64 protein-coding genes (1 of these 64 cut by a window edge) are annotated in these 54535 nt (G+C 54.1%); 42 read left to right on the forward strand and 22 right to left on the reverse strand.

The genetic code is table 11. From position 1 onward, the window contains the following. Positions 1–19: 19 nt before the first annotated feature. The 3 genes from betA to betI are packed head-to-tail and all read right to left on the reverse strand — an operon-like array spanning position 20 to position 3796. Positions 20–1669, reverse strand: coding sequence for a choline dehydrogenase (gene betA / locus AC6CHM_RS11570; protein ID WP_115051987.1), 1650 nt, complete (start codon positions 1667–1669; stop codon positions 20–22). 7 nt (positions 1670–1676) lie between these two features. Further along, on the reverse strand, positions 1677–3197 hold the full coding sequence (gene betC / locus AC6CHM_RS11575; protein WP_115051986.1) for a choline-sulfatase: 1521 nt from the start codon (positions 3195–3197) through the stop codon (positions 1677–1679). Then, entirely contained in the window at positions 3194–3796 is a 603-nt protein-coding gene (gene betI / locus AC6CHM_RS11580) for a transcriptional regulator BetI (protein ID WP_115051985.1), read from the reverse strand. The genes betC and betI overlap by 4 nt, the downstream gene beginning before the upstream one ends. 153 nt (positions 3797–3949) lie before the next feature. Between betI and AC6CHM_RS11585 the strand changes: the two genes are divergently transcribed. Continuing rightward, positions 3950–5116: an acetyl-CoA acetyltransferase gene (locus tag AC6CHM_RS11585; RefSeq protein ID WP_115051984.1), complete on the forward strand. Its 1167-nt coding sequence runs from the start codon at positions 3950–3952 to the stop codon at positions 5114–5116. Positions 5117–5125: 9 nt separating this feature from the next. Here AC6CHM_RS11585 and AC6CHM_RS11590 read toward each other — a convergent pair whose 3' ends face one another. Both AC6CHM_RS11590 and AC6CHM_RS11595 read right to left on the reverse strand, forming a co-directional pair. Then, positions 5126–5797 (reverse strand): class I SAM-dependent methyltransferase, encoded by a 672-nt coding sequence (locus tag AC6CHM_RS11590; RefSeq protein ID WP_498173244.1) that lies wholly within the window; start codon positions 5795–5797, stop codon positions 5126–5128. Between the two features lie 133 nt (positions 5798–5930). Continuing rightward, positions 5931–6668: a DUF3750 domain-containing protein gene (locus AC6CHM_RS11595; RefSeq protein ID WP_307286451.1), complete on the reverse strand. Its 738-nt coding sequence runs from the start codon at positions 6666–6668 to the stop codon at positions 5931–5933. Positions 6669–6760: 92 nt separating this feature from the next. Between AC6CHM_RS11595 and AC6CHM_RS11600 the strand changes: the two genes are divergently transcribed. Then, on the forward strand, positions 6761–7783 hold the full coding sequence (locus AC6CHM_RS11600) for an asparaginase (RefSeq protein ID WP_115051981.1): 1023 nt from the start codon (positions 6761–6763) through the stop codon (positions 7781–7783). 91 nt (positions 7784–7874) lie between these two features. Further along, positions 7875–8348, forward strand: a complete 474-nt coding sequence (locus AC6CHM_RS11605; RefSeq protein WP_115052202.1) for a GreA/GreB family elongation factor — start codon at positions 7875–7877, stop codon at positions 8346–8348. A gap of 235 nt (positions 8349–8583) precedes the next feature. On the opposite strand, the gene corA is transcribed toward AC6CHM_RS11605, so the two are convergent. Genes corA through AC6CHM_RS11620 form a run of 3 tightly spaced genes read right to left on the reverse strand, consistent with a single transcriptional unit; the run spans position 8584 to position 13148 of the window. Further along, positions 8584–9576 carry a magnesium/cobalt transporter CorA gene (gene corA / locus AC6CHM_RS11610; RefSeq protein ID WP_115051980.1) on the reverse strand — a complete coding sequence of 331 codons (993 nt, stop codon included), beginning with the start codon at positions 9574–9576 and terminating at the stop codon, positions 8584–8586. A 1-nt stretch (position 9577) separates the two neighbouring features. Beyond that, positions 9578–11710 (reverse strand): methylmalonyl-CoA mutase, encoded by a 2133-nt coding sequence (gene scpA, locus AC6CHM_RS11615; RefSeq protein ID WP_115051979.1) that lies wholly within the window; start codon positions 11708–11710, stop codon positions 9578–9580. 4 nt (positions 11711–11714) lie between these two features. Beyond that, positions 11715–13148 carry a methylmalonyl-CoA mutase subunit beta gene (locus AC6CHM_RS11620; RefSeq protein ID WP_498173245.1) on the reverse strand — a complete coding sequence of 478 codons (1434 nt, stop codon included), beginning with the start codon at positions 13146–13148 and terminating at the stop codon, positions 11715–11717. Between the two features lie 188 nt (positions 13149–13336). Between AC6CHM_RS11620 and AC6CHM_RS11625 the strand changes: the two genes are divergently transcribed. Beyond that, positions 13337–14101, forward strand: coding sequence for an SDR family oxidoreductase (locus AC6CHM_RS11625; protein ID WP_498173247.1), 765 nt, complete (start codon positions 13337–13339; stop codon positions 14099–14101). A gap of 56 nt (positions 14102–14157) precedes the next feature. On the opposite strand, the gene AC6CHM_RS11630 is transcribed toward AC6CHM_RS11625, so the two are convergent. Continuing rightward, positions 14158–14523: a DUF2267 domain-containing protein gene (locus tag AC6CHM_RS11630; RefSeq protein WP_115051976.1), complete on the reverse strand. Its 366-nt coding sequence runs from the start codon at positions 14521–14523 to the stop codon at positions 14158–14160. 288 nt (positions 14524–14811) lie between these two features. On the opposite strand from AC6CHM_RS11630, the gene AC6CHM_RS11635 reads away from it, so the two are divergent. Beyond that, entirely contained in the window at positions 14812–16344 is a 1533-nt protein-coding gene (locus AC6CHM_RS11635; RefSeq protein WP_336440905.1) for a helicase HerA-like C-terminal domain-containing protein, read from the forward strand. 218 nt (positions 16345–16562) lie between these two features. On the opposite strand, the gene AC6CHM_RS11640 is transcribed toward AC6CHM_RS11635, so the two are convergent. After that, positions 16563–17273, reverse strand: a complete 711-nt coding sequence (locus AC6CHM_RS11640) for a L,D-transpeptidase (RefSeq protein WP_115052201.1) — start codon at positions 17271–17273, stop codon at positions 16563–16565. 354 nt (positions 17274–17627) lie between these two features. Here AC6CHM_RS11640 and AC6CHM_RS11645 point away from each other — a divergent pair, with 354 nt between their 5' ends. Both AC6CHM_RS11645 and AC6CHM_RS11650 read left to right on the forward strand, forming a co-directional pair. Then, positions 17628–18506 carry a branched-chain amino acid aminotransferase gene (locus AC6CHM_RS11645; RefSeq protein ID WP_307283557.1) on the forward strand — a complete coding sequence of 293 codons (879 nt, stop codon included), beginning with the start codon at positions 17628–17630 and terminating at the stop codon, positions 18504–18506. A gap of 154 nt (positions 18507–18660) precedes the next feature. Then, positions 18661–19260, forward strand: coding sequence for a superoxide dismutase (locus tag AC6CHM_RS11650; protein ID WP_115051974.1), 600 nt, complete (start codon positions 18661–18663; stop codon positions 19258–19260). 109 nt (positions 19261–19369) lie between these two features. Here AC6CHM_RS11650 and AC6CHM_RS11655 read toward each other — a convergent pair whose 3' ends face one another. Then, entirely contained in the window at positions 19370–20446 is a 1077-nt protein-coding gene (locus AC6CHM_RS11655) for a CaiB/BaiF CoA transferase family protein (RefSeq protein ID WP_307283563.1), read from the reverse strand. Between the two features lie 312 nt (positions 20447–20758). On the opposite strand from AC6CHM_RS11655, the gene AC6CHM_RS11660 reads away from it, so the two are divergent. The 5 genes from AC6CHM_RS11660 (at position 20759) to AC6CHM_RS11680 (ending at position 24266) form a co-directional block, all read left to right on the forward strand. Continuing rightward, complete coding sequence (locus AC6CHM_RS11660) at positions 20759–21154, forward strand: hypothetical protein (protein ID WP_498173249.1); 396 nt, start codon at positions 20759–20761, stop codon at positions 21152–21154. Between the two features lie 76 nt (positions 21155–21230). Then, positions 21231–22214, forward strand: a complete 984-nt coding sequence (locus tag AC6CHM_RS11665; protein WP_307283569.1) for a D-alanine--D-alanine ligase family protein — start codon at positions 21231–21233, stop codon at positions 22212–22214. Positions 22215–22350: 136 nt separating this feature from the next. Continuing rightward, on the forward strand, positions 22351–22800 hold the full coding sequence (locus AC6CHM_RS11670) for a c-type cytochrome (protein ID WP_336440908.1): 450 nt from the start codon (positions 22351–22353) through the stop codon (positions 22798–22800). Positions 22801–22810: 10 nt separating this feature from the next. After that, positions 22811–23734, forward strand: coding sequence for a cytochrome c (locus AC6CHM_RS11675; RefSeq protein WP_307283575.1), 924 nt, complete (start codon positions 22811–22813; stop codon positions 23732–23734). 115 nt (positions 23735–23849) lie between these two features. After that, complete coding sequence (locus tag AC6CHM_RS11680) at positions 23850–24266, forward strand: hypothetical protein (protein ID WP_337353737.1); 417 nt, start codon at positions 23850–23852, stop codon at positions 24264–24266. A gap of 29 nt (positions 24267–24295) precedes the next feature. Here the strand turns inward: AC6CHM_RS11680 and AC6CHM_RS11685 are convergent, their stop codons facing one another. Then, positions 24296–24634, reverse strand: a complete 339-nt coding sequence (locus AC6CHM_RS11685) for a metallophosphoesterase (protein ID WP_337353738.1) — start codon at positions 24632–24634, stop codon at positions 24296–24298. A gap of 149 nt (positions 24635–24783) precedes the next feature. Here AC6CHM_RS11685 and AC6CHM_RS11690 point away from each other — a divergent pair, with 149 nt between their 5' ends. The 3 genes from AC6CHM_RS11690 to AC6CHM_RS11700 are packed head-to-tail and all read left to right on the forward strand — an operon-like array spanning position 24784 to position 26035. Next, on the forward strand, positions 24784–25113 hold the full coding sequence (locus tag AC6CHM_RS11690; protein ID WP_498173252.1) for an ArsR/SmtB family transcription factor: 330 nt from the start codon (positions 24784–24786) through the stop codon (positions 25111–25113). Continuing rightward, on the forward strand, positions 25110–25574 hold the full coding sequence (locus AC6CHM_RS11695; RefSeq protein ID WP_336440912.1) for an SRPBCC family protein: 465 nt from the start codon (positions 25110–25112) through the stop codon (positions 25572–25574). The genes AC6CHM_RS11690 and AC6CHM_RS11695 overlap by 4 nt, the downstream gene beginning before the upstream one ends. Before the next feature lie 44 nt (positions 25575–25618). Further along, positions 25619–26035 (forward strand): GFA family protein, encoded by a 417-nt coding sequence (locus tag AC6CHM_RS11700; RefSeq protein WP_498173254.1) that lies wholly within the window; start codon positions 25619–25621, stop codon positions 26033–26035. A gap of 56 nt (positions 26036–26091) precedes the next feature. On the opposite strand, the gene AC6CHM_RS11705 is transcribed toward AC6CHM_RS11700, so the two are convergent. Continuing rightward, positions 26092–28197, reverse strand: coding sequence for a S9 family peptidase (locus AC6CHM_RS11705; protein ID WP_498173256.1), 2106 nt, complete (start codon positions 28195–28197; stop codon positions 26092–26094). A gap of 156 nt (positions 28198–28353) precedes the next feature. After that, positions 28354–28758 carry a peptide-methionine (R)-S-oxide reductase MsrB gene (msrB, locus tag AC6CHM_RS11710; RefSeq protein WP_115051962.1) on the reverse strand — a complete coding sequence of 135 codons (405 nt, stop codon included), beginning with the start codon at positions 28756–28758 and terminating at the stop codon, positions 28354–28356. 393 nt (positions 28759–29151) lie between these two features. Here msrB and AC6CHM_RS11715 point away from each other — a divergent pair, with 393 nt between their 5' ends. Further along, entirely contained in the window at positions 29152–29589 is a 438-nt protein-coding gene (locus AC6CHM_RS11715) for a Ros/MucR family transcriptional regulator (RefSeq protein WP_115051961.1), read from the forward strand. A gap of 166 nt (positions 29590–29755) precedes the next feature. On the opposite strand, the gene AC6CHM_RS11720 is transcribed toward AC6CHM_RS11715, so the two are convergent. After that, positions 29756–30055 (reverse strand): cytoplasmic protein, encoded by a 300-nt coding sequence (locus AC6CHM_RS11720; RefSeq protein WP_498173258.1) that lies wholly within the window; start codon positions 30053–30055, stop codon positions 29756–29758. A 197-nt stretch (positions 30056–30252) separates the two neighbouring features. On the opposite strand from AC6CHM_RS11720, the gene AC6CHM_RS11725 reads away from it, so the two are divergent. Together AC6CHM_RS11725 and AC6CHM_RS11730 are read left to right on the forward strand one after the other, a co-directional pair. Further along, on the forward strand, positions 30253–30705 hold the full coding sequence (locus AC6CHM_RS11725) for a helix-turn-helix domain-containing protein (protein WP_354346735.1): 453 nt from the start codon (positions 30253–30255) through the stop codon (positions 30703–30705). Further along, the gene (locus tag AC6CHM_RS11730) at positions 30702–31502 is read left to right on the forward strand and encodes a DUF6456 domain-containing protein (protein WP_498173260.1); all 801 of its coding nucleotides are present in this window, start codon (positions 30702–30704) and stop codon (positions 31500–31502) included. Before AC6CHM_RS11725 ends, AC6CHM_RS11730 begins: the two co-directional genes overlap by 4 nt. Before the next feature lie 30 nt (positions 31503–31532). Here the strand turns inward: AC6CHM_RS11730 and AC6CHM_RS11735 are convergent, their stop codons facing one another. Continuing rightward, positions 31533–31973 (reverse strand): SufE family protein, encoded by a 441-nt coding sequence (locus AC6CHM_RS11735; protein ID WP_115052199.1) that lies wholly within the window; start codon positions 31971–31973, stop codon positions 31533–31535. Between the two features lie 64 nt (positions 31974–32037). Continuing rightward, positions 32038–32448, reverse strand: coding sequence for a DUF5330 domain-containing protein (locus tag AC6CHM_RS11740; protein WP_337353744.1), 411 nt, complete (start codon positions 32446–32448; stop codon positions 32038–32040). Positions 32449–32880: 432 nt separating this feature from the next. On the opposite strand from AC6CHM_RS11740, the gene AC6CHM_RS11745 reads away from it, so the two are divergent. From AC6CHM_RS11745 to AC6CHM_RS11755, 3 genes are all read left to right on the forward strand, one after another. Beyond that, positions 32881–34767, forward strand: coding sequence for an ATP-binding protein (locus tag AC6CHM_RS11745; protein ID WP_498173262.1), 1887 nt, complete (start codon positions 32881–32883; stop codon positions 34765–34767). After that, the gene (locus tag AC6CHM_RS11750; protein WP_498173263.1) at positions 34742–35617 is read left to right on the forward strand and encodes a peptidoglycan-binding domain-containing protein; all 876 of its coding nucleotides are present in this window, start codon (positions 34742–34744) and stop codon (positions 35615–35617) included. Before AC6CHM_RS11745 ends, AC6CHM_RS11750 begins: the two co-directional genes overlap by 26 nt. Positions 35618–35758: 141 nt before the next feature. After that, positions 35759–36106: a DUF1491 family protein gene (locus AC6CHM_RS11755; RefSeq protein WP_115051954.1), complete on the forward strand. Its 348-nt coding sequence runs from the start codon at positions 35759–35761 to the stop codon at positions 36104–36106. 54 nt (positions 36107–36160) lie between these two features. Here the strand turns inward: AC6CHM_RS11755 and AC6CHM_RS11760 are convergent, their stop codons facing one another. Continuing rightward, positions 36161–37099, reverse strand: a complete 939-nt coding sequence (locus tag AC6CHM_RS11760) for a DUF2336 domain-containing protein (protein WP_337353747.1) — start codon at positions 37097–37099, stop codon at positions 36161–36163. 190 nt (positions 37100–37289) lie between these two features. Between AC6CHM_RS11760 and AC6CHM_RS11765 the strand changes: the two genes are divergently transcribed. Continuing rightward, complete coding sequence (locus AC6CHM_RS11765) at positions 37290–37481, forward strand: hypothetical protein (protein ID WP_162802427.1); 192 nt, start codon at positions 37290–37292, stop codon at positions 37479–37481. A gap of 63 nt (positions 37482–37544) precedes the next feature. Further along, positions 37545–37829 (forward strand): YciI family protein, encoded by a 285-nt coding sequence (locus tag AC6CHM_RS11770; RefSeq protein ID WP_498173266.1) that lies wholly within the window; start codon positions 37545–37547, stop codon positions 37827–37829. 91 nt (positions 37830–37920) lie between these two features. On the opposite strand, the gene AC6CHM_RS11775 is transcribed toward AC6CHM_RS11770, so the two are convergent. From AC6CHM_RS11775 to AC6CHM_RS11790, 4 genes are all read right to left on the reverse strand, one after another. Continuing rightward, on the reverse strand, positions 37921–38964 hold the full coding sequence (locus tag AC6CHM_RS11775; RefSeq protein ID WP_498173267.1) for a YdcF family protein: 1044 nt from the start codon (positions 38962–38964) through the stop codon (positions 37921–37923). Positions 38965–39066: 102 nt separating this feature from the next. Next, entirely contained in the window at positions 39067–39612 is a 546-nt protein-coding gene (locus AC6CHM_RS11780; RefSeq protein WP_115051949.1) for a DUF1254 domain-containing protein, read from the reverse strand. Continuing rightward, positions 39605–40189, reverse strand: coding sequence for a DUF1214 domain-containing protein (locus AC6CHM_RS11785; protein WP_115051948.1), 585 nt, complete (start codon positions 40187–40189; stop codon positions 39605–39607). Before AC6CHM_RS11785 ends, AC6CHM_RS11780 begins: the two co-directional genes overlap by 8 nt. 35 nt (positions 40190–40224) lie before the next feature. Next, complete coding sequence (locus tag AC6CHM_RS11790; protein ID WP_115051947.1) at positions 40225–42372, reverse strand: transglycosylase domain-containing protein; 2148 nt, start codon at positions 42370–42372, stop codon at positions 40225–40227. 263 nt (positions 42373–42635) lie between these two features. Here AC6CHM_RS11790 and AC6CHM_RS11795 point away from each other — a divergent pair, with 263 nt between their 5' ends. The 19 genes from AC6CHM_RS11795 to AC6CHM_RS11885 form a co-directional block, all read left to right on the forward strand. Further along, positions 42636–43265 carry a LysE family translocator gene (locus AC6CHM_RS11795; protein ID WP_115051946.1) on the forward strand — a complete coding sequence of 210 codons (630 nt, stop codon included), beginning with the start codon at positions 42636–42638 and terminating at the stop codon, positions 43263–43265. A 125-nt stretch (positions 43266–43390) separates the two neighbouring features. Next, positions 43391–43927, forward strand: a complete 537-nt coding sequence (locus tag AC6CHM_RS11800; protein WP_307283641.1) for a hypothetical protein — start codon at positions 43391–43393, stop codon at positions 43925–43927. After that, entirely contained in the window at positions 43854–45101 is a 1248-nt protein-coding gene (locus AC6CHM_RS11805) for a DNA-packaging protein (RefSeq protein WP_498173269.1), read from the forward strand. The genes AC6CHM_RS11800 and AC6CHM_RS11805 overlap by 74 nt, the downstream gene beginning before the upstream one ends. A 42-nt stretch (positions 45102–45143) precedes the next feature. After that, positions 45144–46301: a phage portal protein gene (locus tag AC6CHM_RS11810; protein WP_498173271.1), complete on the forward strand. Its 1158-nt coding sequence runs from the start codon at positions 45144–45146 to the stop codon at positions 46299–46301. A 92-nt stretch (positions 46302–46393) separates the two neighbouring features. Beyond that, on the forward strand, positions 46394–46762 hold the full coding sequence (locus tag AC6CHM_RS11815; RefSeq protein ID WP_336440924.1) for a DUF6107 family protein: 369 nt from the start codon (positions 46394–46396) through the stop codon (positions 46760–46762). Next, positions 46752–47453, forward strand: coding sequence for an HK97 family phage prohead protease (locus AC6CHM_RS11820; protein ID WP_498173272.1), 702 nt, complete (start codon positions 46752–46754; stop codon positions 47451–47453). The genes AC6CHM_RS11815 and AC6CHM_RS11820 overlap by 11 nt, the downstream gene beginning before the upstream one ends. A gap of 387 nt (positions 47454–47840) precedes the next feature. Next, the gene (locus AC6CHM_RS11825; RefSeq protein WP_498173273.1) at positions 47841–49076 is read left to right on the forward strand and encodes a phage major capsid protein; all 1236 of its coding nucleotides are present in this window, start codon (positions 47841–47843) and stop codon (positions 49074–49076) included. Between the two features lie 411 nt (positions 49077–49487). Next, the gene (locus AC6CHM_RS11830; protein ID WP_498173274.1) at positions 49488–49727 is read left to right on the forward strand and encodes a hypothetical protein; all 240 of its coding nucleotides are present in this window, start codon (positions 49488–49490) and stop codon (positions 49725–49727) included. 79 nt (positions 49728–49806) lie between these two features. Next, positions 49807–50367, forward strand: a complete 561-nt coding sequence (locus AC6CHM_RS11835; RefSeq protein ID WP_498173276.1) for a head-tail connector protein — start codon at positions 49807–49809, stop codon at positions 50365–50367. Then, entirely contained in the window at positions 50367–50702 is a 336-nt protein-coding gene (locus tag AC6CHM_RS11840; protein WP_498173277.1) for a phage head closure protein, read from the forward strand. Before AC6CHM_RS11835 ends, AC6CHM_RS11840 begins: the two co-directional genes overlap by 1 nt. After that, positions 50699–50839 (forward strand): hypothetical protein, encoded by a 141-nt coding sequence (locus AC6CHM_RS11845; RefSeq protein WP_498173279.1) that lies wholly within the window; start codon positions 50699–50701, stop codon positions 50837–50839. Before AC6CHM_RS11840 ends, AC6CHM_RS11845 begins: the two co-directional genes overlap by 4 nt. Beyond that, entirely contained in the window at positions 50836–51246 is a 411-nt protein-coding gene (locus AC6CHM_RS11850) for a DUF3168 domain-containing protein (protein ID WP_498173281.1), read from the forward strand. Before AC6CHM_RS11845 ends, AC6CHM_RS11850 begins: the two co-directional genes overlap by 4 nt. A 31-nt stretch (positions 51247–51277) precedes the next feature. Next, positions 51278–51691 (forward strand): phage major tail protein, TP901-1 family, encoded by a 414-nt coding sequence (locus AC6CHM_RS11855; protein WP_440806681.1) that lies wholly within the window; start codon positions 51278–51280, stop codon positions 51689–51691. Then, positions 51691–52029, forward strand: coding sequence for a gene transfer agent family protein (locus AC6CHM_RS11860; protein ID WP_435530246.1), 339 nt, complete (start codon positions 51691–51693; stop codon positions 52027–52029). The genes AC6CHM_RS11855 and AC6CHM_RS11860 overlap by 1 nt, the downstream gene beginning before the upstream one ends. Positions 52030–52031: 2 nt before the next feature. Continuing rightward, positions 52032–52247, forward strand: coding sequence for a rcc01693 family protein (locus AC6CHM_RS11865; RefSeq protein WP_354346702.1), 216 nt, complete (start codon positions 52032–52034; stop codon positions 52245–52247). After that, positions 52240–52824, forward strand: coding sequence for a phage tail tape measure protein (locus AC6CHM_RS11870; protein WP_498173282.1), 585 nt, complete (start codon positions 52240–52242; stop codon positions 52822–52824). The genes AC6CHM_RS11865 and AC6CHM_RS11870 overlap by 8 nt, the downstream gene beginning before the upstream one ends. A 9-nt stretch (positions 52825–52833) precedes the next feature. Next, positions 52834–53463: a phage distal tail protein, Rcc01695 family gene (locus AC6CHM_RS11875; protein WP_498173283.1), complete on the forward strand. Its 630-nt coding sequence runs from the start codon at positions 52834–52836 to the stop codon at positions 53461–53463. Then, positions 53460–54326: a phage/gene transfer agent baseplate hub protein gene (locus tag AC6CHM_RS11880; RefSeq protein ID WP_498173284.1), complete on the forward strand. Its 867-nt coding sequence runs from the start codon at positions 53460–53462 to the stop codon at positions 54324–54326. Before AC6CHM_RS11875 ends, AC6CHM_RS11880 begins: the two co-directional genes overlap by 4 nt. Continuing rightward, positions 54323–54535 carry the 5' portion of an NlpC/P60 family protein gene (locus AC6CHM_RS11885; protein ID WP_354346694.1) on the forward strand. It continues 213 nt past the right edge of the window, so the window shows 213 of its 426 coding nt (coding positions 1–213); its start codon is at positions 54323–54325; its stop codon lies beyond the right edge, outside the window. Before AC6CHM_RS11880 ends, AC6CHM_RS11885 begins: the two co-directional genes overlap by 4 nt.

The raw sequence follows: 54535 nt of genomic DNA on the forward strand, positions 1-54535 counted from the left end.
GCATAATGGTACTGCAAGATCATCGATCACTCACTTTCCACCGTGGATTGATCCAAGGCTCCTGGTTGGAACGGGGTAGTGGATCGCGGCCAAGAATATGATCTGAGGCCTTCTCCCCGGTCATAATCGATGGGCCATTGAGATTGCCATTGGTAACGCGCGGGAAAATGGATGAATCCGCAACGCGCAGACCTTCAACGCCGATCACACGGCATTGCGGATCGACCACTGCCATTGGATCGCTTGTCGCGCCCATCTTGCATGTGCCGCATGGATGGAAAGCGCTTTCTGCATGTTCGCGCAGGAAATCGTCAATTTCATCATCCGACTGGATATGAGCGCCGGGAGAAATTTCCCGGCCCCGATAGGGCGTCAAAGCATCCTGGCCGAAAATCTCACGCGTAAGCCGTACCGCATGGCGGAAGTCCGTCCAATCATCGGGATGCGACATGTAGTTGAACAAAATCTTGGGCTTCTCGAATGGATCGGAGGAGCGGAGCGTAACGCTGCCTCGCGATTTGGAGCGCATGGGACCAACATGGGCTTGAAACCCATGGCCTTTGGCCGCGGCCTTCCCATCGTAGCGGATTGCTGCAGGAAGGAAGTGATATTGGATATCCGGATAATCGATACCGGGTTTGGACCGCACGAAAGCTGCGGATTCAAAATGATTGGTCGCGCCGTCGCCTGTCTTGAAGAAGAGCCATTGCGCGCCGATCAATCCCTTTGAAAACAGCCCAAGCTTGGAGTTCAAAGTTATCGGTTTCAGACTTTCCTGCTGGATATAGACTTCCATATGATCTTGCAGGTTCTGGCCGACGCCCGGTCGGTCTGCAATGACATTTATACCATGTTCTTTCAGATGGGCGGCTGGACCGATCCCCGACAACATGAGTAGCTTTGGCGAATTGATGGATGAGGCCGCAATAATAACTTCGCGTCGTGCCCGAATAGTTTCAACCTTGCCGCGCCGCGTGATTTCGACACCAACGGCCCGTTGATTCTCAATGATCACGCGCCGGGCAAAGCCATTGATCAGATTCACATTTTTGCGCTTCAGGGCTGGGCGCAGATAGGCATTGGCGGCTGACCAGCGGCGGCCATTGTGAATGGTCTGCTCCATCGGGCCGAAGCCCTCCTGTTTGGAACCATTATAGTCCTCAGTAACCTCGAAGCCTGCTTCTTGCCCTGCTTTGACGAAGGCATGAAATAAGGGATTGTCACGGCGCCCGCGCTGGACATGCAGCGGGCCATCTGTTCCGCGCCATCCGGCTTCACCGCCATGGGAGTGCTCCATGCGTTTGAAGTAAGGCAGTACATCGGCATAGGACCAACCCGTTGCGCCGCCTTCGGCCCAGTGGTCAAAATCATGAGCATGGCCCCGCACATATACCATGCCGTTGATGGAGGATGATCCACCGATGACCTTGCCGCGAGGGGTGACGAGCGTGCGCCCACCCAGATGCGGCTCCGGCTCCGAGGTGAAACCCCAATCATAGGTGCTCATATTCATCGGGAATGAGAGCGCTGCAGGCATCTGGATGAACGGGCCGATATCAGTGCCGCCAAATTCGATGACCAGCACTGAATATTTTCCATCTTCCGACAGGCGATATGCCATGGCGGAACCTGCCGAACCCGAACCGACTATAATGAAATCTGCTTCCACGACTGTCTCACTCGCCGCGCGGATAGCGGGCGTTCTCTTCCAAAACGTTCAAATCCATATGATTGCGCATGTAGCGCTCGGAGGCTTTTTGCAGCGGCTGATAATCCCACGGATAATAAGAACCATTGCGCAGCGCCTCATAGACAACCCAGCGCCGCGCCTGACTTTCGCGCACAGCAGCGTCAAAGGCCTTGAGATTCCAGCGCTCCCGCACGTCAGCCATGAATTTTGCCACTGTGGCAGCGAAGGCCGGGTCATCGGCAAGGTTTGTCAATTCATGCGGATCGGATTCAAGATCAAAGAGTTGCGGCGGATCGATCTCGCAATGCACGAACTTATATTTGCCGGTGCGAATACATATGAGCGGCGCGTTTGAACCTTCCGCAGCATATTCCATGAGCACAGGTCCACTGCGGTTTTTGCCATTGAGCAGGGGTGTCAGATCCTCGCCATCGGTCCATGGCAGAATTTCAGCAATATCAATACCGGCAAGAGCGCCAAGCGTCGGGTTGAGATCGAGCGTGGAGACGGGCTGGCTGATCAATTGCGGCGGGATGTCCTTGCCGGCAATCATCAGCGGTACACGCGCCGAGCCCTCGAAAAAGTTCATCTTGAACCACAGGCCGCGGTCGCCCAGCATATCTCCATGGTCGGAGGTGAAGACGATGATTGTATCGTCAAGCATCCGGGTGGTTTCAAGGGTTTCGATAAGCTCGCCAACCTTGTCATCAATATAGCTGATGTTGGCGAGATAACCCCGCCGCGCACGGCGCACCTGCTCAGGGGTAATATCAAACGCCGTGTGATCGCAGGCATGCAACAGGCGCTGCGAGTGCGGGTCCTGTTGGTCAAAAGGGATCGCTGCGACTTGCGGATCAAGCGCAGGCGAATTCTCGTACAGGTCCCAATATTTGCGCCGCGCCACATAGGGATCGTGCGGATGGGTAAACGAGACGGTCAGGCACCACGGACGGCGGGCCGTATCATCGGACTGGCGCGATAGCTGATAGAGTTTCTGGCGTGCGTGAAACGCAACTTCGTCATCATATTCCATCTGGTTGGTTATCTCGGCAATGCCAGCACCCGTGACAGAGCCAAGATTATGATACCACCAGTCAATGCGCTCCCCCGGCTTACGATAGTCGGGCGTCCAGCCGAAATCGGCAGGGTAGATATCCGTCGTCAGCCGTTCTTCAAGTCCATGCAACTGATCCGGCCCGACAAAATGCATCTTGCCGGACAGACCCGTATAGTAGCCGGCGCGGCGCAGATGGTGGGCATAGGTCGGAATGTCAGAGGCAAATTCAGCCGCATTGTCATAGACCCGGGTTCGCGATGGCAATTGGCCAGACATCAGCGAGGCGCGAGCAGGCGCACAAAGCGGGGAAGCCGTGTAGGTATTGGCAAAGCGTGCCGAACGCTGTGCCAAGGCTTTCAGGTGCGGCGCATGGATGAAATCGGCCGGGCCGTCAGGAAACAGCGTTCCGTTCAGTTGATCTACCATGATGACAAGAATATTGGGCTTCATAGGGCGGCTCTTGAGCGTTCGGAGGCGGCAAGCTTGGTGGTAACGTAATCTTCCACGAGGGCTATGGCTTTGGCTGCTTCAGGCGCGCCATTGCGTAGCGCGTGGCGGATATAAAGTCCGTCAATCATCGCGCCTGTTCCCTCGGCTATCTGGAGCGCGGTTTCCCTGTCTGTCAGTTGCTGCAAGGCATAAGCAAGATTGGAATGCATGCGCCGCGCGTAGACCCGTAGGAGACGGCGCGTCTCATCGGACTGCTGTGCATGAACGTAGAATGTCAGCCAGGCAGCGATAGTCTGCGGCGCAAATTGCGCCGCAGAAAAATTGACAGCGATAACAGCTACGATGCGTGCCGATGGCGTTCGTGCATTGTGTAGCGCGCCAAGAAGGTCCTGGCCAAGCTCGTTCAGCAAATGCCGCATGGTGGCGAGGATCAACTGTTCCTTGCCGCCGAAATAATGATGCGCCAATGCAGCCGAAACGCCAGCTTCCTGGGCAATCTGGGCCACCGTTACATCCAAAGAACCGCGCTCGCCGATCGTGCGGATAGCAGCATCGATCAATGCGCGTTTTCGCAGTGGTTCCATTCCGACTTTTGGCATGAAAGTGTCCTCGTTCGAAAGAAAGACTATTCTTGATTGACTGATCAATCAATAAAAAATTTATGCAGATATTACGTGTTTATACGACATTTACCTTGAAGGACCGGAGGTCCATGTTTAGCTGAAGTACATGACATTTTGTGGAGGAATGAAATGACAGCCTGCATCGTTGGATGGTCGCACTTGCCGTTTGGCAAGCTCGAAGGCGAAACTGTGGAAACGCTGATCGTCAAAGCTGCGCTGGGTGCGCTGGATCATGCGGGCATCGGCCCCGAAGATGTCGATGAAATCGTGCTGGGCCATTTCAATGCGGGTTTCTCACCGCAGGATTTCACCGCCAGTCTCGTTCTGCAAGCCAGTGATGCGTTTCGTTTCAAACCAGCTACACGGGTAGAAAATGCCTGCGCGACAGGTTCGGCGGCCGTCCATCAAGGTATCAAGACCATTCGCGCCGGTGCTGCAAAAGTTGTTCTGGTTGTTGGTGTTGAGAAGATGACCTCCACGCCGGGGCCGGAGATTGGCAAGAACCTGTTGAAGGCCTCTTACCTGCCGGAAGAAGGTGATATTCCAGCGGGATTTGCCGGTGTGTTCGGTCAGATTGCAGCGGCATATTTCCAGAAATATGGCGACCAGTCCGATGCCCTTGCCACTATCGCTGCCAAAAACCACAAGAATGGCGTCAATAACCCTTATGCGCAGATGCGTAAGGATTTGGGCTATGATTTCTGCCGTCAGGAGAGTGACAAGAACCCGTTTGTCGCCGGTCCGTTGAAACGCACGGACTGCTCACTGGTATCTGATGGTGCCGCGGCGCTGGTGCTGACCGACACACAGACGGCCTTGAAGATGCGCCGTGCCGTTGCTTTCCGTGCCGCCGCCCATGTGCAGGATTTCCTGCCGATCTCCAAGCGCGACATATTGCAGTTTGAAGGTTGCGCGGAAGGATGGAAACGTGCGCTCAATCAGGCCGGTGTCACGATTGACGATCTGTCTTTTGTGGAAACCCATGACTGCTTCACCATCGCTGAACTGATAGAATATGAGGCGATGGGGCTGGCAAAGCCGGGAGAGGGTGCAAAGGTTGCCCTCGAAGGCCAGACCGCAATGGGCGGCCGCTTGCCAGTCAACCCATCTGGCGGGCTAAAAGCCAAAGGGCATCCAATTGGCGCAAGTGGCGTTTCAATGCATGTGCTTTCGTCGATGCAACTGACCGGGGAAGCAGGCGGCATTCAGGTGCCGGGCGCAAAGCTTGCCGGCATATTCAATATGGGCGGCGCTGCGGTGGCAAACTACGTTTCGGTGCTTGAGCGGATCAAATAGGGGTGCGGGCTATTTATAGGCAACCCAACCCTTGAACGTCAGTCCAGCATAAAACAGCTCGATATTGGAGAACCCTGCTTCGCGAAGCAGGGCTTCATCCTCTTCAGGCGAGAGGACCGGCAACCGCTCCTTCATGGTCCTGATATTGTTTTCAGATTGAAAGGCAAGCACCCCAGACAAGGATGCAAAAGCCGCAAAGCGCGTCAGCCATTTGTCCGGTTCCGCTCCTTGCGTGGGGAAACTGTGATGCGCAGCGACGAAAGGTGCCCCTGGCTTCAGTCGACGTTGGATGCCGCGCAATGTTTGCAGCCTCTCCCCACGCGGCAGGAAGTGAAGCGTCAAAAGGCAGGTCGCAGCGTCGAAAGGGCCTTCCGGCGCATTATCGATATAGCCCTCCTGGAATGTCACGCGGGAAGCCAGAGAACCGAGATTCGTTTCGGCCAGTTGAAGCATCTCCGCTGACGGGTCAATGCCATCAAAGCGCCATTCCGGTTGCAGCTCCGCAAGCGCTTTCAGCTCCATTCCTCCGCCAGCTCCAAGCACCAGCACTCGCGCATCGGCAGGAGCCCTTTCCGCCAAAAGTAGGCCGGTCATCTTATGCAGATGGCGAAGGCCCGGCACGAGCTGTTCGGTTCTTGCCGCATATCCAGAAACAATATCGGGGTCGCAAAAGGATGCCATTCAAAATCTCCTTAGGGAGCAGAGCCAAGAGGAATGTACTCTAAATCATGTAACTATATATGTTGCATATAAGCTGATATTCAAGACGCATGAATTTTGAGGACAATAATTGCCTTGCAAAAAACCCGTTGCTTTAAAAGCCCACTCTGCCAAATCCGGGAACTTTAAGTCCCGGATTCAAAATATCCAGACCTGCAACTAAGCCCATGAATTGAATCTCGAAACCGCTGCGAGCGCCAGCTGAAATCCCTGCATAACCGAAAAGGTTTGCGTGGAAATTTTGCCAGTCATCATCGATAGCAAAAAGCCTGCCTTCCGTAGGAAAATCCCTACCAATTGCATTAGGAGGCAGGACGATCCCGATTTGCGGCACGGCTCGCAGGACATGCGCCACAAAGCTGTTTGAGTTGGGGCCGGGCCAGATAACGTAATTGCCGTGCGCGGCGTAAGGATAGTTGGTAATAGCAGCCTCAATCCGGGGGATGAGGGATGCCGCTTCCTCACCGTGAATCTCATGAATAATGGTGGGCTTGTTGGAATACCAGTTTCCATCCGCATCATAGGCGTTCTTGCGTACGGGATTACCCCAGCCAACGACATCGTAACGATCATAATTGGTAGCCCCGGGCCGCTTCAGTACCAACCAGCTATGCAGGGAGAGGGCGCCTTTGAGACCGCCAGTCCGCGCCGCCATAATATAGATTGCAGCATCGTTGGCGGCAGGCTGAGCCAGCAGAACACCGCTTGAACTCCAGTCGGCATCACGCCAGTTCGCCGCGTGGGTCTGCGTCATCCACCACCCTGTTGCCATCATGGCCGGCGCTAGAAACATCACAAAGATAAACAGCGCAAGACGGCGGAAGAGCTTCAGCAAGCAGTTTCTCCATTGGAAAGATATACGGAGCAATCTATAACGGCATAAATTCGGGCTGATTTCAGCCCTATTGATGGGAAAATTTAGGTATCATGAGCAATCCGGTTCTGGTGGAAGTTTTTCGGGGCGAAACGTCAGAAAGCCGCCATCGCGGCGCAGTTGTTGTCACCGATGGGGATGGCAAGGTTGTGTTCTCGCTCGGCGATATTGAGCGCCCCACATTTCCACGTTCGGCAATCAAGGCGATACAGGCCTTGCCACTCGTGGAGAGTGGTGCTGCGGACGCCTATGGCTTTGGGAATGAGGAACTCGCCATGGCTTGTGCCTCTCATTCTGGTGAGCAATTGCACGTCGCAAAGGCTGGCGAAATGCTGTCCCGCGCCGGGCTTGATTCGACAGCGCTTGAGTGTGGTTCCCACTGGCCATTTGAACAATCCGTGCTGATTGACCTTGCCAGAAGCGGGCAACAGCCAACGCCTTTGCATAATAATTGTTCCGGCAAACATGCGGGCTTTTTGTGCACCTGCAAGCATCTTGGTATCGAAACACAGGGTTATTCCGCTTTGGGTTCGCCCGAGCAGGACATGGTACGCGACGCCATGGAAAGCGTGACTGGCGCAGCCCACACGCTGGATCATTGTGGAACGGATGGCTGTTCCATCCCGACTTACGCAATTCCATTGCGTAATCTGGCGCATGGGTTTGCGCGCATGGCGACCGGAACCGGATTTGAGCCCCGCCGCGCACAGGCTGCAAAGCGGCTGCTCGACGCCGCGATGGCCGCGCCGTTTTACGTTGCCGGAACCGGGCGTGCCTGCACAAAACTGATGGAAATGGCTCCGGGCCGCATATTCGTCAAGACTGGTGCGGAAGGCGTGTTTGTGGGCGCGCTGCCCGAACTGGGACTTGGTATCGCCGTTAAGTGCGATGATGGTACGACGCGGGCCTCCGAGGCAATCATTGCCACAGTGCTCGCCCGCATCTATCGCAATGAAAGCGAACTGGAATCGAAGCTCGATCGCTTCGCTGACCGTGAAATGCGCAACTGGAATGGCGTGACTTTTGGTGTGGTCAGCCCAACGCCAGCACTGACCGATGCAATGATCAACTGATCTGTTTTCCTAACCGATGAGATTTGCCAACGGATTGGTGGCTTATCTCATCGTACTTGTCGGTAGCCCTCGCAGTACCTACTTTAACCTCATGAGTAGAGCTTTTACCAAAGAAGATGACAGCAATTCATCGATTGATCTAGGCGAGCGCCCATTAAGTACGCATCGTAATCTGGTGACAATCGAAGGATTGGCAATGATTGATGCAGAACTGGCGGCGGCTCATGGCGAATTGGCAAAGGGAAACGCCGAGGCAGACCGTAATATGATTGCCCGCGCATCCCGCGATCTGCGCTATTGGTCGGCCAGGCGCGAAACGGCTGAACTCTCAATTCCTGATCCGGATAGCGATGTTGTGCGCTTCGGCATGACGGTTACGATTGCCGACGAGGACGACAAGAAGCAGGTTTGGAAGATAGTCGGCGAGGACGAAGCCGATGCAAGTCACGGAAAAATCTCGCATATATCCCCTATTGCCAATCTGATGTTTGGCAAATCAATCGGCGACAGCTTTGTGCTGAATGGTCATGAGTGGGAAATTGTGAAAATTCAAATAAACGAATGACTATGGGCGCGCCGCGAACTACCCTCTCAAAGAGGGAACGGGCGTAGGTTGAAACCCTTCTTTCGTCTCAATCAATCTCAACTCGTCGTCCACTTTTAAATTATAGCGGGTAATAATTTCTGCAGGAAAGATGAAACCTACCTCATCCTCCATCTGCAATAACGTAAATTTGGCCCCGTCATATAAGCTTGATTACAGCGATCATGCATCAAACCGTCAAGCTAACCGCTATTATCTAAAGCCAGCCCTTCTTCTTGAAAATGAGCAGTGGAATAACGGCGGAGGCGATCATAACGCCAAGCGCCATGGGATAGCCCCAAACCTTGTCGAGTTCGGGCATGAAGTGAAAGTTCATGCCGTAGATTGAGGCCACCAGCGTAGGCGGCATGAAAGCCACTGCTGCGACGGAAAAAATCTTGATGATGGCATTTTGCTCGATGGAGATGAGGCCAACCACTGTGTCGAGCAGGAAGGTAATCTTGTTGGAAAGAAAATCTACATAGGTGCTCAGCGATTGCGTATCGCGTTCAAGTGATTTGATCCAGGCTCGCGTTTCTTTCTTGTAGGTGTTCTGGTCGGTGATTGCCGTCATGTAGACCAGCAAACGGCTTACACCCGCTATGCTTTCACGAATTTTGGAAAGAAACGCTCCTTGCCCGCCAATTCGGGTGAGGCTGTCACGAAAATTCTTGGTTGTCATTGGCCGGTCTTTTTCCGACCGGCGGAAAATTGCAAATGAATTGTGGTCGATATCACCCGCAACACCTTCGAGAATATCGGCAATACGATCCGTTACAGCTTCGATGATGCCGAGCAAAATGGTGACGCCGCTGCACTTGACATTGATCAGCCCATTGCCAGCTTTGCTGACGCGGCTGATGTAAAGCGCGAAGGCTTTTGGCTCACTGTAACGCACTGTGACGAGCATAGGGCCGGTCAGTATGAAGGTGATCGGCGCAATGCTGTGGTGTTTATTCTCAGTTGAGTGAAGAATCGATGCTGTAAGATATTGCGAGCCATTATCGGCATAAAACCGGCTGGATTCCTCAATCTCGATCATGTCTTCCTTGGTCGGGATGGAGGCCTTGGTCCAGCTCTCGGTCTGAACATCTTCTTCATGGGTTGGATTCAAAAGGTCGATCCAGACCGCATTGTCCGGTGCCGGATCGCCAGCCTGCGCAATGTGAGAGACGAGACGGTCGCCATCAAGCGTATAAATTGTAATCATTTCAAAGTGAATCCAACAGCGTATCAATCAGTTTCTCTGCGGCTTCGCCTATGACAGTCCCGGGAGGGAAAATCGCAGCAGCGCCAGCTTGCAGAACAGCTTCATAGTCCTGCGGCGGAATAACCCCGCCGACGATGACCAATATGTCCTCGCGGCCGTGACGTTTCAATGACTCCTTGAGTTCAGGCACCAAGGTCAGATGTCCGGCAGCAAGCGATGAAACGCCAACAATATGCACATTGCTTTCCGCTGACAGTTCCGCAACTTCCTCGGGCGTCTGGAACATCGCTCCAACGATCACATCGAAACCAAGATCACCAAACGCAGTGGCGATAACCTTCTGGCCTCGGTCGTGCCCATCCTGTCCCATTTTAGCAACGAGAATGCGTGGTTTTTCGCCGGTCCGCTTTTCATAGGCTGCACACTTGGCCTGAACGCGGTCAACAACTTCGCTCTTTCCAACTTCCTTGCGATAAACGCCGGAAATCGTGTGAATGGTTGCAACATGACGGCCATAGGCTTTTTCCAGCGCCAGTGAGATCTCACCCACTGTTGCCCTTGCACGAGCGGCTTTAACCGCCAAATCAAGCAGATTGCCCCTTCCTGATTTGGCGGCCGAAGTCAGCACGGAAAGCGCATCATCGACGGCTGCAACATCACGCGTGCCTTTGAGTTGCTGAAGCTTGGAAAGCTGGCGCGCGCGCACCTCGGCATTGTCGACCTTGAGCACATCGACCAGCGTGTCTTCGGTAGGGCGGTAGGAATTGACGCCGATCACCGGTTGCTGGCCACTATCGATACGCGCTTGTGTGCGGGCTGCCGCTGCTTCGATACGCATTTTAGGAATGCCCTGTTCAATGGCCTTGGCCATGCCGCCCAGCGTTTCGATCTCTTCAATATGCGAAAGGGCACGCCGCGCCAGATCATAGGTCAGCCGTTCAACATAGGCCGATCCACCCCACGGGTCGATAATCCGGGTTGTCCCGGACTCCTTTTGCAGGATCAGCTGCGTATTACGCGCTATGCGTGCGGAATGGTCGGTTGGCAAAGCCAAGGCTTCGTCAAAGGAATTTGTATGCAAAGACTGCGTATGCCCCTGCGTTGAAGCCATCGCCTCAATCATGGTGCGCATGATGTTGTTGTGCGGGTCCTGCGCCGTGAGCGACCAGCCTGATGTCTGTGAATGGGTCCGCAGCGATAGCGAACGCTCATCCTTGGGATTGAAGTTCTTCTTCATCAAAACAGCCCAAAGCAGTCGTGCCGCCCGCAACTTGGCCACTTCCATGAAGAAGTTCATGCCGATTGCCCAGAAAAATGAAAGCCTTGGCGCAAATGTATCAATGTCCTGACCGGCAGCGACGCCAGCGCGGGCATATTCAATGCCATCGGCAATGGTGTAGGCAAGCTCGAGATCTGCCGTCGCTCCGGCTTCCTGCATATGATAACCGGAAATCGAGATCGAATTGAATTTCGGCATCTTCTCCGATGTGTAGGAGAAAATATCGGAAATGATCCGCATGGATGGCTGGGGCGGATAGATGTAGGTATTGCGTACCATGAACTCTTTCAGAATATCGTTCTGAATGGTCCCGGCGAGCTTTTCCTGTGGCACGCCCTGTTCTTCCGCAGCAACGATGTAAAGCGCCAGAATGGGAAGCACCGCGCCATTCATGGTCATCGAAACAGTCATCTCGCCAAGCGGAATGCCGTCGAATAATTGTTGCATATCGAGAATGGAATCGATGGCCACACCCGCCATGCCAACATCGCCCGCGACACGAGGGTGGTCGCTATCATACCCGCGATGTGTTGCGAGATCGAAGGCAACAGAAAGCCCTTTCTGTCCGCCTTTCAGATTACGGCGATAAAAGGCATTGGACTCTTCTGCCGTCGAAAACCCAGCATATTGCCGAATGGTCCAGGGTTGCTGAACGTACATGGTCGGGTAGGGGCCGCGTATGAAGGGCGCAGCGCCGGGAAATGAATCAAGGTGTGGCTGGCCACGCAAGGCCGTATCGCCATAAGAGCGCCTGACCTTGATATCTTCAGGCGTTTTCCAGACAGCAGCATCCGGCTTTGCGGCTGCGCTTTTCGGTGCTTGCCAATCGATCTTGGTAAAATCGGGAATTCTCATCGGTTCAAGCCTGCAGTGTTTCGTCGATGCGCGGAAATGTCAGCGGTTCGCAGTGCACCACGCCGTCCGTTGGCAATGGCATGTGCGGAGCGTCCAGCACTTTCACAGGGCGTTCGGTGGCGGCCGGGAAGACGGTTGTGCCGATGATCGAACGCTCGCCGGATTTGTACCGCTCGGCCCGGGCATGGCGAGCATTGACGATGCGCTCCTGGAGCTTGCCGTCAACAAGGCTTTGCAGAATGCCGCCCTCACGTTCGAGGGTTTGAAATTCTTTCCATGCTGCCTCGCATAGCGCTTCGGTCAGACTTTCGACTGCACCGGAACCACAGGCAGGATCGGCAACAAAAGCAAGGTTGCTTTCGTCCGCAAGAACGAGCTGGGTGTTACGGGCAAGGCGGCGCGCAGAGCCATCCGGCAGCCCGTGCGTAATGGTGTGGGGGAGAATAGCGATCGTATCTGCACCGCCGATAGCGGCGGCGAAGGACGCTATGGTGGTACGCAGAATATTGGTTTCCGGATCAAGCTTCGTCATCATGCGCATCGAGGTTTCCGCATGGATCATCGCCGCAGATGGGGTGATATCGCAGGCCTCCTGCAAGCGCGCCCAGAGACGGCGCAGCGCGCGTATTTTAGCGATAGAAATAAACTGATCCTGATCGACTGACAGCGCAAAACCGATATGCGGCGCGGCATAGTGAATGGGCTGGCGGGCTTCCTCAAACAACCGGAAATGCCCCGCAGCAATGGAGAGCATGGCACCAAGCTCCTGCGCTTCGGTGGCTCCGGCATTGTGATAAACGCGGCCATCGGCTTCCAGCACAATACCGGGGAGATCATCGGAGAAAAATCCGGCAAGTGCTTGCGGCAGCGAAGCTTTCAGCGCGGCGATACTCATGCGCAAACGCCCCGTTCCCGCCAAAGTTGCCGCCGGATCGATACCCAAGGAAAAGCTCAGTGTCTTCGGATTGACATCGCGTGGCCGCATATAGTCGACGAACCAGTCAGCACAGGCGCGGCTTTTTGGATGAACGTCCATCCGCAGGTGAATCATGTCGAGATGGACGCCTCGCAAAACCTGATCAACAGCTTCACGGGTGGCTGGCAGTCCATATCCGAAAGCATTGGGTGCGCCTTCGAAAACCAGTGCGATTCCCGTCGCGCCATTTTCCAGATCTTCCAATAGTTGCTTATTTGCCCGAGCGGGATCTGAATCATCAATGCGCTGTACGATGTGCCAGACTTGGGAGGGGTTTTTGCGCGGAGTGAGCTGCGCCTTACTGGCGCGCTGATACAATGGGCCGACAGCAATGTCATCATCGGTGCGGGAAACCAGGGTTTCGTTGAAATCAGCGCCTTTCAAGGCCTTCTGCGCAAGTTTGACCCATTTTTCGTGGGTCGTCTGCGCAAATTCAGTTTCCTTGAGCAGTGACGCGTCCATGCTTTCTCCCGGCAGTCTGTTCTTTGTTTGTGACTTTAGGTGGAACCATGCTGCTTCGCAACAAAGCAAAGTGCCGCTAGCGCAACGCACTGAAAATAAAATGAATTTTCCTCGCCGCCGGTTTCGGGTGGCTGGCATTGGTGATCCATGAAAGCTTGGCCGTCACGAACAGGCGAAAGGTTTAAATTATGAAAATCCTCAACGGAAAAACGGCCATTATCACAGGTGCAAGTTCCGGCATCGGCTATGAAACAGCAAAGCTCCTGGCGAGCGAAGGTGCGAATATTGTTGTGGCAGCAAGACGTCAAAACGAGCTTGATAAGCTTGTTGCGGAAATCGAAGCTGCGGGCGGCAAAGCGGTTGCTCTTGCGGGAGACGTTGCAGACGAACCCTATGCCAAGGCATTGGTGGAGCTGGCGGAGGCCACATTTGGCGGGGTGGATATCGGATTTAATAATGCGGGTATCAATGGCGAGATGGGAGCGACCCCCGACATCACATTGAAAGGCTGGCAAGACACGCTGAACGTCAATCTCACAGGCGCCTTTCTGGGTGCGAAATACCAAATTCCGGCGATGCAGAAACGTGGGGCTGGTTCGCTGATTTTTACGTCGACCTTTGTCGGCTACACCGTGGGATTTCCCGGAACGGCTGCTTATGGCGCAAGCAAGGCGGGCGTCATTGGCTTGATGAAATCGCTGGCTGCTGAACTTGGACCGCAAGGTATTCGCGTCAATGCGATTTTGCCCGGCGGCACAGAAACAACAATGGCGGAAGCTTGGGTGGATACGCCGGAAAAACTCTCCTTTGTGGAAGGGCTGCATGCGCTTAAGCGAAGGGCAATGCCAGCGGAGATCGCTCGCTCTGTGCTTTATCTCGCTTCTGATGCGTCCAGTTTTACAACAGGCTCGGCCATGCTTGTTGATGGCGGCGTATCGATCAACCGCACGTAAAAAAGAAAACGCGCGCTTTAAAGCGCGCGTTTTCACGGCGTCCGAAAATGACCGTTTTAAACGAACTGGCTAAGACCCGGAATTGAATTGACGACCTCGTCGACCGGGCCGCTTCCAGCCTTTTCACGTGCAAACGCAATGGTTTCCTTGGAAATGCCACTGATTTCGCCCATGCCGAGACCGATGCCCATCAGCTTCGACCCAAGGCCCATGACGCCGGGCATAAGGCCGGAAAGCAACCCGCCGCTGCCCTTGGCTTCAGCAATTGCCTCTTCGCTGCCGGGTACGCCAGCAATCAGCAGATCAACCTTATCGGCAGGGGCTTCCTTCTGCAAAAACGCCAGAATGAGGCCGACCGCCTTGCGCGCGGTTTCAGGGTCGGTGCCGACATTGGCGGTAATACGAGCGATAAGTTCATCCATAAGTGCAATCTCCCAACTGGCTTGAATTACGTTTACGTAATATGCGTGAAATTCATATCACACAAGTGTTCGTTTTCATCTGGGGCATGTTTTCAACCCTACACAACTAAAATGCAATTGCAGGTAAAGATTCTCTTGCATCGCCTGTTTTCCCGTAATCGCATCGGCATTGAAGGGGACGCTCACCATTTTGTGCTTTTCTGTAACATCGACGTTCTGCCATTGTCGCACGGGATTTGGCTGTTTATACCATGGGTCAAGTGACGACAGTGACGAGGACAGAACGACATGGCCGCAGACAGTATTTTCCTTGGTGCAAGCCGCAAGCCGGATGACAGCTATAATCAGGCCGAGTCGTTATTGCTCAAATTCGGTAATCGCCATGGTCTGATCACGGGCGCAACCGGCACTGGTAAGACCGTCACGCTGCAAGTTTTGGCTGAAGGCTTCTCCGCAGCCGGAGTGCCGGTTTTCTGCTCGGACATCAAAGGCGATCTGTCGGGGATCGCAGCCAAAGGCGAGGAGAAGGATTTTCTCGTCAAACGCGCAGCTGACGTAAAACTCGATCCTTACACAATGGCTTCGTCGCCGGTTATCTTCTGGGATATTTTCGGCGAGCAGGGTCATCCGATCCGCGCGACTATTTCTGAAATGGGTCCGCTTCTTCTCTCGCGCCTGATGAATCTGACGGAAGCGCAGGAAGGCGTTTTGAATATCGCATTCAAGATCGCCGATGAAGAAGGGCTTCTGCTTCTCGACATGAAGGACCTGCAATCGCTGCTGGTTAATATTGCGGAGCGGGCTGAAGAAATCTCGGCACGCTACGGCAATGTGACCAAGCCTTCGGTTGGAGCGATCCAGCGTTCGCTACTGGTGCTCGAACAGCAGGGCGGCACGAAGTTCTTCGGAGAACCCGCACTGAAAATCACCGATATTATGCGTACCGGAACCGATGGGCGGGGGCAGGTCAGCATTCTTGCAGCTGACAAGCTCATGATGAATCCGCGCCTTTACTCGACGTTCCTGCTTTGGCTGCTCTCGGAGCTTTTTGAAGAATTGCCGGAAATCGGCGATCCGGAAAAGCCGCGCCTGGTCTTCTTCTTCGATGAGGCGCATCTTCTGTTCAACGAAGCACCAAAAGCGCTGCTCACCCGCGTTGAGCAGGTTGTGCGGCTGATCCGCTCAAAGGGTGTCGGCGTTTTCTTCATCTCGCAGAACCCGCTGGACGTGCCTGAAACGGTGCTGGCACAGCTTGGTAACCGCGTGCAGCATGCTTTGCGCGCCTATACGCCGCGCGAGCAGAATGCCGTAAAGACGGCTGCCGATACATTCCGCGCCAATCCGGACTTCAACACATTCGAAGCAATCACCAATCTCGGCACGGGCGAAGCCCTGGTTTCCACGCTGGCTGAAAAGGGCGTGCCTTCCATGGTCCAGCGGACATTGATCCGCCCGCCATCGGGGCGCATCGGTCCGTTGAATATTGATGAGCGTCAGAAACTCATCAATGCCAGCCCAGTTGCCGGTATCTATGATGAAATGGTCGACCGCGAATCCGCCTATGAGCTTTTGCAGAAGAAGGCAGTGCAGACGAAAACCGAAGAAGAGGCGCAAACGCAGCAGGCAGAGGCTGATAGTACAGGCGGCTGGAAGCTTCCCGATTTTCTCGGCGGTGAAACCAAGACCGGTCCGCGCGGTGGCCAGATCCGTGGTCGCCAAACTGTAGCGGAAGCCGCGATGAAATCCGTTGTCCGCTCCGTCGGCTCCTCGCTCGGACGCGCGCTAGTCCGAGGGATTTTGGGAAGCCTCAGCAAACGCTAGTTTCAACGCCTTCGGAATTCCGAACACGCGCAAAGATGGTGAGTGGGCGATTGCGCCCCTCCTGCGAACCCCTCCTGGGCCTGTGATGATGCTCGATTGCAGTAGTGCAGTTTTTTAACTGCTGAACACCGAGGCAGGACCTTAGTGTAACAGTACTGTCATCAGCACCCAAAAGGACGATGGATTGCTCCATCGGCCTTTGTTTGAGCGGCATAAACTTAAATAACGAGAATCGGCGTCTTGTTTGGAACGCGATCATAAAGATCGATGATATCCTGGTTGATGAAGCGCACGCAGCCTGACGAAACCGCCTTGCCGATTGTCCACCATTCCGGTGATCCATGCAGGCGGTAGAGCGTGTCCACGCCGTTCTGGAAAATATAAAGCGCGCGCGCGCCCAGTGGATTGTTCAGACCCGGCGCCATGCCACCATTTGCAGAGCTATATTGAGCCAATTCCGGTTGGCGGGCAATCATCTCATCCGGTGGAGTCCATTTGGGCCAATGGCGCTTCCACTGAACAATGGCGCGGCCTGACCATGCAAAACCCTCACGACCAAGACCAACGCCGTAACGGATGGCCTCGCCATTTTCGCGCACCAGATAAAGAAATTTTGTGTTTGTATCGACGACGATGGTTCCCGGCTGTTCGCCCGTGGGATCGCGCACGATCTGGCGCAGATAACGCGGGTCCATCTTTTTTACCGGTATGGCCGGTAGCTGGAAGCCGCCATCTTCGCGTGCTGAATACATGGCCTCATAGGAGCCCAAAGCCGGATCAACGTCAGTTCCGGGTCTTAGCGGATTGCCATAATCATCGACCTTGATGACCGGCATATCACCGCGGATCTGTGCACATCCTGCGAGGCCGGCTGCTGCAGTTGCAGTCATTGCCGTGAGGAAGCCGCGACGTGTAAGTGTGTTTTGCATCATTAAACCAGGTTGGTGGCGGGAAAGTTCAGCACGCAGTCACTATTGGTAACATGCTCTAAACGCACAAAGAATATGGCGATGAACCGTTAGCAATAGGGCATAAACAAGGCAAGCTCACAACTGTTGCGCGCGGGCAACAGAAACGCGGTGCATCCGCTGCTTTCTAAGCTTGTCTGATGATAAACACTTCGTGAGGAAAGGTGATTGCATTAATATTGTGCGTGGTTCGCGAACCATGCATCACATCAATGCAGTCCGTTTATTGGTGGCGCAGTCGATTACGGCTATTGACCTCAGCGCTAAATGGCTTTTCGTTGCTTCAACACAATCAGCATGAACGGAATCAGCATCATGGCAGTTAATTCAGCAGCGCAAACCGCAACCTGGACCTATGTCGACGGGGATTGGTATGAGGGAAACGTGCCGTTGATTGGTCCGCGCACCCATGCCATGTGGCTGGCTTCTACCGTGTTTGATGGCGCGCGCTGGTTTGAGGGCGTGGCGCCCGATCTCGATCTGCACTGCGCCCGCGTCAACACTTCGGCCATTGCCATGGGGCTGAAGCCGACGATGAGTGCCGACGAAATCGTCGGATTGACCCATGATGGCCTGAAAAAATTCGATGGCAAGACAGCGGTCTACATCCGGCCCATGTATTGGGGCGAACATGGCGGCTATATGGGCGTACCGGCCGATCCTGAGTCCACCCGCTTTTGCCTGAGCATTTACGAAGCGCCCATGCTTGAACCGACCGGCTTCTCGCTGAGTGTTTCGCCGTTCCGCCGCCCCACATTTGAAACCATGCCGACCAATGCCAAGGCCGGTTGCCTTTATCCGAACAATGGCCGGGCCATTTTGGAAGCGCGTTCGCGCGGTTTTGACAATGCGCTGGTTCTCGACATGCTGGGCAATGTGGCTGAAACGGCCAGCTCCAATATATTCATGGTCAAGGACGGGCATATTTTCACCCCGGCACCAAACGGCACGTTCCTTTCAGGCATTACCCGTTCGCGTATTATCGATGTTCTGGCTGACTATGGTTTCCGTACCACGCAGACGACGTTGACGGTTCAGGATTTCCTTCAGGCGGACGAGATTTTCTCCACGGGGAACCATTCGAAGGTTGTGCCCGTTATCAAAATTGAGGACCGTGAGCTGCAAGTCGGTCCGATAGCCCGCAAGGCGAGAGAGCTTTATTGGGAGTTCGCCCACGCCGGGCCGAAAATTTGACCCGATAATGCGTTCAAGCCGAAATATTGATCCGTTTCGCATTGCTCCCGAACAAATACGGACCTATGTAACCAAGGCAGGTTTTGTCAGGATAGGTCATCACCCGAACGGGCAGCCTATCCCGTCACAGATATAGATCGAAGAGGAGACTTCCATGGCTTTCGAATTGCCCGCACTGCCGTATGATTATGACGCGCTCGCACCCTTTATGTCCCGCGAAACGCTCGAATATCACCATGACAAGCACCACAAGGCTTATGTCGATAACGGCAACAAACTGGCTGCCGAAGCCGGTCTTGAGGGCCTTTCCCTTGAGGAAATCGTCAAGCAATCCTATGGAAAGAACGCTGGCCTGTTCAACAATGCCGGTCAGCATTACAACCATCTGCATTTCTGGAACTGGCTGAAGAAAGACGGCGGCGGCAAGAAGCTTCCCGGCGCTCTGGAAAAGGCTTTTGAATCCGACCTTGGCGGCTATGACAAGTTCCGCACGGATTTCATCGCAGCTGGCACAACACAGTTCGGCTCGGGTTGGGCATGGGTTTCCGTCAAAGACGGCAAGCTCGAAATTTCCAAGACACCAAACGGTGAAAACCCGCTGGTTCACGGCGCAACGCCAATTCTAGGCGTCGATGTGTGGGAACATTCCTATTACATCGATTATCGCAATGCCCGTCCAAAATATCTGGAAGCCTTTGTCGATAGCCTGATCAATTGGGACTATGTTGCCGAGCTTTACGAAAAAGCCAAATAAACCGGTTTCATAAACGGTCTGAAACGGCTCCGTTATCGGGGCCGTTTTATTTTGAGCTGTCTGTTTTGGTTTGGCAAACCGCAACTGCAATTCAGCGCCAAGCCTGAAATTACCAAATATCATCCTCCGGCTTCAGCGTAACCGAAGACCTTGCTTCGCCCGGTGTTCGGGAGAATCTGGGGACCGGTGCAGATTGCTGCTGGCCATCCACTTGAATATAGGTCTTGCGCGCCTGCATATGCGGGTGATGCGGTGCCTCGCTTAACGTCAACACCGGTGCGAAACAGGCATCCGTGGATTCGAGCAATGTGCACCATTCTGCCTGCGTTCGCATGGCAAAGATTCGGGTAAATTCCGCTTCAAGTTCGGGCCAGTTTTCATGGGCGTTCTGCAATGCCAGCCACCGTGTATCCATGCCCAGCTTTTCCAATAATTCGGCAAAGAATTTCGGCTCAAGCGCCCCGACAGCAATGTGGCGTCCATCATAACAGGCATAGCTGCGGTAATAGGGCGCCGCTCCGTTGAGAAGATTTCTGTCACGCTCCATGGAAAGGCTTGCCGTCGCTGCAAGCCCGGTAAAAAGGCTCATCAGGGATGAGACGCCATCTATAATCGCGGCATCGATAACCTGTCCTCTGCCTGAACTTTGCCGCTCGATCAGTGCAGCAAGAACACCGAAGGCCAGAAGCATCGACCCGCCGCCATAATCGCCAACCAGATTGAGTGGTGGCAGAGGAGGGCCGCTCGTGCCCATCGAAGCAAGCGCCCCCGCAAGAGCGATATAATTGATGTCGTGTCCGGCGGTCTGAGCGAGCGGGCCAGTCTGTCCCCAGCCTGTGATGCGGCCATAAACCAGACGGGGATTGAGAGCTCGCAAAATATCTGGTCCAAGGCCAAGCCGTTCCATCACGCCGGGCCTATAACCCTCAATAAGCACATCCGCTTTTGCCGCTAGTTCGAGACACCGAGTGCGCCCCGAATCAGCACGTATATCCAATTGCAGAATGCGGCGTCCACGATCTTGAACGGGGTTGGGCCAGCCATTGCCTCCCAACCGTTCAATTCTCACAACATCTGCACCAAGATCTGCCAGAAGCATGGCGCAATGCGGAGCAGGGCCAAGTCCTATAAATTCCAGTACCTTAATGCCTGCAAGCGGACCTTGCCGTGGGGGCATATCTTCCATGAGTAGCCAGCCTCGGACGCGATTATTCGAGGCAGGTTGGCATTTTTAATGCCCAGTGGCCAGCGAGTCATCCGGCAAAAATTTTACGCCTTCGCCTTGCCATATTGGTTGTTCATCTGTCGTTCAGAGGATTAGACTTAAGTCTAATACCTTAGGGACTTTTAACACGCTGGATGCCCTCATTCTGAGAGGTGTTCACTGGAGGAACAATGAGAAAGCTGATTTCAGCAATTTGTGCTGTTTTGATATCGGTTGGTACTCTGGGAACTGCGGGATCGGCCAGCGCCGCACCTGCAACGGTGCAAAGATCGATTGAAGCGACTGGAACCGGTGCTGACACGCTGGTTCAGAAGGTTGATCACCGCAGGTGGCATCGTCGTGATCGTTACGAACGCCGTTGGGATCGCCGCGATCGCTGGGAGCGCCGCCATCATCGCCGTTGGGACCGCCCGCATTATCGTCGATATGATCGGCCGTACTACCGCAGTTGGGACCGGCCACATTATCGCCGTTGGGACCGTCGATATGATCGCCCGCGCCACTATCGTCCGCATTATTACCGGACAGGCAACGCGCAGATCATCTTCGATCTGTAACCAGGCTCGCTGCGGCAACATGAAAAAAGCCCCTTCATCACAAGATGGAGGGGCTTTTTTGTGTGACCTGCTTTTCGAAGGCAATTTCAGGCAGCCGGTTGAATGGTTGTGAGCGTGGCCGCTCCTTGAAAAAGCCATCAAATCCATAAGAGGTGGGCCCATTGTAAAGATCTGGGGAATTCAACTGCATGGGCAATATAATCCTCTTCGGCGGCGAAAATCGTGAGCGCCTCGTTTCGGTTGCAAGTACGCAAGCCATCGCCGCTACGCTTCCGGAAGCGGACCTCTGGTTCTGGGGCAGCGACGGGATTATCCGAAGCTGCGAGCGGGACCATCTTATGGGGCATTCGCGCCCCTTTGAGGTCGATTTGCCAGCCATTGGCGAAGTTATTGGATCCATTGAAGACGCGATTGATCGCGCCGCTCAGGAGCATCGCGTGCTTATCCTTGGTTTGCACGGTGGCATGGCAGAAAATGGGGAATTCGCCGCTCTTTGTGAGACACGCGGTGCCAGATTTACCGGTTGCGGGTCCAAGGCCAGTCGACTGGCATTTGACAAGGTTGCCAGTAAGGAAGCTGTTGCCGTGCTTGGCATTGCAACTCCGCCAACCCTCTCGCTCGCATCTGCTGCCAACGATCTTGGCACCTATGGAAAGCTCGTAGCAAAGCCGGTAGCAGACGGATCGAGCTATGGCCTTTTGTTTGTGAACAACCCAGAAGACATTCATGAGCTCGAACAGGTGATGCAGAAAGAAGCCTACTTGATAGAGCCATTCATTGAGGGGGTAAACGCCACCTGCGGTATCCTGGAGCATGAGGGAGAACTGATCGCGCTGCCTCCGGTTGAAATCCGGCCCGCCGATGGCGTATTTGATTACGCAGCAAAATATCTATCGTCTCAGACAAATGAGCTTTGCCCTTCCACCTTTGACGAGAAGACCAATACATCGCTGCAAACATTGGCCTTAAAAGCGCACTCAGCCATTGGAGCGCGCGGCTATTCGAGAAGCGACTTCATCATCGCTGCCGACGGTCCGATCTTCCTTGAGATCAATACTCTGCCCGGCCTAACGAACGCCTCGCTCTTTCCTAAAGCTCTGGCGGCGCAAGGTATCAGCTTCAAAGAGTTTCTTCACGGACAAATCGAGATTGCCACTTCGGCCAGCGCATAAATGGGTCTCTACTGAAACTGCCAGCAAACGAAAATGTGATTGCGCTGTGCCCGTGCATTTCGAAAACTTTTGACTAGAGTGATCCCAAGCCCTTGAAGCCAAGTTCTTATTAGCCACAAGAGTAGGACTCTATTCGATGAAAAGACTGATTGCTTTGTCTGCCGCGCCATTGCTGGCACTTGCAGTTTTTGCCACCACGGCAAGCGCCGATCCCATAGCCGACAGGCAAGCACTCATGAAGGATCAGGGAAAGGCAGTCGGAAGCATCGCTCCCATCGCCAAGGGAGAAAAACCCTTTGATGCCGCCACCGTCATGACAGCTTTGAAAAAGATCAATGATGATGCGCAGAAGCTTGATCCTGCCACCCTTTTCCCTGCAGGCAGTGATACGGGCGATACAACGGCTTCGCCGAAAATCTGGGAAGATAATGCGGCCTTTGTTGCTGCTATCGACAAATATAAAGCCGATGTGGCTGCCGCCGTTGCCGCTGATCCGAAAGACCTTGAAAGCTTCAAGACTGCATTCAATCAGGTGACGCAGAATTGCGGCACTTGTCATCAGGCTTTCCGCATAAAAAAGAACTGATTTTCCGGTGATGCGCCGGATTTTCAAATTCCTACTCAGCCTCCTGATCCTTGGCGGCGCAGGTTTTTGGTTGCTGTCTGCGCCAACTCGACTTGATGAGACAAAGCTGGCAGCCACCACGCCGGGCGATGCAACCCGCGGACAGAGCGTATTTTGGCAAGGCGGCTGCGCTTCCTGCCACGCCGCTCCGGGCGCGACTGGTGATGCCAGACTGGTTTTAAGTGGCGGCGAGGAATTGGTCACGCCCTTTGGCACCTTTGTGACGCCGAATATTTCGCCTGCCAATCAGGGAATTGCAGGCTGGTCGTTGTCTGATTTTGCCAATGCGATGACCCATGGTGTCTCACCGGACGGAAGACACTATTATCCTGCCTTTCCCTATACATCCTATGCTCGCATGCAATTGCAGGACATTGCCGACCTCTATGCCTTCATGAAGACTTTGCCGCCCTCGGAAAATGTTGCAGGCCCGCATAAGCTGAGCTTCCCTTTTACCGTGCGGCGCGGCATTGGCCTGTGGAAACGGCTTTACCTGTCCGATCAGCCGGTGCTGACGATTGCCAATGCAACTGATGCGATCAAGCGCGGCCAATATCTGGTCGAAGGCCCTGGCCATTGCGGCGAATGCCATACACCGCGCAACGCCATTGGCGGACCTGATAAGACATTGTGGCTTGCGGGTGCCAAGGCGGCGGAAGGCAAGGGTGTAGTGCCTAATATTACCGGCGGCGAGGGCGGTATTGATTCCTGGTCGGCGCAGGATATCGCCTATTCGCTCGAAAGCGGATTCACGCCTGATTTTGATTCGCTGGGTGGATCCATGGCCGATGTGGTGCAGAACATGTCCCATCTGCAACCGTCTGACCGGGATGCGATTGCCGCCTATCTGAAAGCTATTCCGGCCCATGCGAATGGCTATCCCGCCGCGCAGTGATTTGCCGGCGACATAAGATTTACTTATGCCAGGCCTTGGAATTCGTTGCTTGCAGCGTGCCTAATTGTGTCATCCATTGGCGGCTTCTACAGTGATAGGAGCGGCAGCCAGAGCAATGTTTTACAAATCAGCGCGTAATTACTGCCTTGTTTTACTTATGCTCAGCGGTCTTAGCTCTGCAGCGTTGGCGCAGGGTACCGTATTTTCCGAACGTCCAGGCTTGGCCGGACCGGAGGAGATGCCCAAACAAAATGCATCGTGCGAAGGCCTGGCGGCAATAATTGCCGGGCTTGAAACACCTGAAGGCAATCGCATCGATCTATGGGCTTCGGGGCCTCTCACCTATATTCATAGCGATGAAGCGCTTTGGTATCTGGCGATATGTCCGCAATCGGGCGTGCAGGTGATGTGCATCACCTATTCAGGTAACGGGATGAAACTTGGAGATAATATTCTCATTCGCGGCGGCATGAGAATATTGGATAAAACCCATATCGTCCTCGATCCGTGCCTTGCCTCACGCGAAGAATAATAAGTCGCGGCGACATTTGGCTGGGATGATTATCGCCGCTTGCAACCAATGAGCACGGAATTTCCATCGGTATATTTGCTGCGCATCGTGTAGAGCCAGCCCTGGCATTCCTCCATGGATCCAAAGCAGCGTTGGAAAGATACCGTTGTCTGGTCATCACCAAAGGAAATCATCGGATTGTCCGTGGTCCCGCTATAACGACCAAAGACTATACCCGAGCCAATCGGCGGCGCGTTGCAGCGTTCACCGGCATATTCGCTGACATTCTTGCGAATGGCAGCTTGTGCTGGCGTGATGCCTGCGGACAAAAGTGCTGGCTGAATGGCGACGGCCATTCCAAACATCAAAATCTGAGTCATGCGCTTCATTCTAATTCTCCTATGCGAAACCAGTCGATCGCGCTGCGGGCAGGGTTCAACTATATGCCATTCATGGCGAGACTACAGCCAATTCCTTTATGCCTGCCTCTTATTTAATTAGTATTGACTAATGAATTAGTGTACGCTAATGCTTTGGCATGATAGAAGCAGATCCTATAAACGCCGTCATGCGCGCATTGACCGATCCCACAAGGCGGGCCGTATTTGAACAGGTTATCGAGAACCAGGAAATTACTGTTGTCGAGCTCACGCGCGGTAGCGGCGTGACGCAAGGCGCTATTTCGCAACATCTCAAGACACTCAAGCAGGCCGGTCTGGTTGCTGAGCGTCCCGAAGGTCGAAAAGTTTACTACCGCGCTCAGCCGGAAGGGCTTGAGCCACTTGTCAACTGGATGGACCATTATGGTGTCTTCTGGCGCGAGCGTTTTGCCAATCTTAGAACATTGCTGAAGGAAATCGATCCATGAACGAAGCAGCATTAAAGCCTGATACGCAAGAAATAGTGGTCGACGAGATTTTTCCGCATTCGCCGGAAACAATCTGGAAAACATTGACCACTGCGAGTTTGATGGGACGCTGGTTGATGATTCCGTCCGGATTCGAGCCCGTGGAAGGCAAACACTTCACCTACAAAACCACGCCAGCGGGCGCTTGGGATGGCACCATCCACTGCGAAGTGCTTGAGGTAAAGCCGTATGAGCGCTTTTCCTATGCCTGGAAAGGCGGGCATAGCAGTAATTCCGGATATGGCTCACAGCTCGACACTGTGGTCACATTCATCCTGTCTAAAGGTGAAAGCGGCACGCGCCTGCGCCTCATCCATTCCGGCTTCGTCCTGCCGAAAAACGACAGCGCGTTCAAGAGCATGAGCGAAGGTTGGAAGAAAGTGGTCGAGAATATCGGCAGCATTGTCGACGGGAAGGACTGACGCAACCCCGTCGTCATCGATCTAGTGCTTATTGGGAGAGAGTTATGAGCAAACCTTACACAGGCGGATGCGCCTGCGGCGAAATTCGCTATGAAATAAGCAGCGCACCCATCTTCGAAAACCACTGCCAATGCCATGATTGCCAGAAACGAAGTGGAACCGGGCATGGCTCTTACCTGACTTTCGTCAATAGAGCCGCTATGAAAATCACCGGCAAAGCGAGCACATGGAATGTCGCAGGCGATAGCGGGATCGAAAAGATTCACGCCTTCTGTCCGACCTGCGGAACGCTTGTCTACTTGAACTCGGTAGCAACGCCGGACATGGTCGCTGTCCCCGCGACCAGCCTTGATGATCCAAGTCGGTTCAATCCGCAGGTGGTCACTTACGCCATCCGCGGCCATGCGTGGGACACCATTGATCCTTCGCTAACGAAATTCGAACGGATGCCGCCCATGTGAAGGCAGCCGGTATCGGCAAGGCTTCACATGTGGCGTATCCAGGTTTGCCTCTGGTCTTAAGCTTCGACCTTACCAACCAATTTCAAGGCAAAGGCCTGCGTATAGGCAACTTCCTCCAACCTTGAAAAACGCCCGGAAGCGCCTGCATGCCCGGCATCCATATTGATACGGAAAAGCACCGGATTATTGTCGGTCTTTAGCTCGCGTAGCTTGGCAACCCATTTTGCTGGCTCCCAGTAGGTGACGCGCGGATCCGTCAGTCCTGCCACGGCAAGGATCGGCGGGTAAGCCTGTGCCGTGACATTATCGTAAGGCGAATAGGATGCCATATAGGAGTAGTCGGTTGCCGAGGTAATCGGATTGCCCCATTCCGTCCATTCTGGCGGGGTGAGGGGCAGGGTGTCATCAAGCATTGTATTGATCACATCAACAAAGGGTACTTCCGCGATGATGCCGCCAAAGTTCTGTGGTGCCATGTTGACAATGGCACCCATCAGCATGCCGCCTGCAGAACCACCTTGCGCTATGATCCGGTCATGACTGGTGAAGCCTTCCGCAACAAGATGTTCGGAGGCAGCGATAAAGTCCTTGAACGTATTCAGCTTATTGAGGCGCTTGCCGTTTTCATACCAATCATAGCCCTTATCCTTGCCGCCGCGAATATGGGCAATGGCGTAGATGAAACCGCGATCTGCCAGTGAAAGGCAGTTGGTATTGAAGCTGGCCGGAATGCTGTGGCCATAAGAACCATAGCCGTAAAGCAGCGCAGGGGCGGAGCCATCCAACTTGGTGTTCTTGTGATAAACGATGGAAACCGGAACAGTTTCGCCATCATGAGCGGGCGCGAGAAGGCGGCGGGTTACATAGTCGTCCGGATTGTGGCCGGATGGCACTTCCTGCGTTTTAAGCAATGAACGCTCGCGTGTCCGCATATTATAGTCGTAAAGCTGCGTCGGCGTCGTCATCGACGAATAGGAAAAGCGGATCACCTCGGTATCATATTCGGGGCTGCCGGAAAGGCCGAGCGAAAAGGCTTCTTCATCGAATGCAATGGCATGTTCTTCACCGGTCTGGCGGTCACGAATAACAATTCGAGGCAAACTATTTTCGCGCTCAAGCCAAACCAGGTGATTCTTGTAGGCTGAGTGTCCAAGCAGTAGACGTCCCGCCTTGTGGGCAACGACTTCTTTCCAATTGGCTTTTTCCGGCGTTGCCACCGGAACGCTCATGATTTTGAAATCCTTGGCGCCATCAGCATTTGTGAGGATGTAGAAAACGTCGCCGCCTTCGGTCAGGCTATACTCAACGCCGGGTTGACGTTCCGCGACAAGCTTTGGCTCAGCGGAAGCATCATTTGCCGGAATCAGCCAAACTTCAGAGGTCTCGTGATCGTGAATATCAATGAAGATAAAATCATCAAGGGAACTGCCGCCAACACCCAGAAAGAAACCCGGGTCCTTTTCCTCATGAATCAGGCGGTCTTGGCTCTCCGACGTTCCAAGCTTGTGAAAGAACAGGCGGGAAGGGCGATGATTAGCATCAACGCGCGTATAGTAGAAGCCGTCCGATTGCGCGTTCCAGACGCCGCTGCCTGACGTATCGCTGACGGTTTCGGCATTATCCTGCTTTGTCTCGAGATCGCGCACTTTCAGCGTATAATATTCAGAGCCCTTGTCGTCGACGCCCCAGATCAGCTTGGTGTGGTCGGGCGAATGATCGGCAGAGCCAAGGCTGAAATAGGCTTTGTCCTGCGCTTCGATATCACCGTCGAGCAGCATTGTCTGCTCGCCGCCATCGCGTGGTGTGCGGAAAAAGCGTGGATGCTGGCCGCCGGTCTTGAACGAGGTTCCATAGGCATAGGGACCGTCCTTGGAGGGCACAGACGAATCATCCTCCTTGATGCGGCCTTTCATTTCTTCAAACAGCTTGGCCTGCAATGGCTTGGTATCGGCCATAAGCGCCGATTGATAGGCATTTTCCGCCTCTAAATGGCTGCGGATTTCTGGTTCCAGCGTCGATGGATCACGGAAGACGTCCTGCCAGTTTTCCGCACGCATCCAAGCGTAATCATCCACACGGGTAATGCCATGACGGGTATCAGAAACAGGCTTCTTTTCGGATTTTGGAACGGGATGAGCGGAAAAGCGTGGCGAATTCGTCATGGAGAACTTTCAAAGGTTGGCGATAAGGTCCATCTCGCAGCCCGGCACGATTTTCCGGGCTGCAACGCAGATTTCATATAAGCCGGTATCGCGTCAATGCGGCTTTAGTTGATAGTTGGACAGATTAAATGGAAGCGTTCGGCCCAGTGGTTCGCACTAGGCCTGGTCAAAGACCAAGGCATTGCCATTCATGCAGTAACGCAGCCCCGTGGGAGCGGGTCCGTCCGGAAAAACATGACCAAGATGGGCATCGCAATCAGAGCATTTAATCTCCGTGCGGAGCATGCCATAGGACCGGTCCTCCACAGCAATCACTGCGTCAGGTTCGATTGGATTTGTAAAACTTGGCCAACCTGTACCGGACTCATACTTTGCTTCTGACTTGTAAAGCGGGCGATCACAGCAAACGCACTTATAAACACCTTTGAGTTTACTATCGAAGTTCGGACTGGAGAATGCGCGCTCCGTTCCATGGTTTCGCGTAATTTGATACTGTTCCGGTGTTAACTGCTCACGCCATTCTGCATCAGTTTTTACCACTTTGAACGTTTTTGTATTCATTTTTTGTTCCTTTCAATGCAAATGTAAGCATGAACACTGCACTCCACAACATCCGTTATTATAGAATGCTTTGCGTGAAACGTTATATTCCTCATTTTTGCCATTTTTTGTATTAGTTATATAGGTAAATTCTCGAATGCGCGTCGTCGGCAGGTGCGTGCATTCGTTGAGTGGGGTTAGTATGGCTTCTTGGCGCGATTGGTGGTTAATCTCTGAATTTGATGTCGTTTGAAATATTTCTTTTGTAAATGAAGTATTGATTTGACAAATTCACCAAAATCCGAAAAAGAGGATCGCCAAAGGCGTCGGAAAACAGAGCGCTCTAGAGCTTTATATTGGTGTTTTTTAACTCCCCTCCCGATATTTCAAATTAGACGAAGGAATTGGACTTTAATGACCACATTCGACAATTCAAACTCCACGGCCAGCGATGTTTTGCTTGAGCTGACGGCTGAATTGGTTGCTGCCTATGTCAGCAATAATTCTGTACCGGCCGGCGATTTGCCGACGCTCATCGCCGAGGTACATTCAGCGCTTGGTCGCGTTAACGGTGGCTCAGAGGCGGTTGTTGCTGTTCAGGAAAAACCAAAACCTGCAATCAACCCAAAGAAGTCCGTTGCAGATGACTATATTGTCTGCCTCGAAGACGGCAAGAAGTTTAAATCACTGAAGCGTCACCTGATGACTCATTATAGCCTGACGCCAGAACAGTATCGTGAGAAGTGGGATCTTGATCCTTCCTATCCGATGGTTGCGCCAAACTACGCAGCAGCTCGTTCGCGCCTTGCCAAGAATATGGGTCTTGGTCGTAAGCGCAAGAAGGCCGCTTAAGACCGATATTCGGTCGGGTGGTAAGAGTTCAACTCCTGCGGAAAGCCAATAGATCACATTTTTTGAATGGGTCTGATGGCAAGCGGATGCGGGAGGCTAGATTGCACTCCCACTATTGGAACTGACTATTTGGATTTGAAAAACGGCGCTTTGGGCGCCGTTTTTGTTAAATGGCTATTTTTGGCTGTGCCTGACCCTGCAACCTGTCCAATGCCTGTTTCAGACCAATGTGGCGATTGAGATCATAACTCCAATGCCCACTTGTTCCCTTGAGCCGTTCGCGCTCTATGAGCCGTATCAGACGCCGGCACATATGAACTCGGCTCGCCTCATCTTTTCCAGGCAATTGGTCGAGATCAATATTACAAAATATTTGCAGGGCTAAACGTTGCCGGGCCTCGCCCGCGGTGATTTCCTTGGCCGCCAGAAACGCGCCACGCTCTTTCTTCAACTCGCATATCGACATTGGACCACTCCTTTCAGTGTGGCCGGTATTATGATGGATTGGCAGTGATGTAGGATAAAAGACCTATTTATAATGAGTAGAAAAACAAATAGTATAATTAAAACAAATGGATAATGGTTGTATTGGCAAAAACTTATCCACGTTCTTGATGGTGGGAGTATAAGAAGATATTCCTACTAAAGAGGTGGAGTAGAGTAATGGTTCCGAATTTCAACCATACGATAAGGTCAGCGGCGGATGCGCAAAAAATAGTCAAAGCCCTGCGCGCGCGTCGCGACGGGACTACGCCGATTCTGGCTGTCATTACTCGGAATGACGTCCTAGGCGAGCAACATTTCCAGATATGTGACCATGTTCTAGACGTGTTGTCCGCTCTCTTTAACATTTCAGGTTGCGATTTGCGATCAAACTCGCGGTGCGAACAAGCCGTTGCGCGCGTTCGCCAAATTGGCATGTATGTGGTGCATGTCACACTCGGCATGTCCATGACGCAGGTCGGTCGTGTCTTCGGGCGAGATCGCAGTACGGTGGCCCATGCCTGTCATTTGATTGAGGATATGCGCGAGGATACAGATTTCGACCGCATCGTTCATATGGTTGAAACAGTTATTCGGGCGGCCTTTGCTCAAAGTGGGAGGGTGCGTCGATGAACGGGCACTCCACAATCGATCAAGCCATGATTGCGCGCCTTTTACGATTTCTCGCCAAGGGCTCAGTGCAACTCGCTGAAGCGGCAGCGCCTGAAAAATTGATGCTTGAAAGCGCCGCATATGGTGTTTTGAGCGTTAAAAGAGATGTTATCGCCCATGCAGCAATGGTGGGACTCGTGGTGCGCTGTAAGTCGGAGTTGAAAATTTCCGATGCAGGTAAGGCATGGCTGCTGCGGAGCGCCACCGATGGTGATGCCTTTGCCAGTCAGCATAGAAACGAGGCGTTCATAACGCTCCCGGACGAACATGGCCCAAGCAAAGTTCGCACCAATGAGGCCGAGTCGCCGCTGGCAAATCTGCGTAAACGCAAGGATGGCACGGGCCGGCTACTGATCAACGAAGCGGCGTTCAAGGCGGGAGAGCAATTGCGTCGGGATTTCACCCTTGGCAATCTGATGCCCTCGATCAGTGTTAACTGGGATGTGACTGGCAGTGGTTCGCGCTCCAATGGTGTGCTCGAAATTACAGAGGCAGCCTTGGCTGCTCGCCAACGTGTGGAGCGGGCGCTCAATGCGGTCGGACCTGAACTTGCGGGCGTCTTGGTCGATGTGTGCTGCTTTCTCAAGGGATTGGAAATAGTCGAGCGTGAGCGGCAATGGCCAGTCCGTTCAGCAAAACTGATCCTGAAAACAGCACTGGCTGTGCTCGACAGACATTACAATCCGCCAGCGCCAACGCGCCGCACTTCAAGCATTATTCACTGGGGCACCGAAGGTTACCGGCCCTCAATAAGCTAAGGGCAATGATTTTGCTCTGACGAATTTGGCTTAATGCTGCGTTGCATCCGCGGAGCCGAGCGCTGTTTCGGCTTCCCGGCGGATGCGGGCGACCATTGAACGCAGACCGTTCGAGCGTTGCGGCGTCAGATTTTCATTAAGGCCAAGCTTCCGCAAAACGGCTTCCGGATCGATAGCGAGAATTTCCGAAGCTTTTTTGCCTGAGTAAAGCGCCATCATGATAGCAACCAGACCGCGAACGATGTGTGCGTCGCTGTCGCCGACAAATTCGATAACGGGATCTGGTCCTGCTGAAAGCGTGCTTTTGAGCCAGACCTGACTGACACAGCCATTGACCTTATGCACGGCGTCGCGGGCTGATTCCGGATAGGGTTTGAGATCACGACCAAGGTCGATGACATAGCGATAGCGCTCCTCCCAATCGTCGATGAAGTCGAAATCGCCAATAATGTCGTCAATAGTCTGTGCCATGGTATTGTCCTGTTCAGGGCACATATAGTGTTCCTAACTGCGAACGTCACCGTTTTTATGCAATTCAATTCTTACTGACTGAGCCCGTATGAGCCTTGGCGTCTATTTTGCTTGTTTCTTCACGCTCGCGGGTGGCGGCGTTGATAATCTCACGTAAAGCCATTTCACGCAGCTTTGCTTTGATTGCTTCAGCATCGCTGGTATCTGGCGCATCGCCATGCGCTCTCGCAACCACCGAGTCCGGATCATCGGATTTTTTGCCGAGCTGGGCATCGAGATATTCATATCCGACTTTGGCGGCTTCACCGGCACGTACGCCAGCATTTGCGATCGCCGCCTTGCCAGTTTCACAGGCCTGGGGTTTGCGGGTACAGAAATCCGACAGATCGCTGATTGTGTCTTGCGCTGCCAGCAGGGCTTCAAGCGGGCTGGGTCCGCCCTTCTCATTGGAGAGCGAAGGCATGAATAATGACACGACTGTCATCCAGAAGCAGAACTTGATCGCAAATCTGATCAAAAAGAACATAGCCCAACCCTTTGGCGCAAAACCCACCGTCCCAAGACGACCTACGCGAAGACTGTGACACAGGCTTAGCAACATAGCGTTGAAGCCTGCGTCTCAATTTGAGCCACTATAGAAACCAAGCATTAACAACTGTTGAGGCGCAAATCGTTGATTGCACGATTCGACACGCCAATTTGTGTTTGACCGAAACTCTTCATTTACCATGCCAGTCACAATCGCTCGAAACCGGGTTTACGGCTCATTCGATCCCCCAGTTTTATCCTTTCCTTAAAGCCTCGTCTGCAAAAGTTAACGCTGACAAGAGTGCTTGAAAGAGCATTCATGAAATGACCGCTTTATCCGGGCGACAACCAGGGTTTTGCGGAAAGCAGGAAAAAATTGGTGCCGATTCATTCCGTCACACATTCTGACTTTGCCGGGGCTGACGCCCACCGGCGGCATGACTTTGCCGATGCCAACTCGCGCCGGCGGCTTGATATTGCCGGTCGCTTCCACGATTTGTGCAGGCGTTGGGTCAATACATCCGTTGCCTGCCCGGTAACCCGTGAGCGCGATACGCGGATGGCGGGCGCGTTTCTTGCCATGCCTTTGGTGCTTGCAATGGCGGTGTTCACCAATCACCTGTTGGCTGGCGAAATGGCCGGTATTGTAAGCATAGTTATTGGCGTTCTGGCTTTGTCGATGATCTTCTGCGGTGCTCTGGCAATATCCAAGGATGGCCTGAAGATCGGCCTTGGTGCACTTATCGCTTATGGCGCATCTATTTGCGCTATCGGGATTGCTTCATCAGCACCAAATCTGCTGCTTTGGCTGCTGGCTGCCGCTGTGCCTGTTGAAGCCTGGTTCATTTATAGAAGCGAGCGTTCGCTGCGTTTGGCTGGCGCGATATCGGCGGTGATACTGGCTGTTCTGCTTATTGTGTCATTGCTCAAGAATGCAGAAGTTGGCCTTTCACCGCTCTCGTTGCTGGCTTCTCTGGCCTATTCTGCAACATTGATTGTGCGGATAACGAAAGGACTTGTTCAGCGCGTTGCTGCCGCTCGCCGCGATGATCGCGTTGCCGATCTCGAAAGCGCCATTGATGGCGTGGTTATGAGTATTGGCAGCGACGGGCTGGTGAAATCACTTTCATCCAAGGCCCAAGAACAGTTTGGTATTGCACGCAATCTGCTGATCGGCACGCCGCTGTTCGAGCGGGTGCACGTGGCCGATCGTGTTCAATTCCTTGGTTTCCTCAGCGACATGAAGCGCGGCGCGGCCAAAGCCCATGTCGATGTCAAGCTGCGTTGTGTTGCGCCGGCAGAGACTTGCGGCCAGCCACACCTTGTCAGGTTCGCAACTTATCATTTGAGCGCTGTGCCTCACAGCCAGGGCGAGGGCTTTCTTATCGTCGCAACGGATATCTCGCAGGCCGTTGCGGATCGCAACGCACTTGTTGCAGCGCGCCGCGAAGTTGAGACAGTCGAAATTACAAAAGGCCGTTTTCTGTCCACAGTGAGCCACGAACTGCGCACGCCCCTTAATTCCATCATTGGTTTTTCCGACATCCTGTTGCAGGAAATTTGCGGCAAGCTGCCCGATAGCCGCCAGCGCGAATATGTCGAGTTGGTGCATCGTTCCGGCAATCATCTGCTTTCAGTGGTCAATGCCATTCTCGATGTTTCGAAGATTGAAGCGGGAGCCTATCCTATCCATGCGGAAAGCTTCGCCTTCAAAGACACCGTGACAATGGTGCACGATATGATGGCGCATCAGGCTTTGCAGAAGAACGTCACCTTGTGCGATCGCGTCAGCCCCCGTATCGGCAATGTCGTTGCCGATAATCGCGCCATCCATCAGGTTCTGATCAATCTTGTGTCCAATGCGGTGAAATTCACCGAAGCTGGCGGCGTTGTGACGATCGACGCGCAGGTTGAAGATGACACGCTGATGTTCTCGGTCAGTGATACGGGCATCGGTATTGCCGAAGCAGATCTGAAGACTTTGGGCCAGCCTTTCCGCCAGGTGCAGAACGACTATACGCGCGCTCAGGAAGGCACTGGCTTGGGTCTTGCCACTGTAAAAGGGCTGATAGGTCTTCATGGCGGCGAACTGACGATCAAGAGCGTTCCAGGGCAGGGCACAATTGTTGACGTCCGTATCCCCCGCTCTGGCCGTATTATCGCCAGCGACGAGCGCAGCGAAGAGCCTGCCGCCAATATTGTCGACTTCAAAGAGATCAGCGATGTAAAGGGAGGTTCCCATGGGGAAGCCCGCAAGTCGGCCTAGCAGCCGGACCGCCAAGCGCCGCGCACCTAAACGAAGCCCTGCATTGCGGGCTTTGATTGCAGCCGGTGGTTTGATCGCCAGCAATCCTGGCATCGCAGGCGGCACAACCGCGTTTCTGGTTACGCTTGGTTTCATCTCGGCCAATGCGCTGTGGTATCAGCCTCATGTGCACGAGGGCGTCTTTTTCTCGACGCGGCCCGAATTGGTGTTCAAGCCGATAAAGCAGGAAAAGCCTGCTCTGTCGGGAGAAAAACGAACCTCTGTGGATGCACCAATCCGCAAGGTCAATTCTGTTCCGGTTCCAAAAAGCCAGGATGCAATCGCCGCTGCCATCAATGGTGACCCGGTATTGGGACCGGGCGGCGATCCGGAAGTGGCACAGCTTCAGCAGAAACTGCTGGCCCTCGGCTTCTACAATGGAACGGTGGACGGTATTTCCGGCAAAGGCACACGCGCGGCTATCGAGGCCTACCGCAAGGCCAGCGCTGAGCTCGGTGTTGAGGCCGAGGCTCCAGTTGGCAATGCGGACGACACGACGGCAAGCATTGCTGTTCCGGCCAAGAAGCCGGATTCTGTTCCTGAAAAAGCAACGGTACAGAAAATTTCTGCTTCGTCGGCCAATGCCGAGGTGAACGATGCCGCAACAGGCGGCCTATCCGCACCGGAAATCGTACGCGTGCAGGCCGGTTTGCGCGCATTCGGCAATGACAAAGTGGAAATCGACGGCAAGGTCGGTGAATCCACGAAGATAGCCGTCAGTGAATTTCAGAAACTCTTCCGCCTGCCAGTAACGGGCGAGCCAGACGCGAAGCTGTTGGCCAAGATGCAGGAAATCGGCCTTATCAACTAATTCACGCCCTGATAGCCTGCAAATGTCGTTTTTCTGTGCCCCGGTGCTCCTGAACCCAAAAGTTCACTGCTCCGGTGCTCGAAATCCATCATTTTCGGCTCATCAGGACGCAAATTTCCGTCCCAGCAAGGATTTGTGCCCATGCGCCTGACATCTGACTTTTGGGTTTCAGCACTGGTGCGGAGGGTCAATGACACCGGCGCATTTGCTGCATTAAGCAACAGGGGAGCAATGGAAGCCGGAGCGATTTTCATCAAACTTCGCAATTCCGATGGCACATATGACCTGTTCGGTCCGGCTCCGCAAATGGTCTATGATGAGACAAAGCCCGACGAGCGCTTGTTTACACGACTGAAATCAGGCTCGGCTGAGATGGACATCAATGATGATCTGGAAAAGCAGAAGCGCTGGGACCGCGATCTTTGGATTGTTGAAATTGAGGATTATCGCGGGGATAGGTCTGAGTTGTTTTCGGTGGTTGATGTTTAGATTAAAAAGCTGAATGCAATGATCGTCCTTGCCAATGTGGGGAAATTGCAGCGGTCAGGAAACCTTTCGGGCTGTATTCTCGACATCCTTGGCCATCTCACGCAATTTCTGGCGCAGTGCCGCAGAGTTTTCCTGAATCTTCCAGCGTGCGACTGTAGCCCGGGCTTTTTCCTGGTCAATCTGGCGATAAGACTGGATGAACAGCCGCAGTGAATGCAGATCCTTATGCACCAGCCCGAAAAGACCGGTAAGGATGAGGTGTGACGCTTCCGCTGAAAGGCCAAGCGAGGCAAAGGCGATTGTCAATTCAGCATTGAGCCCGTGACCAATGATGCGCACTGTACTTTCCATGCCAAGATCAAGCGCGCGGGCAAATTCTTCCTGGAATTGAGTGGTCTGGTCCAGCAGGGCTGCATCGATCAATCGGTCGGCAAGCGCCTGATCGTCGGATTGCCCGATATCAGTGCTAAGCATCAGTTCCCGCAGTGCCTGCCGCGTTTCGCGAAGGCGCTCGGACTCTGGAGCCGCAACCGTTTCAACATCGGTCGACAGTTGAAATGCCAATGTGCGTTCGAGCGCGGGATCATCGAAACTGTGCAGCGCATCCAGCAATAATGGATCAGATGTTGTGCGGCGTGCTATCGCTCGGGCATGCCCAAGGCCTTTGCGCCGGATGATGTCAATAAGATCGCCGGTCTTCAGCACGGGAGAGCGCAGCAGGATGGGCGCAGAAATATCCACATCATCCTCGGCAAGAGCCATGATGAGACGGTGGGGCGCATGGGGTAATTCGGAAAGTACGGCTGCCGCATGCCGGCGCACGCGCGGAGAGGTGAGGGGCAGGAGAGGAACAGCGAGGTCTTCAAGCTGCTGCGCATCGCTTTTTGCCGGTCTTGCGACGCTGCAGAACGCAGTAATGGACGCGGTCAGGAGATCGTCAGCCTTGCTGCCGCCGCTGCGGTCTTCAAGCGCCCGAAACTCAGGATACTTCACGAACAAACTCCAACACTGCACGCAACGCAATAACAGCTTCTAAAATTAGCCGCTAAGCGTTAGCAAGTCGTTAACCATCGACGTGTCTTATTAAATAATGGCGCAAATCACGCGCATACGGCATAAGTACCAATAGGCATCTGCGTAGCATTCGAGTTCAGGAGAGCAACGAACCTTACGGATGGACCAAATGGGATTTGTAATCGCATTTCCGGGAAGCGCCAGAACGCGAAGCAACCGGGATCAGAAGAAACGTCAGGCGACAGCCGAGATCACAATCTTTCCCGGCGTGCGCTATGAACATTATTCAGCTCAGCCGCAAAAACGTGACAAGGCAAAGCTTCGTCGTCAGTTTTTCGACAATTTGCCCCAGCCGGGTTGATTTGAACCTGTTCTTGTAAATGCAGCTATGGAACTATCAGGACTCGCATATCAGGAGTCCCCTATGTTCATCGTTTCCCTTACCTACATCGCGCCGCTAGCCGACCTCGATGCCGCATTGGCAGATCATGTCGCCTTCCTCGAAAAGCACTACGCTACCGGAATGTTTGTAGCCTCGGGCCGGAAAATACCGCGTACCGGCGGCATCATTCTCGCCAAGGCTGAGAGTGAAGCAGCCCTGCGCAAAGTGCTTGAAGAAGACCCGTTTTACACATGCAAGCTCGCCAATATTGACGTGCAGGAGTTCGCGCCGTCAAAAGTGCAGCCGGGGCTTGAGGGATTGCTTTGAATCCCTCTTCCTGGGGGCTTGCAGTAGCACAGTGCGTGGTTCGTCTCGTCGAACCACGCATGTCATTCGTGACAAGCGGTGGATGCAAATATTACTGCTGAACGCCCGGATAGGCCCAAAGGCCGGATACCCGCATCAGATCCCTGTAAATCACCAGGCGCTCATCGGCTGAAACCTTCGCTGCGTCTTCCACGGAAGGGGCATCCAGAGCCACAACCGGTACGACATTGGCGTCAAGATCATATTGCTTGAGCGCATCTTCCAGCAATGTCCGGGCACGGCGCATGTGGCTTGAACTTGTGACCAGGACGACGCTGTCAGCGCTGTGGCGGTTAAGAAGATTGGCGACATTCAGGACATTGCCGACAGTGTCCTTTGACTTGTCTTCAATGAGAATCCGATCGCGGCTGACACCGCGCTCCACCAGCCACTTCATCATGACGTCGCCTTCGGTAACACCGGATTGCGGTTGGCCGCCTGTCACCATGATACGCGCTTCGGGATTAGCCTGCGCAGCTTTCAGCGCTACATCAAGCCGGTCCAGCAAGGGTTTTTCAGCTGTTCCATCCTTGGCCAAAGCATAACCCAAGGTGACGATCATGACTTTACCTGGAAGGGCAGGCACATCGGTGTTCGGCTTTTCAGCAATGATCTGTTCGGCACGAACAAAACGCTGGCGATATGCCTCGGCGCGCTCGCGGTCGAGACCGGCCAACGCCTGATGCGCTAGGCTTGCTTCGGTTTCGTCATTGCGTATACGGCCCAGAGCCTCCAGCCATGCCTGCGCATCAAAAGAGGTTGGGTCCTTGGCAAGGATTTCCTCATAGGTCGCTCGGGCTCCGTCGAGATTTTTCTGCAGGATTTGCGATGACGCGACTGCAAATCGGAAATCTAGCCGTTCGGGCGCCAGCTTGGAAGCTTCTGCAAAGGATTGCTCAACCACATCGTAACGGCCATGCAGGGTGATGCCCTTGAAAATCTCGGCTTCGGCCTTTTTCACGTCACCGCCCGACCAGTAATATTGCATGCCGGTATCCACCAAAGTCTTGATACGCTCGGCGTTTTGCGTGTCATAGGCAAAGGCAAATGAAGTGCTTAGCGTCAGGGCAAGGGTTACAGCAGCAATCTTCTTCATAGTGTCCACTCTCTTTATCGGGTCCGGTTGGTCGTACACATATTCTGTAACAGCGAAGCTACAATCCAAAAAAATTGCCTATCCTAGGCGCAAAACCGGGTTCTAGAGCAGCGGCGAACAGTTGGCATTTTTCAGGAAGGACGCAACCTGTTCGCCCCATGACTCATCGGGAACGAAACTACGGATAACAACAAAACCCTCATCCATATCGGCTTCGATCAGCACGGAGTTTTCAGCGGCTACGGGCTTGGATTTGTTGAGTTCAATCATTTGCAGAGGTGTTGCAATGACGAGATCCAACTGGTCGGCGATCGCTGTGCGATCGTTGATCGAGTAGATATTTTCGCCTTGGCGATTGTAAACCGAGATCGACCAGTAGGGCAGTGTGCCGATACCAGTTATATGCGCGGGCAGATCTGTAATATCAAAACGGCAGGCGGCGGCTTGAAACAAGGGGTCAAATGCGAGCCGTGCCATACCGGGCTTGGGTTCGCCGGTTGCCGTATGAAACTGCCAATCCTCGCCATAGGCCGAAATACGCGACCAGGCATTTCGATCCGAGTAATAGGGGACGAGCAACACAACGGCGATGTGAATAATACCTGCGCCGACCAGACCGAACAGAAGGGCGCGCAATAGCTTACCCATCGCAACTAATCCTTGTGATTGCCGGGAAGGTCATGTCGACAAGACCGGAATTGCTGCCCACCGGCGTGTCGTACAATGTCATCACCAAGGTCATCCGCCCGCTGCCCGAGGTGGCGAGCCAGTTTTCAGGCTGTGCCTTCGGCGAAACGGAAACGACGAATGCGCCATTCTCACCGCGCAGGATTTGCCGTGAATGCAATGCAGGCAGGCGGCCGGTGCCGGGATCGAGTGGTAATAAGGTGCGATCTGCCGCATAAAGTGTCCAAAAGCGTGAATTCGGGCTATTTCCGCTCAAACTGTAGGTGCATTGGCGGTCAAGCGCTGCGCCCGTATCATCATTGTAAGCGTAAAACGCCAGACCTTCGGCTGAACCCAGCGGAAAAGCGCCTTCGCGGGCGGCGCGCGCCTTGGCGTAAGGGTCGGAAAGCGGCGTGCCTGCATCCGGATGGGCAGTCCATTGCCCAATGGCGAGCGCGTTGAAGCCATCGAAACGATTCACCGCATACCATGCGCTCAGTGTTCCGCCGCCGACGGCAATGACAAGCGCAATAAGGGCGAGGAAGACATTACGAAGCATGAATGATGACTACACGGCGGCGCTGCTGCGTGCAATTAGCGCGCGGAAACTTTTGTAGGAAGCAAAGGCAATTTCAGCTTCGGTGATGTTTTCAGGGCCTGATCAATCTCGCGAAGCACCTGCACAGTCGCATTCGAAAGAACGCGCGGACGCTCGCCAGCCTTAATAATTTCGCTATCGGCATCGGTGGTGCTGTTTTCAGCCACTACGTTTTCCTGCTTGGGCATGGTTGGATCGATGCCGGGAATAGCTTTCAAATCGATATTCTGGTGCGCATAATTCATGAAACGCTGCCACGTCATTGCGGGAAGAATGCCGCCTGTCAGTTCCTTGGTTGGCGTGAAATTATCATTGCCAAACCAAACCGCCGCCGTGAAATTACCGGTGAACCCGACGAACCAGGCATCGCGATAGCTCTGGGTCGTTCCCGTCTTGCCCGCGACACGCGTCATGGGAAGCACGGCGCGCCGTGCTGTACCCCATTCCGGCACCTGCGAGAGCATAATGTTCATGTTATTTGCGGCAGTCTCGGTCAGAACCCGATGGGGCTTTGGGCCATCCTTGCGCCAGTCCCAAAGCATGTCGCCATTCTGGCTCAATATCTGCGTGAACGCATGGCGCATGCCGACAATGCCGCCGGTCGCAAAGACGTTATAGCCCGTGGCTTGATCCATGACTGTCATGCCGGAGGTGCCGAGCACCATGGTCTTGTGCGAGCTGATCGGTGATTCAACGCCCATGGCTTTTGCCAATGCGACGATAGGAGCCGTGGTCAAATAATCCTTGGCAAGACGTACGGGCACAGTGTTGATCGATTTGACCAGAGCAGTCGTGAGATCAATCTTGCCCAGATATTTGCGGGAATAATTTTGCGGTGACCAATTGCCCCAAGACACTGCGCCTCCCGAAACGAGTGTTTTCGGAGTCATGCCCTTTTCCATGGCGGCAGCATAGACATAGGGCTTGAAGGACGAGCCCGCCTGCCGCAAGGCGGCGGTGGCGCGATTGAACTGACTGAGGCCATAGTCGCGCCCGCCGACGATCGCCCTTACGGCGCCATTGTTTTCCAGAACAACAATCGCAGCCTGCGCGACGTGATATTCCTTGCCATATTGGCGCAGATGATACTCGGCGGATTCTTCGGCGGCCTTCTGGATGCCGGTATCAAGTGTGGTGCGCACAACCAATGTATGGGTGCTGAAATTCTGCGCGACCTTGCGAACCTCGTCAAAGGCCCAGTCGAGGAAGTAATCCGGGCTTTCCAAACGTCCGCGATCAACCACTGTCGCAGGATTGCGCCGGGCCCCGACGACCTGTCCTTCCGTCATCAGACCACCCTGAACGAGATTGCTGAGCACCACGTTCGCACGAGCACGGGCCGCAGGCAGATTGACGTGCGGGGCATATTTTGCCGGTGCCTTGAACAGTCCGGCCAGCATCGCCGCTTCAGCAAGATTCACGTCCTTGACGCTTTTGTTGAAGTAAAATTGCGATGCGGCAGCTATGCCGAATGTGCCACCGCCCATATAAGCGCGGTCGAGGTAGGTCTGAAGAATTTCTTTCTTGCTCAAATTGGCCTCAAGCCAAAGAGCCAGAAAGGCTTCCTTGATCTTTCGATCAAGACTGCGCTCATTGGTCAGAAACAGGTTTTTCGCCAGCTGCTGGGTAATTGTCGACCCGCCTTGCACAACCGAATTGGCGCGCAGATTTTCCGTCATTGCGCGGGAAAGACCAAGAAAATCAATGCCAAAATGGTCAAAGAAGCGCCGGTCTTCCGTGGCAAGGACAGCCTTTATGACGTGATCCGGCAATTCGTCAATCGGAACGGCACTGCGGTGGAGAATCCCGCGCTGGCCGATTTCATTGCCATAACGATCAAGAAAGGTGACGGCGAAATCGTCACGCGTGCGCCAGTTCTTATCAGTTTCGTGAAAGGCAGGTATCGCCAGCGTCAGCATGACCACGGAGCCAGCCGTGCCCCAGGTGAACCCTTCGCTCAAGACTTCAATAATGGCGCGCCGCCAGCCGGAAACATGGAACCGGCGGAAAAATATCGTCAGATCTTCCCAGGTTTCGGCGGCACGGAAGCGCAACTCATAAAGCGTTGAATCGATCCATGCATCAAGCCCTAGCAATGGCGAGACTCTGAAACGTTTACGCTTGTCTGGCTTGGTCTCTTTCATCGAAACTCTGTGCCTGCCCTATATCCACATTCTTATAAAGAATATGGTGTATCCGATTACGCTTAACAGCTTCTGAAGTTCGCTATTTTGAAGCGTTGCCCTGTCATTTCACCCCAGAGGACAGATTAGCTCTTTTTTATGTCCTGCGACAAGAGAAGCCTGAAAAACTTGCCTTTCGAGCATCGAAATGCCGCTTGAATTTTTCATTTGCAAATGGCTGCTTCTTATGGACTTCTGAGCGCCAGATATACAGGAGCGGGAACATGGCTATTGAACATTGGTTGGCATTTGTCGCAGCATCGGCAATACTTCTTGCTATCCCCGGGCCGACCATTCTTCTGGTAATTTCTTATGCGCTTGGCCATGGGAGGCGCTTTGCAATGGCGACTGTCGCGGGCGTTGCGCTCGGCGATTTCACCGCCATGACTGCTTCCATGCTCGGCCTGGGCGCGCTGCTTGCCGCGTCAGCGACGATTTTCACCGCCTTGAAATGGATCGGCGCGGCCTATCTGATCTATCTCGGCATCAAACTATGGCGTGCGCCCGTGGCGGATGCTGTGACAGGTGAGACGCCAGCAAAAAATGAAAAGGCACTGCGTATATTCCTGCATACCTATGTCGTAACTGCGCTCAACCCGAAAAGCATTATCTTCTTCGTGGCGTTCCTGCCGCAGTTTCTCGATACGACACGGCCGATCCTCACCCAGATGATCATTTTCGAAACAACATTCCTCGTGCTGGCAACATTGAATGCCGGGGCCTATGCATTGATGGCGTCAATGGCACGGCAGACAATTCGCAAGCCTAGCGTCCAGCGCGTAGTCAATCGTACTGGCGGCTCGCTGATGATAGGTGCGGGGTTGCTGGCTGCCACATGGAAAAAGGCAGCATAAGAAAATTTACCTTTATAGGAAAATAGTCCTTGACTGCGTAACGGTCCTGCTGTAGATATTAGTCATCGTCGGAATTGTGACCAAGGCTTCCTCGCCGGTTAGCCGCGATATTTCAGGGATTTTTTATGACTGCTATTTATGCGATGGCCATGCGCCGGCGCAGCGCCTTTGCGTTGTGCCGCGAATACTGCATTGCCCCCCACGAGATTGCACCATTGCTGGGCGTTAACGAACAGCAGTTTCTAAACGGCATTTATCGCGATGGCTATTCGCTTGATGAGATACAGCAGGGTAACAGCCAGTTACATGCTGCGAGAAAAATCATGGAGCTTTTGCGCAAGGAGCTGGAAACACTGTCCAGTTTTGAAAACGAAATTCCAAGCAAGGCACGGCTCGACGCATTGGCCTTGCTGGCCCGCACTATCGACAAGGTGAGCGACCTTCAAGAGAGGTTTGATGCGGCGAGAGCACAAAGCGCCAGCGGTCTTTCGCCCGACGAGGTCGCGGCGGTTCTAAAACGAATTGATGAGAGGATCGATGAACTTGCCAACATCCGTGCAAGCGAGCTGGTCGAAACAAAATTTAAGCATGCGGGAGATACTGGCGGCCCATCCGGAATGGCTTTTTCAGGGGCGGACAACACAACAGCCGCCGCGAACTGATTGGCATACATGGCTGATCCTTGGCGGGCGAGGCTCCGGCAAGACACGAATAGGGGCGGAATGGGTCAATGGCATGGCCCTTGGGTTTGCGCCCTTTGATACATCGAAATCCATGCATATCGCTCTGGTCGGCGAAACATTGGCCGATGTCCGCGAGGTTATGATCGACGGCCCATCCGGCATCATGTCGGTTTCACGGGCCGAGCGCCCTCGCTTTGAAATGACAAGGCGTCGTCTGCTCTGGAACAGTGGAGCGACGGCGTCGATGTTTTCATCAGAAGACCCTGAAAGCTTGCGCGGACCGCAATTTGATGCTGGCTGGGGCGATGAGTTGGCAAAGTGGAAAAATGTGCAGGCGACATGGGACATGTTGCAGTTCGGGCTGCGTCTTGGCCGAAACCCGAAGCAAGTGATCACAACCACACCGAAGCCGCTGCCTTTGTTAAAGAAGATACTGGCTGATCCGAGCATTCCGGTGCGCCGCATGAAGATGTGCGAGAATGCGGAGTTTCTCGCCCCCGGTTTTGTCAAGCATATTAGCGGGCTTTATGGCGATACCCGCCTTGGCAGACAGGAACTTGATGGCGAACTCATCGAGGAGAGCGAAGGCGCGCTCTGGTCGCGGCTGATGATGGAGGAGGTATTCTGCCCGGACGTGCCGGAATTGAAGCGCATTGTCATTGCCATTGATCCACCCGCAAGCGCCACGAAGAAGTCCGATGCTTGCGGGATCGTAGCCGCGGGGCTTGATGAGAAGGGTATTGGCTGGGTGCTTGCCGATGAAAGCTTCGCACCGGCCAAGCCGCATGAATGGGCGCGGCGTGCTATCGCTTTGTATTACAGGCTGGAAGCTGATCTGTTGATCGCGGAGATCAATCAGGGCGGCGACATGGTGTCGGCGGTGATTGCAGCCGAGGATATGAATGTTCCTGTAAAACCTGTGCGCGCCAATCGCGGCAAGGCGGTGCGTGCCGAGCCGGTTGCCGCGCTCTATGAGCAGAGCAGGGTGCGTCATGCGGCGCGATTTCCACTGCTTGAGGACGAGATGTGTGACTTCTCCCACACGGGCCTTTCCAATGGCCGCTCCCCTGACCGCGTGGATGCGCTGGTCTGGGCATTAAGCGATCTGTTCGGCAGACGCGAAAGCCGGCCACGGGTGCGTGTGGTCGGCTAACGACATGCAATTGTAAACTCCACAACAGAAAGAATTCCATACATGGCAATCAATTGGCCGTGGCGCAAAAGCGCTGCGAACGAGAACCCGCATCTGCAGCAAAAGTCGGCGCAGGGTTTCGTTGCTCTGCAATTTGACCGGGAAGCCCGCTGGTCGCAAAGCGGCTATGTCGGCCTCTCGCGGCAAGGTTTCATGCGCAATCCGGTCGCCTATCGCTGCATAAGACATTTGGCGGAAGCAGCCGCAGCCACACCATGGCTGCTTTATGAGGGCAAGGCAGAACATGGCGAGCACCCGCTGCTTGAGCTTTTGGCCAATCCACATCGCGGTACGGATGGAGCAAGCTTCTTTGAGGCGCTTTACGGGCATATTCTTCTGTCGGGGAATGCCTATATCGAGCGCGTGCAAGGCGGCAGGGGAGCAAGCGAACTACATTTGTTGCGCCCGGATCGTGTGCGTGTGCTCGCCGATGACAATGGCTGGCCGGTCGCTCTGGCCTATGGCGCGGGAGCGCAAAAGCGCACAATCCCGCTTGATGAAGGTCGCGGCCTGCATCTGAAACTGTTTCATCCGCTCGATGACCATTACGGCTTTGCTCCACTGGAAGCGGCTTTGATGGCGCTGGATATTCACAATGCTTCCGGTAACTGGAACAAGGCGCTTTTGGACAATTCGGCACGACCTTCCGGTGCGCTGGTCTATGCGCCGGGCGAGACAAGTCACCTCACTGAAGATCAATTTGAGCGGCTCAAAAGCGAACTGGAAGAAGGATATACGGGCGCGGCAAAGGCTGGGCGACCTTTGCTGCTGGAGGGCGGACTTGACTGGAAAAGCATGGGGCTTTCGCCGCTCGACATGGACTTCATTGCGGCGAAGAACACGGCAAGCCGGGATATAGCTTTGGCTTTCGGCATTCCACCCATGCTGCTAGGCATTCCGGGCGACAATACCTATTCCAATTATGCCGAGGCTAATCGCGCCTTCTATCGCCTGACCGTGCTGCCCTTGGTGATACGCACGGCAAAGGCAATGAGTAACTGGCTTGGCCCTGTGTTCGGCAAGGATCTGCGTCTTGAGCCTGATCTCGACCGCATTGATGGTCTGGCTCAGGAGCGCGACGCGCTATGGGCGCGTATCTCCGCTGCTCCATTCCTCAGCGACGAGGAGAAGCGTGAAGCAGTTGGCTATGCGTCGCGATAAAGCGGGCAATTATGCGTAAAATCAAAGACTTAGAGTATCGTTTTGAATCTGTCAAAACGCCAAACGCTCTAGGAAAATTGACGGAGAAAATCATGACAAACTGGTCCGATGCCGCCTGGATATTGGCGGCAAAGGCGGCGGGAGCTATTGCTGGCTCTGCCGTCTCTCTCGCCTATATGCTGCCGCGCGATAAAAGCGATGCGGCCATCCGCTTCATCGTTGGCATTGTCTGCGGCCTTGCCTTCGGTGGTGTTGCCGGAATCAAGATCGCTGCGGAACTCGATATTCGCGGCCAGCTTGGTGATGGCGAACTGATGCTGATGGGGTCTGCCGCGGCAAGCCTCGCAGCCTGGACAGCGCTGGGCGTATTCGCCCGGATCGCTGCACGTATGGGCGAGACAAAAGCACCGCCTGTTGGGTCGGATTCCTCCGACAAGGGGGATGCCGCCAATGCAGGTTAGCCTCGACCTTGCGCAAAAAGCCATTGCGGGCATTGAGAGGAAGTTTACCGGCCTCACGATTGAAAACGTCTCTAAGGATGGCAGTTTTACCGGCTATGCCAGCCTGTTCGGCGAGGTAGACCTCGGCAAGGACGCCATAGAAGCGGGCGCATTTTTAAAATCGGTGCGAGAGCGCGGCGCAGGCGGTATACGCATGCTCTGGCAGCACGATCCCAACCAGCCAATTGGCGTGTGGACAGTTGTGCGCGAGGACAAGCGCGGACTTTATGTCGAGGGCAAGCTGGCAAAGGGCGTTGCCAAGGCGCAGGAGGTGTTGGAGCTCATGCGCTCCGGCGCGGTGGATGGCCTCTCCATCGGTTTCAAAACCGTGCGCGCCAAGGCGGATGGTGCTGGCGTGCGGCATATCCACGAGGCGGACCTTTGGGAAATCTCTGTCGTCACCTTTCCCATGCTGCCTTCAGCACGAGTGGGGCAGGTGAAAAGCCGACTGCCCGCCAGGCAGATGCCGGCCTATACACATCGATTAAGGCTGTTGTGGAACATCAAGGCCAATGAGCTGCTGCTGGGCGCACTGAAGCGCGCAACACCAAGTCATTATAACCGCCGCTGGATCGAAAATCTGGAAGCGGAAAATCTGGAGCTGAAGCGTCGCTCGACGCTTTATGAGGCGTCCAGCACTGGCTTTCGCTGAAATTTGATCCGAACCAGCCACGCGTTTCGGCAGAGAGGCGGCAAATTGGAATGATTGCAGAACATCTGTCGGAATTCCTAAGACCTTTATCTGGTAACAAATTTTCTTTTCGAAGAAGACGGGGTCTCTAAGCGGAATTTTCCCGACAATGCCTATCTTCTCTATTTGAACAATCCGCAGCAAAATCCTCAATATTTGGCCGCTGTCAAAACAAAGGCCGAACCATCGTAAAATGACGAACGGTACAGAGCTGATCACCGGCGGCTGATCGCTGATCGCTTAAACCCTGCCAGACATGCGCGTCTTTGGCTTTGCCCCAAATCTCGGGGCGAAGCGATTGCCTATGCGCATTCTTATGTCTTCTCTTTAACAACTGAAGGAAAAATAATGAACGAATACAATGAAGTACTGGAAACAAAAACTCTGGAAGGCATGGAGAGCTTCGACGAATTTGCCCGAACATTTGACGAGTACAAAGCAACCAATGACTATCGCCTGGGCGCGCTCGAAAAAAGTTCCCGTGTAGATGTTCTCACGAATGAAAAGCTACAGCGACTTGACGAAGCTCTGGACATGCAAAAGCGGGCAATGGAGCAGCTTGAACTGAAGCAGGTGCGTCCCGCTCTGGATGGCGGTGTCAGCCCGTTGCGCTCGCTGGAGCATAAGAACGCTTTTGAAAGCTATGTCCGGCGCGGCGATGAAAGCGGCGTACGTTCACTTGAGGCCAAGGCTCATTCGATCGGTTCGGCTTCCGATGGCGGCTATTTGGTGCCCCAGGAACTTGAAACCGAAATCGGAACGCGACTGGCGCAAATATCGCCCATCCGCAGTATCGCCACGGTACGACAGGTATCCGGTTCAGTTTTGAAGAAGCCGTTTTCGATCAAGGGACCATCCGTAGGCTGGGTTAGCGAGACCGACATACGTCCGCAGACTGAAGGCTCCAAATTGGCTGAGCTGCAGTTTCCGACCATGGAGCTCTATGCCATGCCGGCGGCAACATCCTCGCTGCTCGATGACGGCGTGGTTGATGTGGAACAATGGATTTCTGCCGAGGTGGAAACGGCTTTTGCCGAGCAGGAAGGCAAGGCCTTTATCAATGGCGACGGGGTCAACAAACCACGCGGCTTCCTGACCTATGACACAGTGGCAGAGTCCGCCTGGGGCTGGGGTAAACTCGGCTCGCTATCGACTGGCGTCGCCGGGGCGTTTCCCGCCAATGATGCTTCGGATGTTCTGCTCGACACAATCTATGCGCTGAAAGCCGGTTATCGCCAAAATGCCAATTGGGTGATGAATCGCAAAACGCAGGCGGCTATCCGCAAGCTTAAGGACAAGGATGGCAACTATCTCTGGACGCCGCCCGCAACGCCCGGCGCGCAGGCATCACTGCTGGGCTTTGGCCTCGTTGAGGCTGAAGATATGCCTGACATGGCCGACAAATCTGCTGCCATTGCCTTCGGTGATTTTGCAAGGGGATATCTGGTGGTGGATCGCACAGGCGTGCGCGTCCTGCGCGATCCTTACTCCGCCAAGCCCTACGTTTTGTTCTACACGACCAAGCGTGTGGGCGGTGGCGTTCAGGACTTCAATGCGATCAAGCTGCTTAAGTTCGGCGTCTGATCATCCAGTCCGGGCGGTCTTGCGGCCGTCCGGACTTCTTCTACCAATGTCGAATTGACCGCACTAAAGATTCACATAGTTTTGAAGGATGCGTTTTCAACGGATTATCCTGCTGATTTTTAGCCTGACACTCGGCTGCACAGGTCCATCGATTTGTTTCGCAGGGGAAATTGCGGTTTCGGACAAGTTGGCCGAATTCCTTGAGCGGTATCGGTGTCCGGTCATTGCGCGATTGGCAAAAATTCATTCGAGTGCAGGTCGCGAGACTGAACTTGACCGTTATCTAATTCTTTCCACCGAACGTTCGCAGAACTATGTGCAATGCAGGTTCGTCGATGATGATAAGCGCATGTTGTGTGAGGCATCTTCAGGTTTTTTGGCCCGAAGGAAGGTGAGGCGGGTTATTACCAAATGGACCCGAACGGGATCGATAGTCTGGCAAGACTGGGATTCTCGATGGATGGTACGCAAGGTAATTATCAGGCGATTATTGATAGTCCCGAACCCGCTGCTTACGGCAAAGTGGCTGAGTTTTTGCTGAGTGCACTCTATGGCGGATACAGCCTATCCTTGGATACTCAGATTATAATCAACATGGCAAAAGATCATGAACGCAAAATAGAAGACTGCTCCAACTTGCCGACCGGCTAGCCGTCTAATCTCATTTCAATCAACGCTGCGATGCATTGATCGAGACCGAATAATTTCAACTCGGAACGAGACCCTGAACATGACAATGACACTGATCAAGCCGCCGGCTCTTGAGCCGGTGACGTTGGCAGAGGTGCGTCAATTTTTGCGCCTCGCAGATAATAGCGAAGACGGACTGCTTGATGGACTTATCAAAGCAGCGCGCGAAACGTTGGAAACGCAGACGGGCCTTGCTCTGATCTGCCAAACCTTCCGGCTTTACATCGATCAATGGCCGACCGCCGGAGTGATAAAACTGCGGAAATGTCCGGTCCAGTCCATTGTTTTGGTGAGTGCATATCATGTTGACGGAACGCCGGTGCAGATAGAGGCTGAGGATTTGCATCTGGAATCTGCTTCACGCCCAGCACGATTATACCTTGCCTCACGCACGGCCAATTCCGTTGCCTTGGAAGTGGATTTCGTTGCCGGTTTCGGTGAAACAGGCAAGGATGTACCCGATGCGTTGCGCCATGCGATCTTGACGCTTGTGGCCCATTGGTACGAGTTTCGCGGCGTTTATGGCGCTGCGCAACAGCCTGTCTCCTATCCTCCTGCGTTCGAACGGGCGGTAGGACTTTGGCGCAAGGTTTCATTTTGATGGCGACGCTGTTCATTGATCCGGGCAGTCTCAACCAAGAGTTGCTGCTGGAAAAATCTTCCGTGTTGGCTGGAGAAGCGGGCGAACTGGAGGAAAGCTGGAGCGAAATCGCCAACCTTTGGGCTCAAATTGAACCAGTTGGACCGGGAGTGCGATTGCTGGGCGAGCAGCAACTTGCCGAGCTGAGCCACAGGATTACATTGCGGCACCGGGCCGATATTTCCACGAGCATGCGCTTTCGCAAGGGTGTGCGCATATTCCAGATACTGACATTGTATGACCCTGACGAGACGGGACGCTATCTGGTCGCACGTGTGAGCGAGGAGGGCAGATGAAGGTGACCATGCAACTCACCTTGGCCGATCTGGTCCGTACATTGCGTTGGCAAGCGATGGAGCTGATGGAAGAAGCCGCTGAAAAGGCGAGCAGGGCTCAAAAACAATCCCCACCCCCAAGAGATGGCAAGTCATGAAAAGCGCCGGGTTGGAACTGCAAAAGGCATTGCTGGCGTGTTTGAAAACGGACAGTGCGCTGGAAAGGCTGATTGTGGGACGGGTTTATGACCGCGTGCCGTTAAAAGCCGAGTTTCCCTATGTAACGTTGGGTTCTTCCAATATTTACGACTGGAGCACGGCGACCGAACGCGGCAGCGAGCACCTGTTTACGCTCAATATCTGGAACAGGGCGAGCGGTCGTAAAACCGTGTTCGAGATCATGAATGTGATCGAACACCTGTTGGAGCGCTCACAACTGGTGCTGAGCGGCCACCGGCTCACGAATTTGAACCTGCAATATTCGCAGGCACGCGCCGAGGACGCTCAGGATGGGTATCTGGGCGTATTGCGCTACCGGGCGGTGACAGAAGACCTGTCCGGTTGAGATTTGAAAAATCCATTTGAAAGGAACACCAATGGTCGCCCAAAGAGGCAAGGATATTCTATTGAAGATTGCGGGTGCGGAAGGTGGCTATGTCACTTGCGCGGGCATGCGCTCCAAACGCCTGGCTTTCAACACGGAAACTGTTGATGTGACAGATGCTGACGCAGCTGGACGCTGGCGAGAGTTGCTTGGCGGCAGTGCTGTTCAACGGGCATCAATCAGTGGTTCGGGCATCTTCAAGGATGCACATTCGGATAATCTGTTCCGGCAGGCATTTTTTTACGGCTCTATCCCTGACTGGCAGATCGTACTTCCGGGCTTTGGCCTGTTGCAGGGCTTATTTCAGATCGTCGCGCTGGAATATGGCGGCGCGCATAATGGCGAGGTCACGTTTGAAATTGCTCTGGAGTCGGCCGGGCCAGTCAAGTTCACGGAGATCGCATGATGGTGAACCGGCATCGCGGCGAAATTAGCGCCATGCTTGATGGGCGTGAATGGACATTGTGTTTGACCCTGGGTGCATTGGCGGAGCTTGAAGCGTCATTTGGCGCCGAAGATCTGGCTGTGCTGCTGAAGCGGTTTTCTACCAGCCCGCTTTCAGCCGGTGACATTCTCAAGATCATTACAGCGGGACTACGCGGCGGCGGAAACGCTGTGGCTCTCGATGAAGTATCGCAAATGCGCGCTGAAGGCGGTGCGACTGGATTTGCTCGCATTGTCAGTGAAATTTTAAGCGCAACCTTCGGTGAATCAAAATCGGAACCGGCAGAGGTAACCCTCTGATAATGGATGGGAATTCTACTGAGCCATTTCCCTGGGCAGCGATGATGGCAGCCGGGTTTGGTGTGTTGAGACTCTCATCGGCTGAATTCTGGGCGATGACGCCGCGTGAACTGAACGCAGCATTTTATCGAACGCCCTCACGGGCTGCACTGACGCAGTGTGAGCTTCAGCAAATGATGCAAGCCTTTCCGGATAAACAGCAGGAAATCAATGCCTGAAGATATAACAGTAAAAATGGACGTTGACACCGACGGAATGGATCGCGCACTGGATGACTTGCAGAAGAAATCCGATTTGTTCGGACGCACCCTGACCAGTTCGCTGAAAAGCGCCGCAATAAGTGGCAAAGGGCTGGACGATGTTCTGAAGCAAGTGGCGATGAACATCGCCGGTATGGCGCTGAATTCCGGATTGAAACCATTGCAGGACATGGCTTCGGACCTGTTTTCCCATTTCATTGGAAGCTTCATGGCAAAGCCTGGCACATTCAAGGGACCGGTACCGATCCCTGCTGACCGGCCAACAGCCTTTGCGAAAGGCGGCATTGTCGACACTCCGACCTATTTCAATGCTGGCGGCTCCCTTGGGCTTATGGGCGAAGCGGGCAGCGAGGCGATCATGCCACTCGCACGAGGACCGGATGGGCGCCTTGGCGTGGCCACACAGGGCGGCAGCTCGCCGGTCCATGTCACATTTAACGTCACTGCGACGGATGCTGCTTCGTTCCGCAAATCCGAGGCGCAAGTAACGGGCATGCTGGCACGCGCCGCACGCCGGGGCGCAAGAACGCTTTAAGGATAAAGTATGGCAGATTTTCACGACGTCCGCTTTCCGGCGGCTGTCTCCTTTGGTGCGACCGGTGGACCGGAATGGCGCAATGAAATCGTGCCGCTCACGTCCGGATTCGAGCAGCGCAATGCACGCTGGTCCCAGTCGCGACGCCACTATGACGCTGGTACCGGATTGCGTTCGCTGGCGGACCTTGAAGAGGTGATGGCATTTTTTGAGGCGCGGCGGGGCTCGCTGCATGCCTTCCGGTTTCGCGATCCCTTTGATCATCTATCGGGCAAATCCGGCATGCCAATCGCTGCCACGGATCAGATGCTTGGGCTGGGAGACGGGCACAATGGAGTGTTCCAACTCATCAAGCGTTATGGCGAGCACGTAAGGCCTATCACCAAGGTGGAAAAAGACAGCGTGCGGGTGGCCGTAGCGGGCATAGAGCACAAAGAGGCGATCGACTTTGCTGTTGAGTTGATCAGCGGGAAGATCATTTTCCAGCCCGGGAAAATACCCAAACAGGGCGCAGCAGTGAGTGCGGGATTCGGTTTCGATGTACCCGCGCGGTTCGACACAGACCGCCTGATGATCAGCCTTAGATCATTCAGCGCCGGTGATATTCCGTCCATTCCCATTATTGAGGTCAAGGCATGAGCTCTTTGCCGGCAACGCTTGAATCACATCTTTCAGGCGAGATAACAACGCATTGTTTTTGCTGGATCATCCGGCGAACAGACAAGATTGTATATGGCTTCACCGATCACGACAAAACATTGCGTATTGAAGGCGTATCCTGCGAACCGCAAACTGGATTGAGTGCCAGCGAAGCCACAAGCGCATTGGGTCTGAGTGTCGATACCGCAGAAATCGAAGGAGCGCTTTCTTCGCTTGCTATTTCCGATAATGACATTGAGCGGGGTGCATTCGATGGGGCGGCGGTCGAGACGTTTCTCGTCAATTGGGGATCGCCTGAACAACATGCCTTGTTGCGTTCGTCGCGTATCGGCGCAATCACCCGCTCGGGCGGGCGGTTTGTTGCAGAACTCAAAAGCAGTTCCGTTGATCTCGACAAGATAAGCGGTCGTCGGGTAACCCGGCAATGCGATGCGCAGCTGGGTGACAGCCGGTGCGGTTACAAAAGCCGCGCACAGGAGGGGAGTGTAACTAGGCTGATCTCGGACCGCGAGGTTGTGGTTGCCGGTTTGCAGCCATCGGACAACAACTGGTTTCGCAATGGAACGTTGACCTGGGCCAATGGCAGCAGGAATGTCGTACTGGCATACCAGACTCACAGTGAGGGTATCCGCCTGAGCTTGCGGGATTCTCCAATTCCAGACATCAAAATAGGCGATACATTTCTGCTTGATGCCGGTTGTGACAAGAGCTTTGCGCAGTGCAAGGCAAAATTTGCAAATGCCTTGAACTTTCGTGGTTTTCCTCATCTGCCAGGCAATGATGCAGTCTACAATTTTGCAGACGGCAAAGGCAATTTTGATGGCGGGCCGCTGGTCCCATGACGATCGCACAGGACGTTCTGGCTGAAACCCGGCTTTGGCTTGGCACACCCTATCGTCACCAAGGTTCCAAATGTCAGGTCGGGTGCGATTGCCTTGGTCTTGTCCGCGGAATATGGCGAGCACTTTATGACCGCGAGCCGCAGGACATCGCAGCTTATTCTCCGGACTGGGCTGAATCAGGCGGCGGTGATGCATTGCTGGAGGCGGCG

It is taken from the genome of Phyllobacterium sp. GQ127 (assembly GCF_059758635.1).

Bases quoted from the DNA above. Each gene is read 5' to 3' on its own strand.
- betC (WP_115051986.1), bottom strand. From the start codon at position 3,197: ATGAAGCCCAATATTCTTGTCATCATGGTAGATCAACTGAACGGAACG.
- betI (WP_115051985.1), bottom strand. From the start codon at position 3,796: ATGCCAAAAGTCGGAATGGAACCACTGCGAAAACGCGCATTGATCGAT.
- AC6CHM_RS11585 (WP_115051984.1), top strand. From the start codon at position 3,950: ATGACAGCCTGCATCGTTGGATGGTCGCACTTGCCGTTTGGCAAGCTC.
- AC6CHM_RS11590 (WP_498173244.1), bottom strand. From the start codon at position 5,797: ATGGCATCCTTTTGCGACCCCGATATTGTTTCTGGATATGCGGCAAGA.
- AC6CHM_RS11605 (WP_115052202.1), top strand. From the start codon at position 7,875: ATGAGTAGAGCTTTTACCAAAGAAGATGACAGCAATTCATCGATTGAT.
- corA (WP_115051980.1), bottom strand. From the start codon at position 9,576: ATGATTACAATTTATACGCTTGATGGCGACCGTCTCGTCTCTCACATT.
- scpA (WP_115051979.1), bottom strand. From the start codon at position 11,710: ATGAGAATTCCCGATTTTACCAAGATCGATTGGCAAGCACCGAAAAGC.
- AC6CHM_RS11620 (WP_498173245.1), bottom strand. From the start codon at position 13,148: ATGGACGCGTCACTGCTCAAGGAAACTGAATTTGCGCAGACGACCCAC.
- AC6CHM_RS11625 (WP_498173247.1), top strand. From the start codon at position 13,337: ATGAAAATCCTCAACGGAAAAACGGCCATTATCACAGGTGCAAGTTCC.
- AC6CHM_RS11630 (WP_115051976.1), bottom strand. From the start codon at position 14,523: ATGGATGAACTTATCGCTCGTATTACCGCCAATGTCGGCACCGACCCT.
- AC6CHM_RS11635 (WP_336440905.1), top strand. From the start codon at position 14,812: ATGGCCGCAGACAGTATTTTCCTTGGTGCAAGCCGCAAGCCGGATGAC.
- AC6CHM_RS11640 (WP_115052201.1), bottom strand. From the start codon at position 17,273: ATGCAAAACACACTTACACGTCGCGGCTTCCTCACGGCAATGACTGCA.
- AC6CHM_RS11645 (WP_307283557.1), top strand. From the start codon at position 17,628: ATGGCAGTTAATTCAGCAGCGCAAACCGCAACCTGGACCTATGTCGAC.
- AC6CHM_RS11650 (WP_115051974.1), top strand. From the start codon at position 18,661: ATGGCTTTCGAATTGCCCGCACTGCCGTATGATTATGACGCGCTCGCA.
- AC6CHM_RS11655 (WP_307283563.1), bottom strand. From the start codon at position 20,446: ATGGAAGATATGCCCCCACGGCAAGGTCCGCTTGCAGGCATTAAGGTA.
- AC6CHM_RS11665 (WP_307283569.1), top strand. From the start codon at position 21,231: ATGGGCAATATAATCCTCTTCGGCGGCGAAAATCGTGAGCGCCTCGTT.
- AC6CHM_RS11670 (WP_336440908.1), top strand. From the start codon at position 22,351: ATGAAAAGACTGATTGCTTTGTCTGCCGCGCCATTGCTGGCACTTGCA.
- AC6CHM_RS11675 (WP_307283575.1), top strand. From the start codon at position 22,811: ATGCGCCGGATTTTCAAATTCCTACTCAGCCTCCTGATCCTTGGCGGC.
- AC6CHM_RS11680 (WP_337353737.1), top strand. From the start codon at position 23,850: ATGTTTTACAAATCAGCGCGTAATTACTGCCTTGTTTTACTTATGCTC.
- AC6CHM_RS11685 (WP_337353738.1), bottom strand. From the start codon at position 24,634: ATGAAGCGCATGACTCAGATTTTGATGTTTGGAATGGCCGTCGCCATT.
- AC6CHM_RS11690 (WP_498173252.1), top strand. From the start codon at position 24,784: ATGATAGAAGCAGATCCTATAAACGCCGTCATGCGCGCATTGACCGAT.
- AC6CHM_RS11695 (WP_336440912.1), top strand. From the start codon at position 25,110: ATGAACGAAGCAGCATTAAAGCCTGATACGCAAGAAATAGTGGTCGAC.
- AC6CHM_RS11700 (WP_498173254.1), top strand. From the start codon at position 25,619: ATGAGCAAACCTTACACAGGCGGATGCGCCTGCGGCGAAATTCGCTAT.
- AC6CHM_RS11705 (WP_498173256.1), bottom strand. From the start codon at position 28,197: ATGACGAATTCGCCACGCTTTTCCGCTCATCCCGTTCCAAAATCCGAA.
- msrB (WP_115051962.1), bottom strand. From the start codon at position 28,758: ATGAATACAAAAACGTTCAAAGTGGTAAAAACTGATGCAGAATGGCGT.
- AC6CHM_RS11715 (WP_115051961.1), top strand. From the start codon at position 29,152: ATGACCACATTCGACAATTCAAACTCCACGGCCAGCGATGTTTTGCTT.
- AC6CHM_RS11720 (WP_498173258.1), bottom strand. From the start codon at position 30,055: ATGTCGATATGCGAGTTGAAGAAAGAGCGTGGCGCGTTTCTGGCGGCC.
- AC6CHM_RS11725 (WP_354346735.1), top strand. From the start codon at position 30,253: ATGGTTCCGAATTTCAACCATACGATAAGGTCAGCGGCGGATGCGCAA.
- AC6CHM_RS11730 (WP_498173260.1), top strand. From the start codon at position 30,702: ATGAACGGGCACTCCACAATCGATCAAGCCATGATTGCGCGCCTTTTA.
- AC6CHM_RS11735 (WP_115052199.1), bottom strand. From the start codon at position 31,973: ATGGCACAGACTATTGACGACATTATTGGCGATTTCGACTTCATCGAC.
- AC6CHM_RS11750 (WP_498173263.1), top strand. From the start codon at position 34,742: ATGGGGAAGCCCGCAAGTCGGCCTAGCAGCCGGACCGCCAAGCGCCGC.
- AC6CHM_RS11755 (WP_115051954.1), top strand. From the start codon at position 35,759: ATGCGCCTGACATCTGACTTTTGGGTTTCAGCACTGGTGCGGAGGGTC.
- AC6CHM_RS11765 (WP_162802427.1), top strand. From the start codon at position 37,290: ATGGGATTTGTAATCGCATTTCCGGGAAGCGCCAGAACGCGAAGCAAC.
- AC6CHM_RS11770 (WP_498173266.1), top strand. From the start codon at position 37,545: ATGTTCATCGTTTCCCTTACCTACATCGCGCCGCTAGCCGACCTCGAT.
- AC6CHM_RS11775 (WP_498173267.1), bottom strand. From the start codon at position 38,964: ATGAAGAAGATTGCTGCTGTAACCCTTGCCCTGACGCTAAGCACTTCA.
- AC6CHM_RS11780 (WP_115051949.1), bottom strand. From the start codon at position 39,612: ATGGGTAAGCTATTGCGCGCCCTTCTGTTCGGTCTGGTCGGCGCAGGT.
- AC6CHM_RS11785 (WP_115051948.1), bottom strand. From the start codon at position 40,189: ATGCTTCGTAATGTCTTCCTCGCCCTTATTGCGCTTGTCATTGCCGTC.
- AC6CHM_RS11790 (WP_115051947.1), bottom strand. From the start codon at position 42,372: ATGAAAGAGACCAAGCCAGACAAGCGTAAACGTTTCAGAGTCTCGCCA.
- AC6CHM_RS11795 (WP_115051946.1), top strand. From the start codon at position 42,636: ATGGCTATTGAACATTGGTTGGCATTTGTCGCAGCATCGGCAATACTT.
- AC6CHM_RS11800 (WP_307283641.1), top strand. From the start codon at position 43,391: ATGACTGCTATTTATGCGATGGCCATGCGCCGGCGCAGCGCCTTTGCG.
- AC6CHM_RS11805 (WP_498173269.1), top strand. From the start codon at position 43,854: ATGCGGGAGATACTGGCGGCCCATCCGGAATGGCTTTTTCAGGGGCGG.
- AC6CHM_RS11810 (WP_498173271.1), top strand. From the start codon at position 45,144: ATGGCAATCAATTGGCCGTGGCGCAAAAGCGCTGCGAACGAGAACCCG.
- AC6CHM_RS11815 (WP_336440924.1), top strand. From the start codon at position 46,394: ATGACAAACTGGTCCGATGCCGCCTGGATATTGGCGGCAAAGGCGGCG.
- AC6CHM_RS11820 (WP_498173272.1), top strand. From the start codon at position 46,752: ATGCAGGTTAGCCTCGACCTTGCGCAAAAAGCCATTGCGGGCATTGAG.
- AC6CHM_RS11825 (WP_498173273.1), top strand. From the start codon at position 47,841: ATGAACGAATACAATGAAGTACTGGAAACAAAAACTCTGGAAGGCATG.
- AC6CHM_RS11830 (WP_498173274.1), top strand. From the start codon at position 49,488: ATGGACCCGAACGGGATCGATAGTCTGGCAAGACTGGGATTCTCGATG.
- AC6CHM_RS11835 (WP_498173276.1), top strand. From the start codon at position 49,807: ATGACAATGACACTGATCAAGCCGCCGGCTCTTGAGCCGGTGACGTTG.
- AC6CHM_RS11840 (WP_498173277.1), top strand. From the start codon at position 50,367: ATGGCGACGCTGTTCATTGATCCGGGCAGTCTCAACCAAGAGTTGCTG.
- AC6CHM_RS11845 (WP_498173279.1), top strand. From the start codon at position 50,699: ATGAAGGTGACCATGCAACTCACCTTGGCCGATCTGGTCCGTACATTG.
- AC6CHM_RS11850 (WP_498173281.1), top strand. From the start codon at position 50,836: ATGAAAAGCGCCGGGTTGGAACTGCAAAAGGCATTGCTGGCGTGTTTG.
- AC6CHM_RS11855 (WP_440806681.1), top strand. From the start codon at position 51,278: ATGGTCGCCCAAAGAGGCAAGGATATTCTATTGAAGATTGCGGGTGCG.
- AC6CHM_RS11860 (WP_435530246.1), top strand. From the start codon at position 51,691: ATGGTGAACCGGCATCGCGGCGAAATTAGCGCCATGCTTGATGGGCGT.
- AC6CHM_RS11865 (WP_354346702.1), top strand. From the start codon at position 52,032: ATGGATGGGAATTCTACTGAGCCATTTCCCTGGGCAGCGATGATGGCA.
- AC6CHM_RS11870 (WP_498173282.1), top strand. From the start codon at position 52,240: ATGCCTGAAGATATAACAGTAAAAATGGACGTTGACACCGACGGAATG.
- AC6CHM_RS11875 (WP_498173283.1), top strand. From the start codon at position 52,834: ATGGCAGATTTTCACGACGTCCGCTTTCCGGCGGCTGTCTCCTTTGGT.
- AC6CHM_RS11880 (WP_498173284.1), top strand. From the start codon at position 53,460: ATGAGCTCTTTGCCGGCAACGCTTGAATCACATCTTTCAGGCGAGATA.